We start from the raw sequence: 57,671 nt of genomic DNA on the forward strand, positions 1-57,671 counted from the left end.
ATGACTTTGACGTTACCAATGCACTCAAAGCTGTAATCAGCACCACCTTTAGTTAAATCAACTAAGTAACTAACTAAATCCCCCTCCACTTCTTGGGGGTTGACAAAATGCGTCATCCCAAATTTTTCTGCTAAAGCCCGCTTGCTGGGGTTAATATCTACCCCGACAATCATATTCGCCCCCACCATTCGCGCCCCTTGGATGACATTTAAGCCAATACCTCCCAAGCCAAAAACTACTACATTAGCCCCTGGTTCTACCTTGGCTGTATAAATCACTGCGCCTATACCTGTTGTTACCCCGCAACCGATGTAACAAACCTTGTCAAAAGGGGCATCTTCGCGAATTTTAGCTACGGCGATTTCTGGCAGCACTGTATAGTTAGCAAAGGTAGAAGTACCCATGTAGTGATGAATCATTTTTCCATCAATACTAAACCGACTAGTACCACTGGGCATGACACCACGGGATTGAGTCAGGCGAATTGCTTGGCAGAGGTTGGTTTTAAAGCTGAGACAATATGGACATTGGCGACATTCTGGAGTGTAAAGGGGAATCACATGATCTCCTGGCTTGACACTAGTCACACCAGCACCCACCTCTACTACTACACCCGCCCCTTCATGTCCTAAAATGGCGGGAAATAAACCTTCAGGATCAATCCCAGAAAGGGTATAAGCATCGGTATGACAAACGCCACTGGCTTTAATTTCAACTAAAACTTCCCCGGCTTGCGGCCCTTCAAGTTGTACAGTTTCAATAGTTAAGGGCTGACCCGCGCCATAAGCCACTGCTGCTTTAACTTCCACGAGTCTACCTCCTAAAAAATGCAAAATTCAGAAAAAGCTGATAAGTAGAACTGGGTAAATAATTAAAGGTTTGTAGTGAGAACTTTAGTTCTCTCTGCGTTCTCTACGTTCGCGGAGCGTGTCGTAGACAGACGCTCCGCGTTCGCGCAGCGTCCCGCAGGGAACAAAAAAGGACTAAAGTCCTTACTACGAACTTAATCGTAGTTTTTTTACATTACTTAACATAGTTTGGTTTTTTCAAGTAGTTCTACTTACTAGCCAGTGTCCTAAAGGGAAACACGGATCAGTTGAAGCAATTGTTGGCTATATTATTTTATATCTTAAGATGGATGCGAAATTTTTCATAGTCTGTATGGGAATTAACTATAAATTGCTTTTTTTGAAGAGATTGGTACATTAGTTACAGGCGGTAAACTAGGAAAATCATATCTATCTACCGCATTGAATTTATATTGTTGTCAAATCCTCAGTTATCTATTAATTTTGTAAAGCGTATGAACCCTGCCCTAACGAAAATTGGCTCTCAAATGTCCAACCTTACAGGTGTAAGAGCGATCATGAAGGACATTAATGAAACGTTAAAAGCTAGTCGAGGGCAGGAATTAATTAATTTGAGTGCGGGCAACCCGTTGATTTTACCAGAGGTAGAACAGTTGTGGCGGGACTACACAGCAGAATTATTAGCTAGTTCAGAATATGGAGAGGTGGTTTGTCGTTATGGTTCTAGTCAAGGCTATGCACCATTAGTTGAAGCGATCGCTAACGACTTTAACAAACGCTACGGTTTAAACTTAACTGAGCGCAATATTTTACTCACCCCCGGTAGTCAAAGCCTCTACTTCTACGCGGCTAATTCTTTTGGTGGCTACACTAGCGATGGGCAACTCAAGCAAATCGTCTTACCCCTGAGTCCAGATTATACCGGTTATGGTGGTGTATGTTTGTTTCCTGAAGCTTTACTAGCTTACAAGCCTACCCTCGATATAGACGCACCCAACCACCAGTTTAAATATCGCCCTGATTTCAGCCAATTATCGGTGACAGAAAACACCGGTTGTATCATCTTTTCTCGTCCCTGTAATCCCACAGGTAACGTCATGACAGAAGATGAGGTGAAGAAAATTGCTGCTTTAGCCGCCTCTTATGATGTACCTGTGTTGATTGATTCCGCCTATGCACCACCATTCCCAGCATTAAACTTTACAGAGATGCAGCCAGTATTTGGCGACAACATCATTCACTGTATGAGTTTATCTAAAGCTGGATTACCAGGGGAACGCATCGGCATTGCCATTGGGGATGAAAAATGGATACACGTTTTGGAATGCTTCCAGACAAACTTGTGTATTCATCCGTCGCGCTATGGACAGGCGATCGCAGCTCGTGCTATTGAATCCGGTAGTCTGGCACAAATTTCTGAAAGCGTCATTCGTCCCTTTTACCAAAACAAATTTACAGTTTTGGAAGATACCTTAAATACCTCCATGTCCAAGGATTTACCTTGGTTCTTGCATCGTGGTGAGGGAGCTATTTTTGCTTGGTTGTGGTTAAAAGATTTACCGATTACCGATTGGGAATTTTATCAAGAACTCAAAAAAGTCGGTGTAATTATCGTTCCTGGTAGTACATTTTTCCCTGGTTTACAAGAAGAATGGCCACACAAACACCAATGTTTACGTATTAGCCTCACAGGTAGTAATGAAGAGATAGCCTTGGCGATGCAACTTTTAGCCAAAGTAGCTGAAAAAGTGTATCAAAGTACGGCTGTTAGCGCGTAGTAATTCGTAATTCGTAATTCGTAATTCGTAATGAACCAAGAACAAACCAAAGAAAAGAAAGGAAGGCGGAAAACAGGGAAGAAGCAAAAACCCAATCCCCAGTCCCCAGTCCCCAGTCCCCAATCCCCCAACCTTGATGATTGGATAGAAATCGGTAAAATCGTTGCCCCACAAGGCTTAGGTGGAGAGTTGCGGGTTTATCCTGAAACTGACTTTCCTGAGCGATTTCAGGAGTCAGGAATCCGTTGGTTATTGCATCCAGGCGAGATAGAACCGCAACCCATCGAATTGTTAACAGGGCGTTATGTGGACGGGAAAAACTTATACGTTATCCAATTGGCTGGTGTAGAAAGTCGTAACGAGGCTGAAGAATTACGCGATTGTCGATTATTTGTACCGGCTAGCGATCGCCCCCAATTAGGAGAAGATGAATATCATGTCATCGATTTAATTGGCGTAGAGGTATTTCTGCAAGCCTCTGGGGAACTGCTGGGTACAGTAATTAATGTGATTCCATCTGGAAATGATTTGCTAGAGGTACAGTTACAAAAGTCCCCCACTAGCGAGGAAAAACCCAAGACACTTTTAATTCCCTTTGTGAAAGCGATCGCACCTGTGGTAGATTTACCAGCTCGTCGAATTGAAATCACCCCCCCTGTCGGTTTATTAGAACTGGCGACTTAATCAATTCGCAATTCGCAATTCGCAATTCGCAATTACTTGTGATAACGGGGATTTAGACCCCTGTCACCTGTCACCTGTCCCCTGTCACCTGTCACCTGTCCCCTGTCACCTGTCACCTGTCACCTGTCACCTGTCACCTGTCACCTATCACCTGTCACCTTCTGCACCTGCTGGGCTGCACTATCCTGTTGTGATATGACCAAAGTGATCCCGCCTGCTGCTAATAACCCAATAATTACTAGTCCTAGTATGAAAGTGTGTCTTCTTAATCTCAGGGATGCGATCGCATTTTCTAGGATACTAGTAGCACCTGTAACCTGAATTGGTCGTAGTGCAGCTAATGCAGCAGCAGCATTGGGGTAGCGATATTGCCATTTAGGTTCTACCATTCCCCTTAACCAACACACAAAACAGGGATTAACTGCTGGAAATTGCTGTAAATCGAAGCGGTAGTTACCGTCAAATAACTTACGAATATTGACAGCATGAGTTTTGGCCAGTAAGTAAATTAGTGTTGAACCTAAACTATACAAATCTGAAGCTGGTGTCAAAGTTTGACCTAAATGTTCCTCTGGTGGTATAAAACCAGGAGTTCCGCTTACCAAACTGCTCAGAGCCATTTTTTCACCCTGGATGTGCGCCAAATCAAAATCAACTAGGTAGGCATTTAGTTGCTCATCAACTAGAATATTTTCTGGCTTAATATCCCGATGAATAATTGGATCAACTCGCTGCTGTAAATACACCAAAATCTCTAAAAGTGACACCGCTATTTGCTTAATTGCTTCTGGATGCCATCTGGATGCTGAACCCAAGGAAGGAGCGTTTTTGTACTCCTCGACTATGTAAAAACCCTTGGATGTAGTAAAAGAATCTAGATAACGCGGAATGCGGGGATGATTCAGTTTTTGCAAAATTTGCACTTCCCGTTCATAAGCTGTTATCCCCAGCCAGTCTGCACCTGCATGGGAGACACTAAACTCTTTAATTACTACCTGTTGTTTGAAGTTACGGACACTAGCAAGATAAGTGATGCGTCCCCCTTGCTGGTTGCGTCCCAATTCTCGGATAACTTCATAACCCAAAGCAGAAAAATCTGGATGTTGAATTAAGGGGATTTTCCCTTGATTACGCACATCAAGCTCCATTAAACACCACCTGAATTGGATTTTGTCAAGGTGCAATTAACAAATTATAAATTCTCACCCAGATTGTTATCTGCCATTCTGCCCTTATGGAGTGGTGAGAGTGTTGAGAGTGCTGAGTGCTGAGTAATGAGTAATGAGTAATGAGTAATGAGTAATGAGTAATGAGTAATGAGTAGTGAGTAGTGAGTAGTGAGTAGTGAGGTATATCATAGCCCCCTCTTCGCTTGCGGGGAGGGGGTTGGGGGTGGGGTTCTTCCTCACTATAGCGGTAGCGGGGCGTTTAGCCGGTGCTGAGTTAAGAGTTATTCGTCATTAGTTTGTTCTCCCCTGCTCCCTTAAGCCTCTACTTCCCGCGTTAGCCAGTCAACAATCTGAGTATTGACAACATCTGGTACTTCATCATGGGGACAATGACCAGCACCAGGAATAGGCACGATTTTAATATCTTTGCCATTTTCTAGGGCGGTTTCGTAAATCTTCACCCCAGTAATTGGTGTCCAAGGGTCGTCAGCACCCCAAATCACTAATAGAGGACGTTCTATTTTGGGTAAGAGTTCCTCTGGTGCTGGCCCTGGTGGTGCTGTAAGGATAGAGGCAAATACCTGCTGTGCGCCTGGGTCGCAAGATGGAGTATAAAGTAAATCAACTAATTCATCAGTAACGGCTGTGCGATCGCGGTAAACTTGGTACAGTGTGCGCCGAATTTGAGATTTTTGGCGAATGCGGTTAAATACAAATTTACCTGTAATTGGCGATCGCACAACTCGGTTAAACGCCGACATGACGATTCTTAAGGGTGGGTTTAATTCGTGGGGACGATGACTCAACCCACCAGCCGAGTTAATTAACACACCCCCAGCCGCAATCTCTGGATGTTCTGCCAAAACTATCAAACTTAAAAGTGCGCCGATAGAATTACCAATAAATACAGCCGGTTGTTGAATATGATCTGTCCAAAAATCTTTTAATAATTCTACCCAAACATCTGTACTGTAATCAATTAGAGCTTTATCCGAACCACCAAAACCCAAAAGATCCACAGCAAAAACTTGGTAGCCAGCATTCGCTAATACTGGGATATTTTTACGCCAATGTCCAATGGAAGCACCAAAGCCATGCACAAGCACCAACGGTTGTCCAGTACCCATGACCGTATATTGAATTTTGTGATTGCGCCAAGTCCAAACCAGGGTTTCAAAATTCGCCGTGGTTACTACCTGCTGGGTCGTTACAGTCATTATTAAGATTCCTATACTATTGCTATATATACTAAAGCCTCTCGCCTTCTAGTATTCTGATCAAAATGTTATTTTTAGACAAGGAATCATCAAAAAATCCCACTATTAACCATACAAAAGCTTTTAGTTTACCAGTAACCATCAAGGAAATGTCTTTCCCCTAAACCCCTACAACCTTTTTCAAGCTAAATGAGGTCACGCATTGGACGTAAAAATAATAGGTAAAAATCGCTATGCCAGCAACTGCTATTAGTCTGCGGTTAGAACCCGGTCAAAAAGTCACCTTAGAGCCTGTTACTTGGGAAGAGTTTGAACATATTCTTGCCGAATTAGGAGAATCACGTTCATCGCGAATTGCTTATGCCAATCAGATTTTAGAAATCATGGCCCCACTACCAGAGCATGAAAGGTCAAAAGTTTTACTTGCAGATTTAGTAAAAGCCTTGCTCAAATTTCAAAAACGATCATGGGAACCTCTTGGCTCTACTACTTTTAAAAGTCAGAGTATGACAGCAGGTATTGAGCCTGACGAATGCTTTTATATCGAAAACTACAAAGCTGTTATCGGTAAAAATCGGCTGGATTTAACTGTCGATCCCCCACCAGATTTAGCATTAGAAACTGACTTAACCTCTAAGACAGAACTTGATGCTTATGAAGCTTTGAAAGTACCAGAACTATGGATATACAAAAATAGCAACCTAAAAATTTACCTCTTGCAACAAGGTAAGTATGTTGAATCTCAGACAAGTCAAACTTTTCCTGGTATAGAAGTGATAGAAATTATTCCACTGTTTATCCAGCGAGCTAAAGAAGTTGGAGTGAGTCAAACATTGGCTGATTTCGACATATTTATAGTGCAAACACTAGGTGATAGGTGAAATTTATTTTACATTTAATGTACCATCAGAATTAGCGTTCTCTTTGATATAAACATCTTGAATGGGGAAAGGAATAGAAATACCTATTTCTTGATAACGTTTATGCAGTTTCTTAATTAATAGATGTTTACCCATACGTTGATCAAAGTATTCACTAACACGCATATATAATGTGAAATCTATACTAAAATCTCCAAAGGTGTGAAATCTGATATATGGCTCATTTTTAATTAATTCAGGGGCAATTTCTTGCATCACTTCTTTAGCTACTTCTACCGTTATTCCTTCAACTTGTTCTAGATCACTATTGTAACTAACACCTACATTCATAGTTAAAGTGATTTCTTTAGCAGGTAGATGATAATTAGTAAAAATTGTCGAACCAAGCTTAGAATTAGGTACTATAACAACATTATTAGAAAGTTCTCTAATGGTTGTGTTGCGCCAAGAAATATCTGTCACATATCCCTCATTGCCATCATCTAATTTGACATAATCGCCATTTCTCACCTGCTTAGAAAGAATTAAATAAAAACCAGAAAATAAATTAGCTAGGGTATCTTGTAATGCTAAACCAACCGCTAAACCCCCAATTCCTAAAGTTGTAATAATGGGAGTAATGGCAATTCCTAGAGTTTGTAGTAATATTAATGCTCCTAATCCTAAAACAGAAGCTTTAGCAAGGTTAGATATAAGTGATGCAGTTGACCTCTCTGCTGTTTTAGTATATAAGCTCACAAAACCAGCAGTCAATCTGGCTAAGACTAAGGTGACTGAAAATAAGAAAACTATTGTAGTGAATCTGTGCAATAAAATAATAATATCTGTCTTGATTGGCGCACTCATAACAGCACTGGAAAACCCTGCCAGTACAAACCAAATAAAAGGCATACGTTGCAGAGACGTAAATATTATATTGCTTCCAGGAATTTGTTTATCGGTGGCAAATTTTTTCAGTCTATTGAAAATAATTTTTTCACCAATGATTCCAGTCAGCAAGCCAACTAAGATTAATGCTAAAGGTAAGATCCAGTTCATCATTATTAATTTTTAATTTTAAACAAGCAGATGATTACTGCAAGATTTTACATCATCACTACACTATCAAAAACCTCCAAGCGGATTGAATACTACAATTCTGGTAAAAATCAATAATATGGATCTACCAATTATTTATCACCCTGATTACGTTGCACCATTACCTGAAGCTCATCGCTTCCCGATGCCAAAGTTCCAAAAACTCTATGAGTTACTGTTAACTGAAGGGGTGGCACACATAGAGCAATTTCATACACCAACACGTCCACACTCAGAGTTAATTGAGTTAGTTCACACCCCTGATTATGTCCAAGGTTACTGTGAAGGTACATTAGATGCTAAAGCACAACGTCGGATTGGCTTACCTTGGAGTCCAGCCTTAGCAAATCGTACCTGTGTGGCGGTGGGTGGAACAATACTCACAGCACAACTAGCACTTAGTCATGGTTTAGCTTGTAATACGGCTGGTGGGACGCATCACGCCTTTCCCAGTTATGGATCTGGTTTTTGTATTTTCAACGATTTAGCGATCGCTTGTCGCGTTCTCCAAAAACAGGGACTCGTGCAGAAAATCCTCATTGTGGATTTAGATGTCCATCAAGGAGACGGTACGGCGTTTATCTTCCAAGATGACGACAGTGTATTTACTTTCTCCATGCACTGTGAGGTTAATTTCCCAGGAACTAAGCAACAAAGCGATTTAGATGTTCCTCTATCTGTAGGAATGGAAGATGACGCTTATCTACAAACCTTGGCTAAATACTTACCAGACTTATTATCTGAAATCAAACCAGACTTAGTATTTTATGATGCTGGTGTTGATCCGCATATAGGCGATCGCTTAGGTAAACTAGCCTTAACTGATACCGGAATATTCCGTCGAGAAATGCAGGTGTTAAGTACCTGTGTCAGTTCTGGTTATCCCGTCGCCTGCGTAATTGGTGGTGGTTACGCTGATGATATGAAATCTCTAGTTTGGCGACACTCCCTAGTGCATCGCGCCGCTAGTCAGGTGTATCGCCAATATAAACTATAGTTATTTTCTGCTGCTGCTTGCTTTTATGCTTTTTTTAGCATACTCTTGCACGAAAAAAATCTGTCCGACTGCTTTTATATTTTGCTTCATAACCCGCAACAAACGATTCTCTAAGGTTCGACTATCCTCATCCAAAAAATCAATTATTGCCTTGACTTTCCCAGCATAATCACGATCGTGTTTAAAAATAATCATGCCAGCATGATTTGGTGCAGTGCGATGTAGATCGATAAAATCTTGGCGATTTTCCGTAATCAAAATGCGACCTGTCGCTGTGGCATACTGCAAAACAACATCGTCAGGAATCCCTTGATTTGCTTGACCTGCTTCGTAGGAAGTTAATACATCGTGTCCCGCCGATCTGAGTAAGCTTACCATTGCGATCGGAAAATTTTCATTGGAGTAAAATTGTAATGCCATTAAACTAAATCATCTTGGGCAATTTCTTGATCGATTTGTTCAGGATTTTGTTCGTAGTAATGCCAAGCTGCACTTAAATCTTCCGCAGTCAATCCAGGATAATTTGCCAATAATTCTTCATCCGGCGCACCTTGTTGACGATATGCTACCAAAGTCCACACGGGAATTCGTGTATTTCTAATTCGTGCCTGTCCCCCGCAAACTCCAGGTGTAATCTGAATCGGATTTTGCAACATTTGCACGTAATTCAATGCTTGGTCAACTAATTCCTCTGGTAAAGCTGCAATTACTTCGAGCAGTTGAGTCCTCTTATTCATGACAACAAAATCTCTCTCGCTTATTTCATCCTAACTTGAAATTTTATAGTAATTATCCTAGCAACTGTTTTGAAGCCCAATCTCAATTTCACCAATTTAGACTAGGCTAAAAATTGTTTTTGTAAAGCAACAACAACAGCTTGAGTGCGATCGCTTTGAGGCTTAAAAAATAATCAAACGCGAAATCCTGATTTTTTCGTTGGTTCTTAACCTTCGTTGTGATCAAGAGTAATTTAGATGCGTTTGCCCTGGCGTAGCAATTAATTCTGGAACACAAGCAGCCAAGGAAGCAGCTAATAAAGATCATCCTGACCCCAGCAAAAAAATTTAGGCGAACTCACTAGGTTAAAAAATGCCGGAGTGCAACCAACTGGCGATTTATTGTATCCCTCTGGTTCTAGCCTTGACCCCCACATCACTCCCACAGCAGCTAAGGCGTAAATTGCACGAGTAGCCAAGGCGCGGAGTGTTCAACCCAACCAATTGAAAACTTTAATTACTCAAAATACTGATGGTCGTTTTTTAGGTATTTTTGGCGAACCTGGCGTGAATGTGTTGAAGTTGAATTTAGCTTTAGATAATTCTACTGGAGTTTAGACTAAATAGCTGAGAAAGTCAGAAAAAATAGAGGGAGTGCTTGAACACAGACCCTCTATTCACTCAGGGTTAGATAAACTTTAATTTACTAGTACAGAAAGCAGCATTTTATGAGATGATAACGATCGGCAAAATTTCAACCATACCAAGGCAACTACAAGAGAAAATTCGTATTAAATTCTGGTTTTTTCCTTCAAGACTGCTTTTATCGGTAATTAATAATTCAAAATGTGTGATTACCCATCACCTGTTACCGACCTCAACAGATAATCTAAGTATTAAGATGCACACAAAAAATAAATATTTCTAATCAAGTTGTTGAGATTAGAGATTGTGAGGAATGATGAATTGAGCGTGAATCACACTCTCAAAATTTACTTTGCCCGTCGATCAGGTCAAATTCCATCATTCTTAACTTAAAGTTAGGTCTCATAGTCGATACAAAAACTGGTTTAACATCGATAAAATCTATAGGCAGGAAGAGCCGAGGAGAACGCAGTGGTCTTATTAAAAGGCTTTGAAATTGAAATGTACACAGGTACGCCTCAAGGGGAAATCGTCGGTCTCTCGGATAAAATTGTTGCAGACTTGGACGGGTTTATGCGAGAACCAGATAGCCGCAACGTAGAATACGTAACCAGCCCCTTGCACAATTATGAAAGCCTGTTATGTGCCTTGCTGCGTCCTCGGCGCGAATTGCGAAAATACCTGCAAACATTGGGAGACTACACTTTAATTCCGGGGAGTACCTTATCTTTGGGTGGTAGCGATCGCTTCATGCGTTCCGATCCAGCTAACCCCTATCACGATTACATCGAAAACACCTACAACACCAAAGTAGTCACCGCTAGCGTTCATATCAATGTAGGGATAGATGATCCAGAAGTGTTAATGCGGGCTTGTCGCTTGATTCGCATGGAAGCACCGCTATTTTTAGCCTTAAGTGCTTCATCTCCCTTCATAGATGGTAAAGCCACTGGTTATCATTCCACCCGTTGGGCTGTCTTTCCCCAAACGCCAACCTATGTACCACTGTTTGCAAGTCACGCCCATCATATCGAATGGGTAGAACAGCAACTACTCGCAGGGACAATGCAAAATGTCCGTCACTTGTGGGTATCAGTCAGACCAAATGGCGATCGCCGTCCTTATGATCTTAATCGCCTGGAATTAAGAATTTGTGATTTAGTGACAGATCCCATCGCTTTACTCGCAATCACCGCCCTATTGGAAGCGCGATTGTTGCAACTAATAGAAAATCCTGATTTAGATCCCTTAACCCAGAGTATTTTTTCTCCTGAAGAACTCATCACTATCACAACTAACAATGAAATAGCAGCCGCTAGTGGTAGCCTGGATGCTCAACTAACACATTGGCAAGATGGACGCACCATCATTGCTAGAGATTGGATAGCTGAACTTTATGCAGAAGTTTGGGCGATCGCCAAAGAACAGGGTTTTAGCTGTTTCCTTTCACCTTTGCAGAAAATCCTCCGCGCTGGGAATGAAGCCCAACACTGGCTACAACTGCATAAAATTGGTTTAGGCACTCAGCAAGTAATCACCCAAGCCATTACCGCAACTTACGAACGCGAAATAGAACTGCAAGATAAATTATGTTCGTCTCTAGCGGCTTAATAATAATTTGCGCCAGCCAAGAACCCCGTTTTCTTGGAGAAACCGGGGTTCTTCAACAGTCAATGACCTCATGACTATTTAGACCTCAAAGGTATCAATTTTTGCTTTTAAAAATCTAATCGATTTGACTTGCTTGACATTTATTAACAAAACCTATCGTTAGCCTCTGTCTACTGGTAGATCATTCATAATAAATATATCTTTTTATACAAATAGAAGTTTTACGGACAATGCCCCAGGTAGTTTTAGTTAATCCGCAAATTCCCCCCAATACAGGTAATATCGCCCGTACTTGTGCGGCGACAGGTACAGAGTTACATTTAGTCGGTCCTTTGGGATTTGAAATTAGCGATCGCTACCTTAAACGAGCCGGCTTAGACTACTGGCCTTACGTCAAGCTCCACTATCACAAATCCCTAGAAGCCTTTAAAATAGCGCATCAAGAGCGTGGAGGCAGATTATTAGGTTTTTCGGTTCGCGGCAGTTCTAATTACATTCAACACCAATTTCAAGATGATGATTGGTTATTGTTCGGCAGTGAAACCACTGGTTTAGCACCAGAAGTTTTATCTATTTGTGATGCTATCTTACACATTCCAATGGCTCAACCAGGTGTTCGCAGCTTGAATCTATCTGTCAGCGTGGCTGTAGGTTTATTTGAAGCGCGTCGTCAGTTAGGTTATTTACTGTAATTATGAACTAGATTTTGCGTAAGTAATTTTCCTTACGCAAACTATGTATGTTCGTTGCATAATAAGACTTTTAGACTTATCGACTTCTCGTATACATATTTAAAAATGTATTATTAATGACCTTATTTTTTCTTGTCAACTGTAATTATATTGAAAAATGACAAAAAATAAATGTTTTTATGATAAGAAATTTGTATATCAAATTCCATTACTTCGGAAGTTTGAATGATAGATTTTGATGAATTCAAACGGTTGAAGTATGGGGAACAAAAAAGTGAAACTTCTTTCTTATAAAGAGTTTGAACCCTTTTTGCTGAATAAATATTGTTGAGCAGCAAAAAATCGGTCGTAAGTTTGTACGGTTGTTTTTTAGGGAATAATCAACGTAAAGTCTCGTGTTGGGAAGACGGATTTATTCAAAAACCCTTGAAGATATTTACATCAGGGGGCATCGCTTTTCCAGAAGCCAAATGTGAGAATTGCTCACGGCGATTGTTTCCTTAGAAGGTATCATGTATTTTCTAGCCAAATCGCCAAAAGCAAGAGTAAGCTAAGACAACTCTGAGAAGAGCAAGCTGTGTGAGGGGGTGAGGAGTCGAACGGACAAGTCAGCATAGCAACTTTTAAAGTTTTGCTAACAGGTGTGAACTTGTCTAAATCAGAGAACCAGGTTAATCTTGCCTATGTATCTCTGGTAAAAGTGATCTTGATCTATCGTGTGATGTGATCTAGATCGTTGACTAGTTCCAACTGGAAAATCTAGGTCAGTTAAGCACTATTGATCATAGGAGGTCGTCTTTGAAACGAGCATTAAAAAAAAGAGTGAAGGCTGTGTTGGAAAATACCCCTGGCAGTGATGATGCCCCAATGGATCAACTAAACGTGGCGAACAATAAGGCGAATCGCCGAGCGCGGACACAAGTAGCCATGATTGGTTTAGCAATCTCGATGGGAGCAACCAGCCTTTTGGTGACTCGGCAAAGCGATCAAGCCCAAGCAGCAGCCCCTGTAGGTAGCCAAAAAGCCGCCTCTACCGTTCCTACAGCCTCTGATAATGAAGTGAAATTTGCTCCCACAAAACTGGGGACTCCTGTAGTCTTATCAGCAAGCGTGCCAGAGAATCCTGTCATAGTTGAACCGACAGCAGTTTCACAGTTACCTGGGCTTGAAGCTAAGTGGCAAGTTTTGGCAAGTGGAATGTCTGAGCCAGCTTCTACCTCAGAAACTCTTTCTCAAAATTTAGTAACTTACAAAACTTCCATAGACCAGCAAGAGCAAGAATCACAGCAACAGCAAGCCAAAGAGTCTGTAGAAGAGCTTGCTAAAACTAACGATATTAATGGTGAACAAACGGCATTTATAAAAACCCAGCCACAAACAGAAGCCGCAGATAGCGCAGCTGCTAGTGGTGAAATGAATCTTCAATTGAAGGCGCAGCAAGAATTTGCTCTTAATCGCCTGCAAGAAAAATCGAACCGTTTAAGAAAAAGTCTGGCGGAGTTGCGGTCTGAGGAGTCAAAAGATTTATCAAAAGATTTATCAAAAAATCCATCTGGCTTGAAGCAGCCAACAGCTATAGCCAATCAGCTACCACCTCTGAGTATTAACGGCACAGTTATCGAACAGTCACCAATTCCCACCAATGGGAATCAAGATGATCTGGCCACGAGCGTAAAACAGCCACAAGCGATTACTATTCCCGTGCAGCCACCAGCAATAACTGCACCAATAGTTGCACCAAAAATTACTGCGCCATCGCAACAGGCCAACTACGAAGTTAAACCAGGAGATACCCTAGCTGCGATCGCTAACAGATACAATACTTCTGTTTCAGAACTAGCTAAAGCCAACGGACTCAGTGATCCCAATCAGTTGAAAATTAGCCAACAATTGGTGATTCCTGTTACTCAAAACCCCATAAACAGACAGTACGGGATTAATTCTGAAATAGCTAGTATTCCGCTCAACACAACTAGCATTAATTCCCAACCTATTACTTCACAAACACCTGTTTTAGCTGATAACAGTGATAGCAACAGTCTCGCTGTGCCAACAACAGCAACTGAAGACAGCGAAAACCAAGCAAATACCCCAGTTGAGCCAGAAACAACTGCGAATAACCCCATCACTCAAGGTATAGGTGGTGACACACCTGTTCCCAGAGTTTTTGTAGAAATGCAGAAGCCGAAAAAGTCTACTGACAGAGTAGCCAGCGCAAAAAACGAGCGACTCCGTGGCTTACAAGCAGAAATTCAGAGATTACAAGCAAAATACCGCGCTCAAAATGCAGGAAATAACGCTGCGTCAGAAACAAGAGATGCTGCTATACCAATTCCTGTAGCTACTCCCAATGGCTTGGCAGTTTCTAGACCAGTTTCCAATCAAACAGAATTTTCTATCCCAATTGCTGTTCCTACTCCTTTAACACCTGGTTACGCTAACCAACCAGTTAAGCCGGAATTCCGTGCTACTCGGCCTCTAAATAATGAGCCAATTAATCCAGAGTTCTTACCTAACAATGGAGCTAGCCAGTTAAAACCATCCCAGAATCCATCAGGTATCCGAATCGCAACACCTCCGGCTGGTGTTAATGCTTCCGACTCTTTAGGAAGAATGAGAGGAACTACTGTTTCTCCAGCCAAGCTACCACCTTTAGCGGCGGTAGACCAATATTTACCCAGAACAATTGATGAAAGCACACCTCTTCCATCAGATTCGTCTACAGCCTTCACTTGGCCAGCAAAAGGTGTACTCACTTCTGGCTATGGTTGGCGTTGGGGAAGAATGCACAGAGGTATTGATATTGCCAACGGTGTGGGTACACCAATTGTTACAGCATCTGATGGCATTGTTGAGAAAGCTGGTTGGAATAATGGTGGTTATGGCATTCTTGTCGATATCCGTCATCCAGATGGCACATTAACTCGTTACGCTCACAACAGCAAAATTTTTGTAAGAGCAGGTCAGCAGGTACAGAAAGGACAGCATATTGCCAATATGGGTAGCACTGGTTTTAGCACCGGACCTCACCTACATTTTGAAATTCATACACCAGGTAAAGGAGCAATTAATCCTATAGCGATGCTACCTAAGAACCGCATATAGCTAAGACCTGTTTTCAATTTGATGATTATCTAGCCTAGAAAGAGGGAGTAATTAAGCTCCCTCTTTTGCTTTTGGGTGTATTGACTAATCAATTCCGAAAATGAGATGTGTCATTCTGAATGAAATGTAGAATCTAAGAGATGTTTCGCTTCGCTCAACATGACAGGTTAAGCATTTATGCAAGAGACTCCATGAATTGCACTCACCACTCACTACTCAGCACTCAGCACTCACCACTCACCACTCACCACTCTCTCTGCTATTCTCAGTTTGGCAGAACGCGATCGCGGATTATCACTAATTTCTGCGTCAGTCGCAATAATTGGCTTTTTAGTTAAAACCTTTAACAAAGGTGAATTACGTAACCCATGCTTTACTAAGCGGTCTTCTAGACTATGGAAACTGATAATAACGATTCTGCCACCTGTAACTAAAGCTTTGGGTGCAGTCTCCAAAAAAGTTTCTAGGGACTTTAACTCATCGTTGACCACTATTCGCAAAGCTTGAAACACACGGGTAGCAGGATGAATTCTACCATAGCGGTATTTAGGCGGCACACAACTTGCGATCGCCTCAGCTAATTCTGTAGTTGTGTGAAATGGGCGTTTTTCGACAATGCGCTTGGCAATACGCCGTGAGAGTCTTTCCTCTCCATATTTAAAGAAAATATCCGCTAATTCTTTCTCATCCCACTCATTAATCACATCAGCAGCCGTTAAAGATTGCCTTTGATCCATTCGCATATCTAAACTAGCCGTGTGACGAAAGCTAAAACCTCGTTCTGGTGTATCTAAGTGATAAGAACTCACACCCAAATCAGCGAGAATGCCATCAAAACCGGCAACAGGAAACTTATAAGTCGCAAAATTGCTGCGAATAAACCTTACCCTATCACCAAACTCTGCTAACTCTTTTTGAGCTGCCGCTAAAGCATCCTCATCTTGGTCAATAGCCGTTAGCTGTATATCCGGTACAGCCTCCAAAATCAAACGACTATGACCACCACCCCCTACCGTTGCATCCAGATAACGTCCACCAGGATGTATTGCCAACCCTGTAATTACATCCTGCGGTAACACTGGTAAATGGGAAAATGTCGGTTCTTCGATAGCTGGCAAGTTGGCAGAATGAGAATTCATGAGATTTAGCACAAAAAGATAGAGAATTACAGAAGAACTTAGTATTCAGAATCAATTATCCTTAGTTGATAATTGGCTATTTAGTTTAGTTTTAATTGTGGTGACAATAAACATTGAAAATCATAGAAATTAACGGACAGATGAATAAACTTAAAACCGAGCGATCGCATGAATAAGAACCATCTAGCATTCAAATAATAAATATAGAACATCTACAATACTCTATTTGCCAGTGCATATAAAGTTACAGTTTAAAGTCAAAAATATATAACAGTATTTTTTCTGGTAAATTCAAATTTAAGAGCAAATTTACTCGTTTAACATCAACAGTCTTTGGTTACTGGGCAGAAAAAAGTCAAAAAATCATTTCTTGTCTCCTCAGCACCTCTACCTCTATCTCTTCCCTGTCACCTATCACCTATCACCTGTCACCTGTCACCTGTCACCTGTCACCTATCGCCTATCACCTGTCACCTGTCACCTGTCACCTATCCCCTATCACCCCATGAGAGATGAAAAAATCCAGTGCCTTAATTTATTGGTTATCGAGCTTCCATATAATAGTTGAAGAAGTGAAACAAAATGCAACATCAAGAAAAAGCCCTTAGCTGCCCCCATCTCTCCAACATACTCCCGTATGGGCAATAAATGCCGGGCTTGCCCCAAGATATTGCCTCTACGAACATGACACATTGGCAGACACGAAAAATCCTGTCTGGATGGCACATACGCGGTTCAATTCACAATTTTCTAATGGGAGAACACGGAATTTATGGCAAGAATAGAGACCCGCACTGAACCTATGGTGCTGAACATGGGGCCACACCATCCCTCCATGCACGGGGTTTTGCGGTTAATTGTCACTTTGGATGGTGAAGACGTTGTTGACTGTGAACCGGTGATTGGCTACTTACACCGAGGCATGGAAAAAATCGCCGAGAACCGCACCACTGTAATGTATGTCCCCTACGTTAGTCGCTGGGACTATGCAGCAGGTATGTTCAATGAAGCTGTCACCGTCAACGCGCCGGAAAAACTGGCAGGTGTGACTGTACCTAAACGCGCCAGCTACATCCGCGTCATTATGCTGGAATTGAATCGCATTGCCAACCATCTGCTGTGGTTTGGCCCCTTCCTAGCTGACGTAGGCGCACAAACTCCCTTCTTCTACCAATTCCGCGAACGGGAGATGATTTATGATTTATGGGAAGCTGCCACAGGCTACCGCATGGTCAACAACAACTACTTCCGCGTTGGTGGTGTAGCTGCTGATTTGCCCTATGGCTGGGTAGATAAGTGCATGGAATTCTGTGATTATTTCTTACCCGTCATCGATGAATACGAAAAGTTAGTTACCAATAACCCCATATTCCGCCGTCGTATTGAAGGTATTGGCACTATCGGACGTGAAGAAGCTATTAACTGGGGACTTTCTGGCCCGATGTTACGCGCTTCTGGCGTGAAATGGGATTTGCGGAAAGTTGACCACTACGAATGCTACGACGATTTTGATTGGGACGTGCAGTGGGAAACTACCGGTGATTGCATGGCGCGTTACATGGTGCGGATGCGGGAAATGCGCGAATCTGTGAAAATTGTCAAGCAAGCCCTCAAAGGACTACCTGGCGGCCCCTACGAAAATCTAGAAGCCAAGCGTTTAATGGCTGGGAAAAAATCAGAATGGGATGCCTTTGATTATCAATACATTGGTAAGAAAGTTTCTCCCACCTTCAAAATGCCCAAAGGTGAAATTTATGCCCGTGTAGAAAGCGGTAAAGGTGAACTAGGTATTTATCTGATTGGCGATGATAACGTTTTCCCCTGGCGGTGGAAGATTCGTCCAGCAGATTTCAACAACCTCCAGATTCTGCCTCATTTGTTACGCGGCATGAAAGTTGCAGACGTTGTAGTGATTCTCGGTAGTATCGACGTAATCATGGGGTCTGTTGACAGATAGTGTTCATAGGGTGGGCAATGCCCAATCCTAAATCATTGGTCTTGTAGACACGTTACCGCGTAGCTTGCTTTGCTACGCAACGCTATCGCGAACCCAGTAGGGGTATGTGAGACTTTAGAACCCCGGTTTTTCAAAAAAACCGGGGTTCTGAATTATCGCCAATATCATAAATTAGATAAGATTGTCTAGATAATCATTAAAAATTTTAAAATATTAATTCTTAGTTAATTATTATTAGTTTTCCGAAAAAATTATATAAATTAAGATTGCGAATAATAACTTACCTAAAGTTTTGTTTAGTATTTATTCTATTTCTATTAAATTTAATTTGCTTGTTTGAGTAAGTAAAATTTAGGAATAGAACCTGATAAATTACTATATAAAACTGATCCTGCTATCTGTATTTATAATTTTAGAACTGTGCAAATTCATTCTCACGCAGAATTTGAGCCTAGCTCAAATAAACCTACGGAAGAGGGCTTAAAAAGGATTCTGAATCGTCTTGTCCAAAAAATGCAAAGGGACGCATTAATCAGACAAACGACGAACGAACTGAGAGAATCACTACAGGTTGATCGCTTAGTTTTATATTACTTTTACTGGCAGTGGCATGGACAGGTGACGTTTGAAGCCCTACGTTCTCAGGAGTTTTCCATACTAGGTTCAACTGGGGCTGATGAGTGTTTTAATGACGAGTATGCAGCATTGTATTTAGCAGGTAGAGTTAAAGCGATCGCTAATATTGAAACAGAACCAATCGCAACTTGTCACCGAGAATTTCTTGGGAGTTTGCAAGTCCGGGCTAACCTAGTAGTACCCGTTTTGATACCTAGGGGTTTATGGGGATTACTGGTAGCCCATGAATGTCAAGGAACTCGTAATTGGTCACAATCAGATATAGAACTGATGCAATTAGGGGCGAGAACTTTAGCCACATCCCCTGAAATTTTGGAAAGTTAAATATGAGTGATGGGTGATGGGTGATAGTTGCGCCAGCGCGGTCTTCTCTTCGTTCCCTGTCACCTATCACCTGTCACCTGTCACCTGTTCCCTATTATCTATGGATTCTAATTTGGCACTGCATACAGCCATCGCCCATCGCATTAGTACCAGTCCTCAACAACGAATTACTTTTGCTGAGTATATGGACATGGTGCTATATCACCCTGAACTTGGCTACTATTCCAGCAATGCCGTCAAAATTGGGTTTAAAGGCGGTGATTTCTTCACCTCAGTCACTCTTGACGCTGACTTTGGCGAGTTATTAGCAGAACAATTTCTGCAAATGTGGAAAATTTTAGGGCAACCTATACCCTTTTATTTGGTAGAAATGGGTGCAGGTCAAGGATTGTTAGCGTTACATATTCTTCAATACACTCAGCAGCATCATCCAGATTTCTTCTCAGTCTTGCAGTATCTCATTATCGAAAAATCCCCAGGCTTACAACAAGAACAGCAGCAACGCTTACAAGAGTTTCCCGTGCGTTGGTGTAGCTGGGAGGAGATATCACCCAACTCAATTGTTGGCTGTTTTTTCTCCAATGAGTTAGTAGATGCTTTACCAGTGCATCAGTTTATCTTAGAGTCCGGTGAACTGCGAGAAATTTACGTCACCATTCAGGAAGAACAGGTAGGTGAAGGCGTAACTCCATCCTTTACAGAAATCACAGGCGCACTCTCTACCCCCCGCCTAGGAGAATATTTTGATTTAGTCGGGATTAATTTCCAGCAAGGTGGTTATGAGGATGGCTACCGCAGTGAAATTAATTTAGCTGCTTTAGACTGGTTGAGTATAGTAGCCGACCGCTTGCAACGGGGGTATGTGTTAACAATTGATTATGGCTACCCTGCCAACCGTTATTATAATCCCAGGCGATCGCAAGGAACGCTCCAGTGCTACTATCACCATCGTCATCACAACAACCCTTATATCAATATTGGGCGACAAGATATTACAGCCCATGTTGACTTTACCGCCTTAGAACGATGGGGTGAACCCTGTGGTTTAGACAAAGTTGGTTTTACACAGCAAGGTTTATTTTTGATGTCCTTGGGCTTAGGAAATCGCATTGCAGCCCTTTCCTATCAAGAAATACCCCTTTCTCAACTCCTACAACGACGAGAATCACTACACCAACTCATTGATCCCACAGGACTAGGCAACTTTGGAGTTTTAATTCAAAGCAAGGGATTACCCAAACAAGACACCACTCAACGGCTAAAAGGCTTAACTGTGCCAGAGTAAAAAATTAAAAATCTCTTTAGGAATGCTGGATTAGACAGATATGGACTAGCATAACAGTGATTGCTATGAAGCCGAATTAACAATCGGAGTAATAATTATGTCTGCTCATGACTTCTTAATGTTAGTAACCTTACTTAGTCCTGGTATCTTGTTATCAGTCATCATTATGGTGAGTTTTGCCGCAGGGGGCTAATACCGCCGTGAAGGCGGAAGTCAAAAGTCAAAAGTCGAAAGTTTCCTATATCAAGCCTCTTGCTCGTTTGAAATAGTAGCTTTATTTACGCCGTGCTGTACTAATTACTTAAATTTACTCAGCACTCACCACCGGCTAAACGCCGCGCTACCGCTAACACCACTCACCACTCACCACTCACCACTGAGTTGGTAAATTGAGGATGGAATCAGGAGTAACTACTCCCTAACTGCTGACAATCCCACAATGAAAACGCGATGTCTAACAATAGACTCGCCTATGGTCTACTAAAGGAAAGTGAAAAATGAAGGTGGCATTTCTGGGAACTGGACTAATGGGACTACCAATGGCCCAAAGATTGTTAGCAGCAAATATTGAGGTAATTGCTTACAACCGTACCCCAGAAAAACTAGCACCCCTGCAAGCAGCCGGGGCAGAAGTCGTTACACATCCCCGCTATGCTATTCGGGAAGCTGAGTGCGTCATTCTCATGTTGACGAACGCCGCAGCAATTTATCATGTCCTGCTATCGGACACCTCTTGGCGGACTTTGGCAGGGCGTACTATTATTCAGATGGGAACAATTACCCCAACACAAAGCCAGGAAATCCGAGATTCTATAGTTGGGGGTGGGGGTGAATATATAGAAGCACCCGTATTGGGTAGCATCCCCGAAGCAAAAGCGGGTACGCTAACAGTGATGGTAGGCGCGCAACCACAACAATATGAACGACACTTAAATATACTCAAAAATTTTGGCTCAGAACCTATACTTATAGGGCCTGTGGGAACTGCTTCTGGGCTGAAATTAGCCTTAAATCAGCTAATTGGTTCTCTAACTACAAGCTTTGCCCTCAGTTTAGCCTTTGTGCAACGTCAAGGAATTGACGTGGAAAAGTTTATGGAAGTTTTACGCGATAGTGCGTTGTATGCGCCTACCTTCGATAAAAAACTACCGCGTATGTTAGATGGCAATTATCGTAACCCCAATTTTCCCACCAAACACTTGCTCAAAGATACGGATTTATTTATTTCTGAAGCTCAATCTCTAGGTTTGGATCTCAGCAGTGTTGAAAATGTGCAGAAAATTCTCCAAACAGCCATGAAAATGTCTTTTGGTAATGATGATTATTCTGCCCTATTTTCTGTAATTAGAGACTGGGGAGAGGTGAGTGGAGGTTAGGGGTATTGGTGAGAGTTATTGTTAGACAAAATTAGTAGAAAGACACATAAATATTCTCTCCTCAACAGATGCTATTGTAGGCAGAAACGACTAATGACTAATCATTATTGACTACAATAAAGGCAATAAAATTTCAAATTCAGTACCTATCTCTGGTTGGGAGCGGAAATTTAGATTACCTCCATGCCTAGCGGTGATAATGCGATAACTAACTGCTAAACTTGTTTCTTTATCGGCTCTTTTTTCGATAGAGAAACTTTCGATTATTTGTTTTTGTAACTCATCAGATATTCCTATGCCATTATCAGCAATGCAAATAGAAACCCAGCGAGAATCAGGGGTATCTGGTATTTTGGCTGCTTGAGAAATAACGTCTGTAGTAATGATAATTTCTGCTTGTTTAATATTTTTGCTGCAATTTGGTTGTAGTTGATGTCGCACTGCTTCATCTAGTAAACTATCAACAGCTTGACTTAAAATATTCATTAATACTTGGTTTAGCTGCCCGATAAAGCAAGGGACTGGTGGAAGTTTGCCGTAATTTTTAATGATTTTAATTTCTCCTTTTAAACGGCTTTTCATTAAAATTACAATGCTATCTATACAAGTATGTAAATCTACAGGTTTAGGATAAATTGCATCAATATGACAGAAATTTTGTAAACTTGTGACAAGTTTTTTTAATCTTTCTGCGCCACTGCGTGCGCTAGTTAATGCTTTAGATAAATCTTGTGCTAAATAATCAAATTCAATTTCTTCTTTAAGAATATTTATTACCTCGCAACCTTGAGGTAAATTTTTTTCGTAAGCAGCTATCAGTTTGAGTAAATCTTGGCTGTAGTTGGAGATATGAGTTAAGTTACCCCAGATAAAGCCTACGGGATCTAAAATTTCGTGGGCGACTCCATCTACTAACCTTCCGAGGCTTGCCATTTTATCATTTTGAATCATTTGGGCTTGACTACGTTCGTAGCGCACCTGAGTTTCAATACCGCGAATTTGCCAAGCAGCAATATTTAGTTCATGGGAATCTAATAATTTATAGGTATTTTCTGCTGTCTGGACTACTATTGGTTCTGCCAAAAATTCCGGCGATCGCTTCAGTGTGTGCTGCATGGCTGTTAAAATTGGCGTTGTCTCAGGTAACTGCAAAATCGCTGTACGGGCGTAACTGTAGAGAACATCTAAGGATTCTTTAGCAAATAAATCCTCTCCATAGGGACGAATCAAAAACTCCACTAGTCGCCGCCGGGAAATCATCCCCCGGAATTTGCCCTGTTCTACTAAAATTACCCCTGGGAGTGAGGGATATTGATCAAAATATTTCGCTACTTCTGCACCAGTAAAATTAACTTCTACATCAAAAGTGTACATTGGTAGTTCTTGCAGGCTTGACTCTAAACCGAGATCGCGATCGCTACCAACAGATAAAACTGGTGCTGATATTGGGGAACAAAACTCTTGTGACACGGTAAACTCTCATCTTGACTACAACTGCCAAATAATAAGCTAATATTTTAGCCTTTACATTTGCTACTTACCGCAAGCAAGCAGTCTTCATAAAACTTGTTTCATAGTCAAAGATGAAACATACCTTTTCCCCTATACCGGAATAATTTTCGTGAAAATACTTACGTATAATTGATGATTTTTCCAGATTGGTCTTGCCGATTGAGAGTTTTTATAGTAGAAATTCAAGCAACCCTAAAATTTTATTTTCGGAGGAATCGTAAAAATCATGAATATTAGTAACTGAGAGCGATCCCCAAATATTTTAAAATGATCAATTCTTTATGAATAAGCCCAAAAGGTAACATAATCAAGAGTTATTGTCCGGTAAGTATAATGATTAGCTGTTAAATGACATACTAGTTAAGCACCTAATAGACAAAACTAGGAACTATTGTGGAGATGAAACAATCATTAACAGAGTTATTCTAGTACATCCACTCAAATCAACACCCATCTCTATTACAAGTGACCACTATTAGTGTTGAAATACAACTCACACCCTAATCTCTACTTACTGTTTTCAATATGTTGTATTGTACCTAAATGCGTTTGATCCCCATTCAGCATAGAATAACTAGGCATAAACTCAAAAATTCAACCCGCTTTTGACTGCAACACCCATGAATCAACTGAACAATGGTTTCACTATATTTCTGAGTCTGCTAGTCGAGGCGATGCCTTTTTTGCTTCTAGGGGTTTTATTCTCTAGTGTGCTGCTATTTTTTGTTGATGAGCGCAAACTAGTAGAGAGAATGCCCAAAAACCCACTAATGGGTGCTATAGTTGGCAGCCTGGTTGGCTTTTTGTTTCCGGTGTGTGAATGTGGCAATGTGCCGGTAGCAAGGCGGTTGCTGATGCAAGGAGTACCCACACCTGTAGCAGTTGGTTTTTTACTAGCAGCACCAACAATCAACCCGATTGTAATTTGGGCAACCTGGACAGCATTTCGCGATCAGCCAGAAATTGTAGTTCTGAGAGTGGTATTTTCTTTATTAATTGCCATCATTATCGGTTATGTGTTTAGTTTTCAAACAGACTTGCAACCCATAGTGCAACCAGCGATCGCCCGTTATTTGAAATTTAATCCCCCCCACAAACCAGAACCAAAACGCCGGGGTCAATATCAATCAGGACAACAAGCTGCCAACAAACCAAATATATTACGTTCTGGGACTTACATTTTAGGGGGAAGAGCAGGTATGACTACACGGCTGGATGCCAACTTAGTCCCAGCCGATGAACCCACCCTCACGACGAGTAAACCCCCAGGAGATAAACTCCGTCTGGTGCTAGATAATAGCATCCAAGAGTTGCGAGAATTGGGAGGCGTAATGGTTTTAGGTAGTGCGATCGCAGCAGCAATTCAAGTTCTAGCTCCCCGTGATTTAATTCTCAGCCTCGGTGCTGGGCCGATTACCTCAATTTTGGTCATGCTAGTGTTAGCCGCCGTCGTATCCATTTGTTCTACCGTCGATTCCTTTTTCGCCTTATCCTTCGCCTCAACCTTTAGCACTGGTTCTTTATTAGCATTTTTGGTATTCGGCCCCATGATTGACATCAAAAGCGTCGGCTTGATGTTATCCATGTTCAAACCCAAAACTATCTTTTACCTATTTGCCTTAGCTGGACAACTCACATTTTTGTTTACCCTGTTTATTAACTTGCACGTTATTTAGATAGTAGTGAGTAGTGAGTAATGAGTATGTAAATAATTTTAAATTTTGAATTTTGAATTGGAGCGAAGCGACTTGACTAAATCTTCCACCCAAAATAAATTACTTCCCTGGCTGGATGTCTTAGCAATTACAGCTTGGGGTGTGATGATGCTGAGATATTGGCTAAATGGTAAGCTAAACCTCCTAATTCACCCCAATTTCTTTCCTTTAGTGGTACTAGGTGGTGCTGGTTTGATAGCCTTGGGTTTGTTGAAAGCACGAGAACTATGGCGATCGCGACGGCGACAGCGTGATATGACACCAAACCCTCAACACATTAATTTTTTTGCCCCTGGTTGGGGTAGTAGCTTGCTGTTAATCACAGCGATTTTAGGTTTAATCATCACACCCCAAGTATTTGCCAGTGATAAGGCACTCCAGAGAGGAGTTACAGATTTATTGTCAACCTCTCGCGTTCAACCCCAAGCCTTTCGTGCTTCTATTCGTCCAGAAGAGCGATCGCTTGTGGACTGGGTACGCACACTCAGCGTCTACCCTGAACCAGACTCATATACAGGTCAAAAAGTCAAGGTTCAAGGATTTGTCGTCCACCCTCCAGAGATAGGCACAGAATACATCTTCCTAGCCAGATTTGTACTGACTTGCTGTGCGGCTGATGCTTATCCTGTAGGATTACCTGTCAAACTCTCAACCGGTCAAGAGAGATATTCCCCTGACACCTGGCTAGAGATAGAAGGAAAAATGGTGACAGAAACCATCAGTGGTAATCGTCAACTCACCATAGCCGCCAGTTCTTTGAAAAAGATTCCCCAGCCAGAAAATCCCTATAGCTATTAATAGGTGATAGGTGATAGGTGACAGGTGACAGGTGACAGGTGATAGGGGAGCAGGAGGTAGATGTTATTCAATAGACCTCTTGCATAAATGCTTAAACTGTCATGTTGAGCGAAGCTAAACATCTCAAAGATTATACATTTCATTCAGAATGACTAAAAAAGCTTTTCTCCAACCATTAGATAGGGTAGCAATTGCCTTGATGTTGCTGCTAAGTTTGCTGATTGGACTACTCATTTTACAAGGTGATGTCGTAGCAGCACGCGTGCGGGATTTTACTTGGCAAAATCAGCAAATAGGGGCAGAAGATATCTCTTTTACTCTCGCTTTTAGTCGTCCCATGAACATAAAAAGCGTGGAGGATAACTTAAAGATTGAACCACCCCTAGCAGGTAAAATTAGTTGGGCAGGACGGCGGATGGCTTATACCCTGCTGACACCTGCACCCTACGGCACGAATTATAAAGTAGAGTTGCAAGGAGCTAAAGATAAATTTGCTGATCCAGAAGATAACAAGCGAGTGATACAGCCTTTTTCGGGGCAGTTTAGCACTCGCGATCGCGTCATTCTTTACATAGGAGCAGATCCAGAAGATAAAGGACGTTTAGTTCTCTACAATTTGACGGAAGAGAAAAAAACAGTTCTCTCCCCCAAAGAGTTGGTAGTGATGGACTTTAAAGCCTTCCCTGATGGAGAAAAAATTCTGTTCTCGGCTCGCACCAGTAATAATCAAGACTTACTATCAGCCAAAATATATACTGTTACAACGGGAATTTCTGCAAAATCTGACACTAGAGCCGCAGCAGCAGGTCTGATTGAGCTAGTTTTAGATAATAAAGACTATCAAAACCTCAAATTTGACTTGTCGGCAGATGGACAGACAATAGTTGTGCAACGGGGAAATAGAAATAACCCCAGTGACTTTGGACTGTGGTTTATGCCAGCTAACATCCCATCTGGTGAAAGACCTCAGCCCCAACGCTTACAAAGTCAACCAGGGGGAGACTTTATCATTACTCCTGATAGTAAAGCTGTAGCTGTTGCCCAAGGGCAGGGAGCAGCTATTTTAGCCCTCCAACCAGATGCCAGCAAACCTTTAGATTTTCTGCCGCAGTTTGGGCTAGTGCAGGCTTTTTCTAAAGATGGCTCTCAGGCGGCTATGGTCAAGTTTAATACTGATTTTACAAGAGATTTATTCTTAGTCACCAACCAAGGTACTCAGAAACCCTTATTAAAAACTACTGGTTCTATTCTTAGTTGTCAGTTTGACCCCGCTTCACCCACTCTTTACTGCTTGTTGACACAACTTGTCTCTCAAGAGCAATACATAGAACAGCCCTACTTAGTGGCGATTGATCTGAAAAATAAACAGCAGAAACCATTGTTGGTGTTACCTGTGGAACAAAGAAACGTCCAAATGAGTTTATCTCCCGATGGTTTGGCGTTGCTATTTGACCAAGTAGTTCCCGAAGCCAATTCTACTACACCATCTGCCAACAACTTGAAAACCGATGATGGCGAGGCGATCGCTACTAGTAGTCTTTGGTTAATGCCCCTACTACCGATTTCTGATACAGCCATCAGCACCATCAAACCAGAAAAACTTCCCCTAATAGGATTTCATCCCCGTTGGCTACCATGAAGAAAGTTAAAAGCTAAAAGTTAAAAGGCAAAAGAATTTTAAATTTTTGCCTTTTTTTGTTGACTTGATACAATATGTATCTGATAAATTATATACAGAGACAGTGTTTCTCCAGCGTGTGAATTCCTACCAGGGGGTTGCTACCACATCACTCTTAACCAAAGCCAAGCCAGCTTCAACCCAAATATTTAATATTTAAGTATCTGTACAGCAAATCATATATTTGTAGCATTTCATCTCGAAACCCCCTCGTTATCTAAGGTTGACGAGGGGTGAGTTGATAATGTTATAACGACATTAGTTATAGATGCAAAATGGGGAACACTGATCAATGATTAACTACTGACGCTAGGGAAAAATAACTGGGCTGCCAGAGTAACCCCTAAGCAGTTGATCAGCAATGCTGAATATTGATAAGTGGGTGGTTCAAGAGTGATGAATGAAGCCGACACCTCAAATAACAGGACTGTGATGGAATCTCCTAATTCTTCTGCTAATTCTCTACAAACAGAACAAACAATCTGTCCTTTTTACTCAGTTGTGCCTGCTGACAATACAGTCGTTGCTAAATTGCCACTCCTCAACCCCGCAGCAGATGAACAGCATCATCCCCAAACTCCTGATTTTCCCCAAGATACCACCAACCACAAAGATTGGGTTGTAGAACCTGATAGTGATCAGCAAACACAGGTAGGAGATGAATTTCACAAACTGCTGGCATTAAATGAAGAATTACGTGCTGCCAATAATAATCTGTACCAGCAAGTAGAACATCTTAAAGATGACTTAGCTGAGTCAGAACAGGCTTTGCAGTGGCAGAAAAGACGCTCTAGCGTCACGGAATCTATGCTTAATCAACAAGCACAGGAACTTTCTGCCGCTCAAGAACAAATCCAATCACTTTTTCAACAGCTAGAAACTACATCTCAAACTGCACAACGTCAAGAAATTCTGAACGACAGTTATAAAGCACAATTACAAATTAGTCAACAACGCATTGCTCAGTTAGAACGGGAATGCGCCTTATTACAAACTGACTATAGTGAACAATCACAGCAGGTCTTACAATCAGAAAATTCTTGCCGTGAGCTACGTACTAGGTTAATGCGACAGCAGCGTCAGACGTTGCAATTTAAAGCAGCACTGGAAAAATGTCTAGAGACATCTATTCCTAGTTATGATGCTCCTGATACAGCTACTGAGAAACCCCAAAATCCCGTCACTCATAAATCACGGTTTACTAAAAAAGCTCGTTCTTTGTTTCCTAACGCGCAGCCTATTAAACCTTGGTCAGCAGAACCAGAAACCCCAGAAGAAAATACTGCTCAGGTGGAGAGTGAAGCTTCATTACCACCTCCATTTAGCGGTGATTACGGTGTTCCTAATCCTTCCCCTGTTTGGAACTGGCCAGCCAAGCCAGAGGCATCCCCAGCATCAAAGCCATCTGCATCAAGCGATGCTATCGAAAATGAGCCTCTGATTCACCCGGAAGATATTTCATCTGTAACTCCATCATTAGAACTAGATGAGCAAATAGATAGTCTCATTCAAATGTTTTTTGCGTCTCAGCCTGGAACTAAGTCTGCAACACCACCAACATCAGATCCTCTTCCAGACAGTCAACCTGTAGAGACTCAAGTATGGGAAACTTGGGCTACAGATGTTGAGGATGATGAAACACCGGAAACCACACCAGAAAAGCCATTGGTGACATTTACAGACATCACCCTCCCCACAAATAATTCTGCAACATTGTCCTTCACTTTATCTCCCACGGAGAACCCTGCTGAACCACCAGAGAATTCTTATTCACAAGTATCTCCAGTAAATGAAAGCGAATTAGAGTTAAGTGATTTATCTCATGAATTATTGGGTGATTTTACTGATGAAGAGACTCAATCACCTTCCCCAGTGGTTTATCCCCAGCGTCCACCAAAGAAACGGAAGTCTTTAGCATCGGTGGAACTACCGAATTTTAAGCAAAATATTCAATAGACCTCTTGCAAAAGTCCGAAAATGAGATGTGTCATTCTGATTGAAATGTAGAATCTTTGAGATGTTTCGCTTTGCTCAACATGACACCTTAAGCATTTATGCAAGAGGTCTATTAAGTCAAAATTTAAAATTCAAAAGATGTTAATTTTGAATTTTGCGTTCGCGTAGCGTGTCGTAGACAAAAGTTCTGTAGGCGGGTTTCCCGCCGTAGGAAACTTTTCAAGACGAATTTTGAATTTTGAACAAAAATGTTGAGCGCAGTCCCTACCTATAACTTGTTTAGGTAGGGACTGCGAAACCAGTATAAAACGAAAGTGCGAACAATTTATTCTGGTTTCTCTTGCTTCTGTACATATTCTATAAGCTTGTCCAATGGTGCTTGTGCGCCAACACTAATTAACGCATAAGAACCTGACCAAAACTGGGGTTTTTCTGCCCAATAAAACTTTTTTAGATGTTGAGAAAATTCAGACCGTAGCTTTCTAGAGGTTACGGTTTTTATGTTATTGACTAATTTAGATAAGTCAATACTAGGATGAGTCTCAATCAACAAATGCACATGATCAGATTCTCCACCAAACTCAATTAACTCACATTCCCACTTAAATAATAGTTCGTTGATGATTGATTTCATCCTAGCAAGGATTTCTCCTGTTAAGGATTTACGACGGAATTTAGTTACCAGAACTAAATGATAGATGAGTCTAAAAGCACTGTTGGAACGGGTTTTTAGCCTGATGCCATTTTCCATAACTAATTAAATAACTGTATTGACAACTAAAACAGTAGCTTATGCGGTTGAGAAAATGATTCATCAAACCGCAGATAACCCTAGTCCAAAACATAAATATTTTCAGAAAGTAGTTAATAGATATCCGTTCTTCAGAAAATTTCCTAGCTACTTAAGACGTGCAGCAATAGCTGACGCTATTGGTATAGTTTCAAGTTTTCAAAGCCGATATTATGAATGGCAATCAGGAATAAGAAAACATAGAGCAGCTAGACCACCAAGGCTAACTGCAATGTGCAAAACCTACCCTGCTTTATATAAAGGTCAACAAGTAAAATATGGTTTAAACTACCAAACTGTAGATATTAAAGTATGGAGTGGAACTGATTGGGTATGGCTTAATAACATTAAAATCAATCATACTGGTTTATCTCGTCATCTGATTGACGGTAATGAGATACAATCACCTGCTTTAGTTGTTAATAAAAACAAATGTCAACTTTCTATGCCCGTTCAAATTAAGAAGGTTGATAGAGAAGATTCAGATTTTGTGTGTAGTGTTGATATGGGCATTAACAATGCTGCCACAGCATCTATCGTTGGTAGAAACGGTACTGTAAAAGCAAGGAAGTTTATTAATCCTGCTAGAGACATAGACCGAAGAAATCAACGCAGAATGATGATTAGGAAGAAATCATCGCAAACATCTAACCTAACAAAACAAAAACTACCTACTGGTTTTTGTAAAGGACTTTACCGCAAGTCAGCTAACATCAATTTAGAAATCTCTCGTAAGGTTATGAGAGGCATTGTGGAGTTGGCAAAAACTCACAATGTTAAGGTGATTGTGTTTGAGAATTTATCTGGATGGAAAGCGAAAGCGGGTAGAAAAGGTTCTCTACAAAAGCAAAAATTCCATCTCTGGTGTCACTGTAAAATAGTTGAGTTGACACAACAAAGATGGAATGAGTTGGGAGGTAAAGTAGTTTTTGTTAATCCCAAGTACACCAGTGCTTATGCTTTTGATGGAAGTGGTAAGGTTAGAAGGAGTAAGATTAATTACTCTTTAGCTGTATTTAAAAATGGCAAGCAGTACAACGCTGATCTGTCAGCGTCATACAATATTGGTGCTAGATATTGGTACTCGCTAATTGTAGAAGATAAACATTTTTCTAGAGTGTATGCGCGGAGCGCAGGCTTCGCCAACGTGGGCAAAAGTTCCAACGACACACTGAGAACGCCAGTAACTCTGGATACGTTGAGAAATCTTATGGTTTCTTAGCGAAAGAATCCCCAACTATATTGCTTGCAATTAGTTGGGGTGCGTTCAATTGTTATTACGCTCCTCCGCAGCGAAAAGTTTTATTGTGTAAGTCCTGATTTGCCACCTGCTGGGGCGATCGCGGTCTACCTGTGGTGATAGCGTAGTTAATAGTTAATAACCACAGCCATAATCCCGGATAACGCAGTTCTAGCCGAGGTTTCACCCAGATGAGAAAACTAGGCAACCAAGCACTCAGTAAAGCACTAACTAGGGCATAACGACCAAAATTAACATAAGTTCCTAGCCATCGGAACAAATCTCTAGGCCCAGCTAATTCCCAAATCCACCACAGTAAGGCAGGATTTTTGCTAGCTGCTTTCAGTGCTAGGCGGTTGAAGGTCAACCAAGTACACCTATCTTTGATGAAATTATCGGCTACCTCTGGAGGTTCATCTGCTAATAACCCAAAGAAGGTATTCAGCATGGCATTGACGCGCTGGGGTGGTAAAAATTTCCCGGTGGGAACCATCATACCTTTAGAAAATAGCCAAGTTACAGAAACGTTGCTTTGATAGGCGCGAATTAAGTTCAAATGGTGACGGCTCAACAAATCATGCTGTAAGGCGACATTTAACAGCGTGGTGAGACGTTCTAAGTTACGTACTAGAGAACCAAAGCCAGTAAATACCAGGGGTGACTGTAAAGATGCGGCATCACCGATCGCAATTAATCTATCAAAGGCAACTTGGCGATCGCTACTACTCACACTAAAATGTCCCGGTATGTAGCCAAATGTCGGCTTTTTCCAGACCAGTTGCTCCATATCACAACGGCGGTACTCTGGCAGAATTGTAAAGAAATCTTCATACATCTCCAACAAAGAACCAGGGTTTTCTGGGTTGACTTCGTGGTAGTGAAATAGATAAATTGTCAGTTCTTCACCCGCACCAGGAAAAAGTTCCCAAATTAATTGTCTACCCCGCGAAATATCGCCGTGGCTGTAAAGCACGTCTCCATATTGAGAATCCCAAACCCCAGGCTCAAAACCCTTGTCAATGACTGCTCCCACCGTGGGACAGACACTATCAAAGGCACGTCCACCGTTTAATTGCCAAGCGATGGGGGAAGCAGTTCCCATTGCATCGACTAAAAGCCGCCCACTGACCTGCTTTTCTTCTTGAGTGGGTAAATGCTTCAGATTGACTACAACTTGTGAGTCATCGATATCAGCCCGGAGAAATTCCGTCTCATCCCAGATTTCACCACCTGCGGCCTTTAACTTCTGTCCGCACAAACGTAGTAACTTATCTGAGTCTAGAGATACATTTAACACCGTAGGAGTGTGTAAGATAGGCGATCGCAGTTTAACTGGATTATTGCCATCAAAAAACTTATTAAATCCGTCCTTATATTCCCGGACAATAATCGTTTCTAATTCAGCTGGCGTGAATAAACCCAAGTTAACCAAACTTTGAAGTTCATCACGGGAAATATTCCATTCCCGATTCATTCGTCCAAAAGCCAGACGTTCTACTAGTAAGACTTTGTAACCCAGTTGTGCCATCACCGCCGCATGAATTACCCCCAGTGCGCCACCAATATAGATCAAGTCGTACTGATCTACCCTGTCACCTGTCACCTGTCCCCTGTCACCTAGAGAAGAAAACAACACCTGACGCGGCTGCTGAGGATTCCGCACCCCTTCCCGCCATCTTTGTTCCCACCAGTAGGCACGATTGAGGTCATATTCCCCATTGGGCATTTTTTGAAAGAATTTGACCGTCAGAGGGTAATAAGGAGCTAGTGCTTCAAAAATCGACTGTTGGGATAAATCAATTGCTGGTGGTTCTGGATATTCATGGGGAAAACGTTTGCGGATTTCCGTCGTTAAGTGTTGCACAAGAGTTTTTTCTTCGGGTAGTGGTGTATCTGCCCAACGAAAAACCTTGAGGTAAGTAGTTCTTTGGACAGCCCACACAAATACAGAAATTTCTTTCGGTAATTTTTCGTAAAAATCAGTCCCACCTGTTGTATATTTACTAGATAATTTCAGGCGGAATCCATCTGGAGTCAGTATTTTCTCCCAACTTACTGGGTCAAACTCTGATTGCAGCCAACTGCGTACAGTTGCCGTATCTGAAATCGGAACTTCGAGATAAAGGATTTCTTTCATGTTTTTCTGACATCTCCGGTCAATCTACTTACCCAGGCAGATATGCGAAAGGCGTAAAGTACGCTAAACTCCGCCCTATCGGTTTTCATAAAGATTCAGTAAAGAATTTTTAATAATTTTTCAATTTTTTTTCCATTTTGTAACTTTGATAAACCCACGCCATGAATTATCCCATTCCAGACAGTCCCCAAGAAATTTTTGCTTTAAAACAAAAGCCTGTAGATGAAGAATTAGTTGCCTCTGCGATCGCTGGAGTGATTAGAATCGTCCGTTCCCAAGGGCAATCTTTAGAAGAATTAACAGCACAGTTACTAGCCGATGACCCTTTGTTAGACCAGCAACAACGGCGTTGGCTGAGTAAATTAGTGAGTCAAGCTTGGGAGAGTTTTACTTGAAGCGGCAGGAGACAGTCCTGATAAAAAAAGTTTCATCTTTATTGAGGTGAATTGAGATTTAGCTTATATAGGTGGAAAATCTCATTGTAGATTGTAAAGTGCTGCCATCCGAATTGGATGAGCGTACTGGTATTTGATTTATGAAATATATGTTCCGGCAACCTATCCTGGATGGGTTGCCGGAAATTGAGCTGATTAATCGAACTACAAACGAAGAAATCTCTTTAGGTACTTATGCCTCTGGCATTTTTAGCACTTATATTCCGCTTGCGTATATGGAATTCTTATATACACATCCAAAAGATTGTTTATCGCTTAAATTGGAGTAAATTCTGCGGATCAAGCAACTTACCTGCTGCTAGGTGTGACTTACATCTGGCAGGTTTCATTAGTAATATGTGGACAGCTAAACAAAATGATGAAAACACAGGAATTTTTTGGGGCAAAGTTTCAAAAAAATAAACTATTTGCTTTAGGCGTAGCAATTTGTGCTTGTTTGTTAATCACTCCCATGTTGCATTTGCCAGCCTGGGGAACTCCATCTAGCACTAAGATTCAGTTTGTTTCGCCTAATTGGGTGGCGGAGAATGCTAAAGACCCCAATCTCAGAATTTTGGATGTGCGGAATGCAGCTCTAGAATATGTAGCTGGTCACTTACCTGGAGCAGTCAATATTCCTGATAAAGCCTTTCGTGGCCCCAAGGAAGGTCTACCGGTGCAATATTGGGACAATCAAAGATTAGGAGAAATATTTGCTAATTCAGGAGTAACAAATAATAGCCGTGTCCTCGTTTACTCTGATGGCATAGATGTCTTAGGTGCAACGATGGTAGCTTATTTGCTAGAACGTTCTGGAGTGAAGAATATAGCTGTATTAGATGGAGGTTATAAAGGTTACGCAGCCGCATCTCAGCCAGTAACGAAGGAATTTCCCAAATATAAAGTAGGTAAATTCACAGTCAAGTATAATCCTGCTGTGCGTGTCTCATTAAGTGAAGTGAGAAAACTGATTGGCAACAAAGGTATTACATTCATAGACGCTAGACCCCCAGATTTATTCCAAGGAAAGGAAAAGCTTTGGGTACGCAATGGACACATTCCTGGTGCGCGAAATATTCCTTGGACTAGCTTTACAGATCCTGAAAATCTTCACAAATTCAAATCTTTGGATGAAATCAAACAAATCCTAGCTGACAAAAAAATTACTCCAGCCGATGACATTATTGTTAGTTGCAGCACAGGGCAGGAAGCAACTCTACAATATATGGTGTTAAAGTATTTGCTGGGTTATCCCAAAGTTCGGGTTTATGAAGGTTCTTGGACTGAGTACAGCACTCAATCGGACGTACCTGTGGCTACTGGTCCAGAACAGGTAAGCTAAGTTACTAGCTAATTCGTAATTCGTAATTGACAAATGGGTCGGAGTCCCGAAAATATATGTACTCTTCGGGAAGCCGATATCATAAGTGGGGTGAATAACTTTTATACAGTCCGATAAGTAACGGGGGTTTTACTTATCAACTCTTGTAATAAACCATACTCTAAACCCTCGACCACTGCTTGATAGGAAGCTGCCAAGATATTTGTTGAAACTCCGATAGTTGTCCAGCGTTGAGAACCATTACCAGATTCTACTAAAACACGGGTTTTGGATGCTGTTCCCCGATTTCCGTTGAGAATCCGCACTTTGTAATCTGTTAGCTCAAAGTTGGCGATTTGAGGATAGAAATTCATCAAAGCTTTGCGTAAAGCTGCATCTAACGCAGCGACAGGGCCATTTCCTTCGGCGGCTTCTAATTTATTTTCACCATTCACAGCTAATTTCACTGTAGCTAGAGCATTACTAGTTTCGTTCCCCTCCACTAAATCACAGTGGACTTGGAAACCCTTAATCTCAAAAAATTTCTGGCGATCGCCTAAAGCTTCGTACACTAACAGAGCAAAACTAGCCTCAGCCGCCTCAAATTGATACCCTTCACTTTCTAATTCTTTGAGACGCTGGAGAATTTGCCTAGCCTCTGGGGATTGCTTGTCAAGCTCAATTCCCAAAGTACGCGCCTTAGCTAACACATTACTGATACCCGACTGTTCAGAAATGACAATGCGGCGGCGATTTCCTACTTGTTCTGGCTGAATGTGTTCGTAAGTAAGCGGATTCCGTTCCACAGCCGAGACATGAATACCACCTTTATGGGCAAAAGCCGAACGTCCTACAAACGGTGCGTGTTCATCAGGGGCTAAGTTAACTACTTCACTGACAAAATGACTAGCTTCTGCAAGTTGATGCAGCTGGTGTTCAGGGATACAACTATAGCCCAGTTTCAGCTGTAAATTAGGAATAAGTGAACATAGGTTAGCATTGCCACACCTTTCACCGTAACCGTTAATTGTGCCTTGTACCATTGTTGCCCCTGCCATAACTGCTGCTAGGGCATTGGCGATCGCTGTATCTGAATCATTATGAGTATGAATACCGATTTGGGGAATTGGGGACTGGTGATGAAGTAGTTCTGTTAGCGGTAGCGCGGCGTTTAGCCGGTGCTGAGTGCTGAGTTTTGAGTGAGATTCCCCACTCGTCACTCGGTACTCATAACTCAGCACTGAATTAACTACATCTTGAACAACTTGACTAACTTCGTGAGGTAAAGTCCCGCCATTAGTATCACAGAGGACTAGCCATTCAGCACCAGCTGCCATTGCTGCCTCTAATGTCTGTAAAGCATAATCTTGATTATGCTTGTAGCCATCAAACCAGTGTTCGGCATCGTAAATTACCCGTCGCCCTTGAGCGCGAAAAAACTCGATAGTATCGCGGATCATCGCCAGATTTTCTTCTAAAGTAGTTTTTAGACCTGATGTGACGTGTAAATCCCACGATTTGCCAAAAATTGTGACCCAGCGAGTCCCCGCAGTCAGAATAGCTTGTAGCATTGGTTCATCGGCGGCATTAGTATGAGGACGACGAGTTGAACAAAATGCCACAATTTCTGATTGTTTAAGCGGATTCTCTTGTAGTTGCCAGAAAAATTTAACATCCTTAGGGTTAGCCCCAGGCCAACCGCCTTCAATAAAAGGAACTCCTAATTGGTCAAGTCTATAAGCAATGCGTAGCTTGTCTTCTATGGAAACTGATAACCCTTCGCGCTGAGTGCCATCCCGTAGAGTGGTGTCATAAAGCCAAATATGGGGTGAGGGATTTGTGGTCATAAAACTAAAACTCGTGGATACAACTTGAAAGGCAATGTGCAAAGATACAACAAAAAGTCTATTTGGTATTTAGAATATGCCTAGGGTACTAGCTCAGGGTCGGACAATTGAGTGTAATAGCGGAGCTAATTTACGCGAAATTCTGCTAAAAAATGGTATCGACCTCTACAATGGCGGTGCTAGGCTAATAAACTGTCGAGGAATTGGTAGTTGTGGAACCTGTGCGGTTAAAGTAGAAGGTGAGGTGTCAGTAGCGAATTGGCGTGATCAAACGCGGCGATCGCTTCCTCCCCATTCTCCTACAAAAGACCTGCGTTTAGCCTGTCAGACTCAAGTACTAGGCGATGTAAAAGTAACTAAATTTGACGGATTTTGGGGTCAAGGTTCTCAAATCGTGTGGCAAACAGAAGGTTAGGTTAAAAAGGAGAAAACCAAGATGGGCAGATGGACACCGCTAGTTTTGATGGCTGGAGGCGTGGCGATTTTAATGGGTACATTGCTAGGGATTAACTTTCCAATGGGTGAAGCACAAAAACTTAGTAGCAACGCCCCAGGTGATAAAGCATCAAAAGTGTTGCCAGCCAACATTAATGTTAATAGCTCCGCACCCAGTAAAGGTAGGAGTAATGCTACTACACCTGAAAACAGAAATAATGTAGCTCAAGAAGATTTCAACACAAATGATAATGCTAGTGATAACACTAATGAAGAGAGAGGCAATGTTACCCAAGAGGATCGCCGATCCACAAGCCAAACAAACGTAGCTCAAAGTAACGCTAACAACGAATCATTTTCATCTTCTGACAATAACAATACTTCAGATACAGCTAGGGAAGTACAATCAACAAATACTTCATCCGGTAACACAAATCGAGAACCTATTCGCGCTTTGTGGTAATTGGGGATGGGGGATTGGGTATTTGGGTGAAAACTTCTCCCTTTCCCTTGTATCCCCTCTTATTGGAAGCCCCGTCTTCAGCGTAAGCAAGGCGGGGTAGTTCACACATACTTGTGGTACACAAAATATGGTTTAAGTTGTTCACGAATTTCATCATAGTTACGCACTATCTCTGGTAATAATTTTAGCGGTCTTGGTTGAATTAAGCTCTTATAATCTAAGGTGTCTTTTGCCTCTAAACCTAAAAATTCTAAAATCTTGAATATAGTTATCTCTGGTGCATTACATAGTTCTTCATAAGTAATCGACACATAATCTGTTTGAGACAAAGCATCAATATTTTGCAAGAAGTAGGTTGTTGATGTAACAGCACTGCGAGTGAATCGACGTAATCCTAAATCAAAGTATGATGAATATAATAGCTGGTGATACCAGCGTTTAAAAGAGTTTTTGAATGTATCTTGATATCTATTAGAAACTAAATTAGCATATTCATTTCTATTAGATAACATAGAGCGTTCTGCTTTTAACTTGGAATTTATGACATGAATTGGATGTCTGTGAATGAATATGAATTTAGCTTGTGGAAAAACACTTTTAACATACATGAAGTGTTGATAGCACCAGGGATTACTGAGCAATAGTGGTCTATTGGTATCAGATATGAATTGAATCTTCTTGCATAACTCTTTAAAGATATGTAGATTGTCAGGATTCAAATGAAATTGATATCCACAATTCTGGAGAATAAATCCATACTCCTCTGGTAAATTTGGAGTTACCTCTACGTTATCAATTACGCGATCCTTAACTCCTAATGATACAAGTAGTTCTAGCAAGTCTTGGCAAGCCTGATCTTCCTTGTTGTTTAAATAATTGGACAAAATTTCATTATATTTTATGACATGATAAGCCTTAATAAAGTTGAAAGACTGGGTTTTTACCAATGTCTGATACAAAACTGTTGTGCCAGAACGATGTTCTGCCATAATAAAAACGGGATTAAAATCAATTTTATCTAGTAAATCTAAGTGTTTTGTATCAGGAGTAGATTTAGTGTTAACTAATCGCTTTGCTTCTGTTTCTATCTTTGCCATATTACACGTTTGTCTTCAATTAATAATTCCTGTTAGAAGTGACACATTTCACACACTGTCCTGATTACAGGTAATTATAGTGACTAAATTATACCACAAAACCTACACTCATTAGAAGAGCAAACTTAGAATTAGGGCGATAGTGATGGTGCTTGCGCCCGTCGGAAGAGATTGGGTGCAGTGCAGTGCTGGAAGCAATAACTCTTTTACTTACAAGTGATCGCCCACATCTCAACAGCTAAAAATAAACTCTTCCTGTACCTTACTGAGATGAGAGTCGCTATAGTAGTTGATCAAAAGTTATGATTCATTAGTTATGTAGTAATAGTAAATAGCTAATGATAAATGACTAATGACTAATGACTAGTGAGATTGTAATTATTGGTGGCGGCGTTATTGGTTTGGCGATCGCCGTTGAATTGAAGTTACGCGGGGCAAATGTCACCGTGCTTTGTCGTGATTTTCAAGCTGCTGCTTCCCACGCCGCCGCCGGGATGTTAGCCCCAGATGCGGAAAAAATCACTGATGAGTCCATTAAGTCTTTGTGCTGGCGATCGCGCTCATTATATCCAGACTGGACGCAAAAATTAGCAGATTTAACAGGTTTAAATACTGGTTACTGGGCTTGCGGGATTTTAGCCCCGGTTTATGAACAGCAGGGGGATAGGGGAGCAGAGGCGCAGGGGAGCAGAGAAAATTCGCCTGCATACTGGTTAGACCAAACTGCTATCCATCAATATCAGCCAGGATTGGGAACAGATGTAGTTGGCGGTTGGTGGTATCCAGAGGATGCCCAAGTTGATAATCGGGCTTTAGTTCGTGTATTGCGGGCGGCGGCTGAGTCTTTGGGTGTGGAACTCAAGGATGGTATTGCAGTAGAAGCCTTCCTACAGCAACAGGGACAGGTTGTAGGTGTTCAAACCAACACAGGAGTAATTCGCGCTGACCATTATGTTTTGGCTACGGGTGCTTGGGCAAATGAATTAATACCATTGCCCGTATTTCCCCGCAAAGGACAAATGTTGAGTGTAAGAGTCCCTGAGTTTGTCCCAGAACTGCCCTTAAAGCGGGTGTTATTTGGAGAGAATACTTACATCGTACCCAGGCGTAATCGTTCTATTATTATTGGGGCAACTAGCGAAGATGTGGGCTTTACTCCCCATAACACCCCGGCTGGCATTCAAAAGTTACTTCAAGGAGCAATTCGCTTATATCCGCAATTACAGCACTATCCGATTCAAGAATTTTGGTGGGGATTTCGCCCCGAAACGCCTGATGAATCTCCCATATTAGGAACTAGCCACTGTGCAAATCTCACCTTGGCTACAGGTCATTACCGCAACGGTATCTTACTTGCACCCATCACCGCCCAACTCATTGCTGATTTAGTCTGGGAACAAAAATCTGACCCTCTCCTGAACCATTTCCACTATTCACGCTGTCAAAAACAGCCATCTACCCCTACCACAATGCGTATCCACCCCTCAATCCCCACTCCCCACTCAGAACTCAGCACCCAGAACTCAGCACTCACTCATGACTCAACACTCATCATCGCTGGTAAAACCTTTCATTCCCGTTTGATGACGGGAACAGGCAAATATCGCAGCATCGAAGATATGCAGCGAAGTGTAGAGGCTAGTGGTTGCCAAATAGTCACTGTAGCAGTGCGCCGGGTACAAACTAAAGCACCAGGACATGAAGGTTTAGCGGAAGCATTAGATTGGTCAAAAATCTGGATGTTGCCCAATACAGCAGGTTGTCAAACCGCAGAAGAAGCGATTCGGGTGGCGCGTTTGGGACGAGAAATGGCGAAGCTATTGGGACAGGAAGATAATAATTTTATCAAGTTAGAAGTCATCCCAGACCCGAAATATTTACTACCTGATCCAATTGGCACACTCCAAGCCGCCGAACAACTGGTAAAAGAAGGTTTTGCGGTGTTGCCATATATTAACGCTGACCCTATGCTAGCCAAACGCTTAGAAGAGGCAGGCTGTGCGACTGTCATGCCGTTAGCTTCTCCCATTGGTTCGGGACAAGGGTTAAAAACAACGGCGAATATTCAGATTATTATTGAAAATGCCAAAATACCTGTAGTTGTAGACGCTGGTATTGGCGCACCCTCAGAAGCGTCTCAAGCAATGGAATTAGGGGCAGATGCGTTGTTAATTAATAGTGCGATCGCATTAGCTCAAAATCCCGTAGCAATGGCACGCGCGATGAATTTAGCCACACAAGCCGGTCGTCTAGCCTATTTAGCTGGAAGAATGCCCATCAGAACCAACGCCAGTGCTAGTTCTCCTCTGACTGGTACGATTAGTTAAAAGGTAATACTAACTATAAGCTATGCTCCGAGATACTCTGAAGCAAGAAATAGATCAACTCACTCTTAATCCAAATGATTTCTCAGATATATCTGGTGTCACAGTAGTAGATCCACGTAAAATTGTTGAATCTGCTAGTAACTTGTAGATACTGCCTCATGAGAATATACCTGTAATAAGGATTATTGAGTAATGTAAAGATTTATATCTAATTCGATGAGCATTAGATATGTATCTTTATAAGATTAGATAAAAGATTTAGCGCAAGGAATTAATTCATGCCCTATACCAGCGAAGAAGGCGGACTTTTAAATAATTTTGCTAAAGAGCCAAAGGTTTATCAAGCAGAACCTCCTACAGCCACACAGAAGCGAAACTATATCATTTTAGGAGCTGCTGCCTCGATTTTGGTTGGTGGTTTAATTTTTGTCGCCTTCTCTGTTTCTCATGTCAGTTGAAAAGACAAAATTTGATTGAAAACTTGTCTTTTGTCTGTATTTCAGGTTTCTTTCTCTAGAAGCCTGCTTTTTTATCTTTTGTTAAGATTTTTTATAGAGACTAAAAAACTATTTGATATAAGTGTATTCATGAAAACTTCATAAATCAAGATAAAAAGTAGGAAATTTAGTATAGTTTTATCCTGATTATAGTAATATCCACTTGTTCATAGTCATAGTTTAGACATTAACATTGCTTTGATGCACCTTGTAGAAAGTCTAAACTAATTTTGGTTGTACCTTGGCCGTTGAGCTTCCATGAGAGTGAATGATACTGCACACTCCGATAATTCTGCTTGGAATCGGCAAGTATATCACCGCCTAAAACTTGCCCTGAGTCTTGGTTTACGGCGGCAGATTTTTTTGGCTGTATGTGATGATTTACACTTAAGAAATCAAGTTGCTGCCCGATTGCATTCTACGTTGGCTTATCCAGTGGGACAAGTTCTATATCAGCCAGCTGATGGACAGGAAAGTAGCACTCCAGCTTATCCGCGATTAGTTACATTGCGCTTAAATTTAAATGAGCCAAATCCTATAGAGCAAATTAATCAATGGCTGAATGATTATCCACCACCAGTAGTGGGTGCATCTAAGGATACTCCTGGAAGACCTTTACCAATACCGACATTTCAAATTGTGGGTGTTGAACAGTTGACTAAACAATCAGTGGCGAGTCAACGGTTATTTTTACATTATTTACGCTTAAGCGAAGAGTATTTTTCGGCTCAGGAATCGAGCCGATTTCTAGAATCTAGTGTGCTGTTGTGGGTATCGCGTCCTTGGTTGTCGGCTATTCAACAGTCAGCACCACAGTTTTGGCGTTGGCGGACTGGTGTGTTTGTATTTGCTGGAGAACCCACACCCACAACACAAAATACATCTCATCCAGAGCGTTTTCCCCGTTCCCAAAGTTTGAACTTAGGGAATCTTGAGCAGTCCATGTTAGATGATTTAGATATAGAAACAGAGGTTAGAACTACAGCCGAAACAGAACTTGAGTTTAAGAATGAGCTAGACTTCGCAGCACAAACACTAGCTAATTCCACAAATTTAAAAGATGATTCTTCAGCCTCAATTCCCAAAGAATTAATCAATAAGCAAAAACAACCAGAAATCAGGTCTAATCAAGTTGAGAAATCATCTCTATCTGCATTTTCTCATGTGAATCAAGAGTTGATAGACCTAGTATTAGCCACGATGAACACCATAACTCATACACAGAGTGAAGGTGAGTGGCAACCACAAGAACTGCTTTTGGAGATTGAAAAACTACACTCACAAAAAGCGGCTGGAGAAATGCTAGCGGCTGCTTATCACCAACTGGGTAATATCTATCGCCTGCACATTGAGCAGGGACAGTCAACTTTAGAAAACTTAATGGTGGCAATTCTTGCTTATCAAGAGGCAATTACTTACGATGAAAATTTGCCACAACTGCCAGATACTTTAAATGACTTAGGTACACTCTATTGGATGTTGTATCGCACGCCACCCAATATAGAGCAAGGGAAAAATTATATAGAACAGGGAATTGAGTTTTATAAATTGGCTTTAAAAATGATTTCCCCAGAGACGCATTTAGATACTTATGCACGGGTGCAAAATAATTTGGGGACAGCCTATGGTGATTTAGCAAAGTTTGCTAGTCCGGGGGAGAATTGGCAACAAGCAGTTTTAGCTTATAGCGAAGCCTTGCACTACAGGACAGTAGAATCAGATCCTTTGAAGTATGCGGCTTGCCAAAATAATTTAGGTACGGCTTACTGGCACTTAGCACAATACAATCAACCAGTTGTACATTTAAAGAAAGCGATCGCAGCTTATCAAGAAGCATTGGCTCATTACAGTCCCCAAGCCGAACCGCTTAAGTATGGGATGATTCAAAATAACATCGGTACAGCCTACTGGAATTTGGCTCAGTATGAACAACCAGGGGAAAATCTCCAGTTGGCGATTGATGTTTACAGTGAAGCTTTAAAATATCGGACTCCGGCTCATGTTCCTAGTGCTTGTGCTGCGACACAAAATAATCTGGGTACAGCTTATTGGCATTTGGCGAACTTTGCTCAGACTCCTAAAGAAGCACGGCAAAATTTATTGCAACTATGTATTCATGCTTATGAAGAAGCCGTTGCTTTGGCTAATTCTCTCGGTAGTTCGGCTTTAAGCTTTGATTTATTTGCTACTTACAATAATTTGGGGCTTGCTCATTATCAGTTAGTTACTGATAATACTTTTAATGGGGATAAAGCAGTGCGATCGCAACATCTAGAAGCTGCTTTAGATAATCATTTGCTAGCCTTAAATGGTTTGAGCAAACAACCGGAAGCTTATCAAACGACTTTCGCTTATGTGGTAAAAACAGTCCGTGCTTTTCATAATGAATTAGGTATCCAAGGACAAAATTTGGCTTTATCTAAAGTACCTGGACATTTGCTAGCAGAAATTTTACCGAAGTTGTAGTGAGAGTTTGGTTCTGGAGGAAAGCCTAACAATCGCTCCCTCGTCTCAATCCCAGCAAAAAACCCCGGCGAAATTAACCGAGGTTGATAGGAGCTAATCACTAGTAACCAATTTACTAGACATAAATAGACAATCGTGGTCAAATATTGATGGCTCTCTAAACATTTTCTCGATAGCATCACTTAAGCTATTAGCGTTTCATTCAAGGGAGCATCTTCTCCAACCACTCTAACGCTGATTTTGTAAGCGTTAAAGTTTTTTTGGTTCACCATATATTGTTTTACCAAACATATTGACTTGCTTACATACTACGTGTAGTATGCTTCAATACCACATTTGAAAAGGTCGTGTCAAATGCTTTTATCCATCAAAACAAAGCTAAAACTAAGTCAAGACCAAAAAATAATCATGAGTAAACACGCTGGTATTGCGAGGTTTACTTATAATTGGGGTCTTGCTACTTGGAACAACCTTTATAAAGATGGATTAAAGCCTAACAAATATCTCCTGAAAAAGTTCTTTAACAACCACCTTAAACCAGAATTTACCTGGATTAAAGAAACTGGTATTTGTCAGAAAATAACTCAATACGCCTTTGATAATCTTGGTGATTCTTTCTCTAGATTCTTTAGTGGAAAAGGTGGATATCCTAACTTTAAAAAGAAAGGACATCACGACGCTTTCACTATTGATGCTAGTGGGAAACCTATTCCCGTTGGCGGTAAATCAATAAAGCTACCTACAATTGGATGGGTAAGAACTTACGAGATTTTACCTCATACTACTTGTAAATCAATCACAATATCACGCACTGCTGATAGTTGGTTTATTGCCTTCGCTTACGAGCAGAAACATGAACCAACCGTTAAGCAACACGATGTTGTTGGCGTTGATTTAGGTGTCAAGGAACTGGCAACACTCTCTACAGGTGTTGTTTTTCCTAATCCCAAGCATTACAAAACTAATCTAGAAAAACTGAGAAGATTATCTAGAAGGTTTGCCAGAAAAAACAAAGTGTCTAACAACCGATATAAAGCTAAAATTCAACTCGCTAAACATCATTCTAGGGTAGCAAATCTCCGAAAAGATACTCTTCACAAAATCACTACTTTCTTATGCAAAAACCACGCAAAAATAGTAGTAGAAGATTTAAACGTTTCGGGGATGTTATTTAACCATAAATTGTCCCAAGTCATTGCTGATTGTAGTTTCCATGAGTTCAAAAGGCAGTTGGAATATAAAGCTAAAAAGTTTGGTTGTGAAATAATTATTGCAGATCGCTGGTATCCATCCAGTAAAACCTGTTCCAATTGTGGACATATTCAAGATATGCCACTCAAAGAAAGAACCTACAACTGTGGTAGTTGTGGTCATTCAATGGACAGGGATTTAAACGCAGCAATCAATTTATCGAGGTTGGCTAAACCTTGAAAGCTTATGGAGGGATAGCTGCTCCCATGCTCCCAGTGAAGTAAGAAATAAATGTCTAGACTTGTCTAGGATTTATATAGCAGAAGTCCGAATTACGATGACATACAGCGATACCGAAATCTAAAAATCTTAGCTAATGCCTAAAGCAACCAAAACTAAAGTTGTGACGAGCAATGTAGCAAACGCACCCTGCAAAGCATATTGACGTTGCTGCTCTTGGTTGGGGTAGGTGGCGTAGTACATTTTAGACATCTCCGAAAACAGTCAAAGCCTTTGTTTGGCTAGGCTGTAGCCACTAAATGCAATCATCTTAAATTAGCTATTCTGTACGATGAAATAAGACTTTGAGATATTTGCTGTTGATAATTAGGCAAAAATATCTAGTTATATGCGATAATTTTAACCTGATGATATAGCTGATATTTCTAATGGTAATATTAGCCCTCGAATCCGTAACCTTACTAGCCCACAAATCGTCAAAATTACTTGCTTATATTTGCGGGTATTTAACCTAAATCTCTCTTGGACAACTCGAAAGATTTTGACTGACCGTATTCGATGTTCAACAAAGATTCGTTTAGATGAAAATATTTTGTTCTGTTCTTTCTGTTCAGTTGTTAGTTCTTGATTTCTTGGTTTCTTAATTGGAGTTGTAATTAAATCTTCTCCAAGATATGCCTTATCTCCTTTAAATCTTTGTTTGGCATCAAACTCTGAACGATATTCTCGGAACAAAGTTATATCGCTTTTTGGACCAGGTTCACCTGCCACAACATCAACGATATCACTAGCATCAGGTAAAATAATCATTTGAGTTTTAAATGTATGATTACTCTTCTTACCTGAAAAATATTTCTTTTGTTCATCATTGTCTCTAGGTCTTTCTCTGACTTGTTCATAGCTATCTACTATTAATTCATATTCTGTGAGCATTTCTTTTACTACTTCATAGTCAGAAGCGTTTTTTTTTACTTGTTCAAGCAAACTTGATGGCAGTAATTCTCGCAAGTTAGGCAACCAATAGTTAAACGTATCGTTGGCTGTAGACTCACTTACTTCAAACTGAATACCTAGAAGTTGAAAGGTTGTCAGATGTCGGAGATACACTAAAGTTAAAATGATTTGTTCAGAAATAGATAATTTTGGTTTCCGACCTCCTCCACCAGCAATAATTCTCACTTTCTTAGATTCCAGTAAAGCTTTTTTTTCATGATATAATCTTTCCCCATTTATGATTAATTGTTGTAACTGTTCATATTCCAGACCTATTAACCTTTGGGTTTGTTTAGGATTCTCTTCAATGTAATTCAGTATATTGCTCATGCTTCTGTGTCAAAATAACGCTTTAATGTTCTTTTATCACAGAATAATACTATTTTGGAGATGTCTTTTGGGTTCATTAGCGTAGTTATTTAAAACGCCTGCTTCGTTAACGGTGGTATACATAATGTTTTCCTGTATTTGTTACTTTATGTAAACTAATTTAACAATATTGTTACAAACTGTCAATAGAACTTGACAAACAATAGTAGATGACTGTAATAAGAACCACTTATCTTGGGGCATTTTCTGAGAAGAAGAAGCGATCGCATAACCGCCCAGCGTATCTGAACGCCTACTGTGAGCGGGTACGCCATTGAACTGCGCCCAGTGTGGAGGCGATCGCAGGTTGGCATATAGCTTTTTTGCACACATCTATCTATACTTGACGCAAGTCCTGATTAACAAACGGCTATTAACCCATTTTCTTCGCTGAAAGCGCGGATGGGTGGGTGTTAAAAATTCAATTGGCAAAATAATGGCTGAATTCCTCTGAGTACAATACTTTGCAGCAATACGAATCACTTAAACACCCGCGCGCCTTATCTGGACTAGATTTCAGCCATTTGTACCCAATTTCAATAATATGGTTTATACTATGATTGTCGCATTCGCGCACCCGAACCTTGAAAATCTAATACAGAGTGGGTTTTCAGCTACCGCTATTGCAATTTCACTAACTCCCTATTAGGGATTGAAACCCCGCAGTTTAGAGTTGCGGGAAATTTGGTTTAATGATTGCAATTTCACTAACTCCCTATTAGGGATTGAAACGTGTGGGTAGCAACAGTAGCCTGGAGTGCAGCGAATTGCAATTTCACTAACTCCCTATTAGGGATTGAAACCCAAAATGGGACTAACAGACTTAGACCCCACTATCCATTGCAATTTCACTAACTCCCTATTAGGGATTGAAACTTTTGATATTATTCGCTTCATAAATCAAGCATTTAAATTGCAATTTCACTAACTCCCTATTAGGGATTGAAACTTATTTACGGGCAAAGTATTTGTTCATGTTTTGGCATTGCAATTTCACTAACTCCCTATTAGGGATTGAAACATTATTTCAACCCTCCTCGGTACAATCCGACGGGAATTGCAATTTCACTAACTCCCTATTAGGGATTGAAACTCCCAGGATGGGTGATTGACACACAACCCATCATAAATTGCAATTTCACTAACTCCCTATTAGGGATTGAAACAACATTAAAGACAGTTTCATAAATGCCGTCGATAATTGCAATTTCACTAACTCCCTATTAGGGATTGAAACCAGCAGTCTGACTAACTACACCATGAAATAGCTCATGGGATTGCAATTTCACTAACTCCCTATTAGGGATTGAAACGCCTGCAAAATTACTAGTTGCTGCTGGGCTTGTGTTGCCAGAGATTGCAATTTCACTAACTCCCTATTAGGGATTGAAACAGGCTCAACGGGCGGGCTATTCGCTAGCTGCGTCTGATTGCAATTTCACTAACTCCCTATTAGGGATTGAAACTTGAAATTGAACCGGGAGGAGGGGACAATAATTCAAATTGCAATTTCACTAACTCCCTATTAGGGATTGAAACTTATCATGCTTAGAACTGCTAAACGAAATTGAGATTGCAATTTCACTAACTCCCTATTAGGGATTGAAACAAAAAGACTCTTAGTACCAGGACTCATGTTTGATTGCAATTTCACTAACTCCCTATTAGGGATTGAAACACTCGCTCTATGTACCAATGCCACAGTGCGTATAAAATTGCAATTTCACTAACTCCCTATTAGGGATTGAAACAGGTACAACCCTTCATCTTCTGGATTTTTCTTAAAATTGCAATTTCACTAACTCCCTATTAGGGATTGAAACGCCAATTCTATCAACAAAAGTAAGCTCGAAAGAAATTGCAATTTCACTAACTCCCTATTAGGGATTGAAACGCAAATTATTAATCCTGCTGGCGGTATTCTTTGGAATTGCAATTTCACTAACTCCCTATTAGGGATTGAAACCAGAGTATCCAAAGTGCTGCGGGTGCGCTCGTAAATTGCAATTTCACTAACTCCCTATTAGGGATTGAAACCGCTAATTCCGTACTACCGGGTATTCAGGCTTGCTCCCACTATTGCAATTTCACTAACTCCCTATTAGGGATTGAAACAGGAGGCAAGTACCTGCCTCCGGCGGGAGTGGGAGATTGCAATTTCACTAACTCCCTATTAGGGATTGAAACTTCAGAGGTCGAAATGGCAGAAAAAGCCCTTGGGCTAATTGCAATTTCACTAACTCCCTATTAGGGATTGAAACAATTGTCGCACTAGTATCCGGCTTGGCAAGGTTATTGCAATTTCACTAACTCCCTATTAGGGATTGAAACCGCCATTCCTGAGAAATACACCCAGTAGGGGATGATTGCAATTTCACTAACTCCCTATTAGGGATTGAAACCAATCAACCATCCCCAGTTTCACCACTCGGATTAATGGCAATTGCAATTTCACTAACTCCCTATTAGGGATTGAAACATGCCAAACTACAATGAATTCCCTGAAATATCAGAATTGCAATTTCACTAACTCCCTATTAGGGATTGAAACTTTTCTTCGGAGCGCGCCGATTGGCACTCGTATCATTGCAATTTCACTAACTCCCTATTAGGGATTGAAACGTACTAGTTCCGTGCTACCGGGTATTCAGGCTTGCATTGCAATTTCACTAACTCCCTATTAGGGATTGAAACCTTGTATTTGGGTAAGAGCGATTCGTTATTAAGCAGCATTGCAATTTCACTAACTCCCTATTAATCCAGGTTTTCGGTTGATTCAGCAAGCCCTATTTAGAGGAATTTAAATCCACGTTGGTAAATTTCACGCGCGTAGTCTGTCCACATTCCTTGTCCCCAATAGCGGAAGCAACTTGTTTGTAGTAAAAGATTGTGTACTAGTGCTTGACGGTATTCAGATGTTTGTGTAATAGATTCTTCTGAATTATTCAGTAGTAAATTATCAAATTTTTGATGAAATAAACTGCTTAATTCATACATGGGAGATAAGACATTTTCATATCCTTTTACCCAACTAATATGATTTGTCCAAGATGCTCCATCCATGTGAAAATTTGGATTAATTTGTTTTAATTCTTGGATGGCATTTTCTACGGCTTCAGTTTGACAATTTTCTGGGTTGACTCTTTGCCATATTTGGTGTTGTCCTACTGGTTGACACTCAGGAAAGTTTTCTGATTTACAACCAGCATCGGCGATTAATTCTAAATATTCTGTGCCGCACACTCCAACAGTTCCCGATTTACCGCCGTCGTTATTTACCATATCCCCCCAAGCTTGTTTAAAAGCACTGGGAAATTCATTCATCATTACGCCGCCGTTTTCACCATCACCAATTTGACTCACTATTGGTGGTATCGATACGTTTCCTAATTTTTGTGGAGATAGGGTTTTGGCTTCATAATAAGGTTGCATCTGAGCGACTAATTTTGTATCTGAACCTTGAGTTTTAATTAAGGCAGTAATACTAATGGTTTCGCCTTGGGAATTACGAGCAACTAAACGATGTGGTAAATGTTTATGAGTTAGAGATTGACCATCAATTGTTTCTACAGAATGTTCTTGCACAAGTAGCCAACGATAGCCACATTCTTTAAGTGCTTTGATAAATGCAAATAAAGTATCTGGGTGATTTGGTAAGTGCATTTCTGGCGGAGAAAATCCTTTAACTCGCGCTAATGCTTCCCAGCCAAAAATTGCTGCAAAATGCTGTTGCCATGCCAATATATGCAATTTAATATCTGAGATGGGAGTAGATGGTATAACAGCATGACCCCACATTGTCCCCAGCCATTCTACATAGGGTTGATAGGTGCGATCGCAAGTAATGCGCTTGAGGTTGTCTATAATATCGTTGCGTCCCATTTGGCTGAGTCCCCACAGCAGATTACCAGAGTAATCGAGCATGACACGGGGATTGCAACCTTGATTTACCAGTTCGGGAATAAAATCCCCCATGCGGCTGTAGCAATAAGCAAAGGGTGTGGCGTTGTGGTTGTCCCCTTCTTGGGGATGTTCAAACATATATTGCAGATTACTGATGAGTTTACCATCATGCCCAGCCGGGATCGTCGGTTGGTGCATATGTAAGGCGATCGCAAATACTGCATTGATATTTTCTAATTTGAGGTTGGTTGTTGGTAAAAATACAGGCGTGTCATGGTTAACAACTCTTGTCACCTCTGCTTCCCAGCCGGAAATGTTCGGTAAGTCATCAATCTTTTCTGATGGAAGGGTGGTAGGAAAATCCAGCATTGCTGATGACTCCAAGGCTAATTTATAATTCGTAATTCGTAATTCGTAATTTTTAACACTTTACTTAAATTACTCTTACTTAAGTAAGATAGCACCTAGCCCTGGGAATGAGAAATTTTGATTATGTAAACTTTCAACCCGCGTTCGCCTTTGCCGTTAACGTAGACTAGGCGGGTTTTGTCTGTGTAGGCTAATTAGTGTGATGGGCTGCTTTCCGTCATGGGTGCATTTCCATTAGGATTTACGTGGAGATACGAAAGCGAGCATATTTCTGGAGAACACAAAATCACTAAAACGCTGGATTCTGGTGAATAAGCTGGGTTTTGCTAGTGTTTGTGGTTTTGGTGGTGCGGCGATTTTTAAAATTAACTCCAGTAACCACGGTGCTAAACGTTGACACCACACAGCTAGATGACTTTGCCATCCTACTAGAATTTCTGGGGCATCTTTTTCTAATCCTATGACTAGTGCTTTGGCTACTTGCTGCGGAGTCATGGGGATCACCCAGCGAAATAGTTGCAAGTCGCGCACCATGTCTGTGTCGGTGAGGGTGGGTAATAAGGCTTTTACTTGGATGTTGTACTCTGCTAGTTCTTGGCGCAAAGCTTGGGTAAAGCCTAAAATGGCAAACTTTGTAGCTGAATACGTCGCCATTGTCGGTGCAGCGACTTTCCCCATTAAGCTGGAAACATTGATAATTGTCCCCTGTCTTTGGCTAACCATGCGTTTGGCTATGAGACTGGTGAGGGTATACATACCCAATAGATTTACAGAGAGTTCTTCTTGTACTTGGGGAGTTTGGAACGCAAAAAGGAGTTTTGGTAAGCTACCCCTGCACAGTTAACTAGTAGGTGAATAGGGCCGTCATTGCGCCAAATCTGTGCAATAGCGATATTTACCTCTGTTGCTTGTGTTAAATCAATAGCCAAGATTGTAGCTTGAACGCCCATCGCCTCGATTTCTTGGGCTAATTCGCTTAACTTGTGGCGATCGCGTGCTACTAAAATCAATCGTTGTATTCCTTGTTCTGCTAATTCTATAGCGATCGCTCGCCCAATCCCACGGGAAGCCCCTGTAATTAGAGCAACTTTGCCTTGAATATTCATGGATTTTTACCTCCAAATTCTGATTCTTACCCCAGTTCGTCATCAATCAATCAGCACAAACCTCAACACCAGGGAAGACGAATAATTAGTTGAATTTCCAGTCAGAACAGCCATTAGCCTGTAGCAACAACATATTTTTGGATTAATCTGCATTGTTCATGGCTTGCAGATTGCAGATTGCAGATTGCAAATCAATTGTTCCCGCAATTGGCTGAATAGATATAGCTCATAGGTTTTACCTCTCTTGAATCAGAGCGTTCATCAGCATCGTTGTCACTACACACGTTAGCAATTAAATCAATGACTTGCAATCTTTTTTAATAAGTATTTCTTAATACTTGTTTACAACTCTATATATAAACTACTGAATATGCAATAAGTTTTTATGAATACTAGGCAATAAATATTGTGATCCCCTGACAATTGATTTTTTAATTATAAAAAACAAAAAATTGTCATATAGAAAACATAGAAAAGATATCAAAAAGACACATTTTTCAGGAACACTATTCCTCAAATTGTCGTCAGCAATTGTACTGAATATAGTAATTAACCTGAGTTCGGGTTAAAGATAAGGAGGTAAAAGCCACTCCAGTTGAAGGCTAGGTTTCTTAGGTTGATGACAATAAGCGATTAATCCGCAAAGAACGTTAACGCAAAAATTAACAGGGCTGACGCCGGGGTACCGGCTACCGCTTCGCTATCGATGTCTGGAATGCTCAATTTGAGAAATATTTTTGAGTTGGTCATTAATCGTCTCAATAATTGAGCGTTTACGGGACAAAAGCTTGTCATGAAGACGCATTAGCTTATTCTTCATATTGCGACGGGGTTTGGCAAAAAATTCAATTCCGAAGTCTTGTAAAAGTTGAGAAGCAAGTTTTTGTGAAACATAACCTCTATCGGCAAATATTTTGCCAAACAGACCACTCAGTAAATCGGGTACTGGTTGACGGTCATCGACATTACCAGGAGTCAGAGATACATTTAAGAGTTGACCAAACTCATTGACGACCAGATGCAGCTTAAAACCAAAAAACCAATCCACAGAAGTCTTGCCACGAGCGGCTAAACCTTCAAACACCTTATGCCTAGAAATCCGACGATTATGACATACCTTCAAGCAAGTTGAATCGATAAAACCGATACCTGTACATTGTCCAAAACAATGCTTCAGATAGACACACAAAGGTATCAAGGTTGATGGCATCCATTCAATAAATCGTTGATAAGAAGGAAGACCTGGAAATGCAGAACTCCACTGTTGTTTCACTTGATTTAAATAAAAATGCTTGAAATTCCGGTAGTGATTTTGATGAAAAGCGATGATAATTGTCATGATTTCACTTAAACATAAGCTTTTAGCACGAAAACGTTTTATTCCTCCATGATTTAACAATTTTTTGTGCCATTGCGCTTCAAACGCTTTACAGAAATCATCTACATGACAGAACAAAGCATCTAAACTAAACATAGGACAGGCTGCTGGATTTGTTGTTATTTTCAGCTTACTACCTGTCCTTTTCCTTATCCCGAACTCAGGTTAATTAGTCATTAGTTAATCTCCCTCTTGTCTACCCTGTCACCTGTCACCTGTCACCTATTTCCTATTCACCGCTTGATTCAATTGTTCTGTAGTTAATGACTGTAAAAGACTGAGATTCAGAGGAGATTGACTAATATATTGAGCATAGGAAGACTGTAAATAGACATTGGATTCAGTCCGATTGAGAAGATTAGCTTGTAAAAAAGCCACACTTAAAGCATTGAGATAGGAATAAGCAACAGTACGGTCAGGGCCTAACAAGCCGGTTGGTACAGGTAAAACATTACTGTCATTAGGAGATTCGCCTATAAATGTGAAATGAGTAGCATTTTCAATTAAAACTAGATATTTATTAGGATTTGGCAACCAAGTAAAGGGGAGAATCTGTTCTGGTAAAGGAGGTGCAAAAATATCTTGACTACCTGTCATCAGCATGACAGGAACTTGTATTTGATTCATACCACTTTCACCGAAAATAGCACTATTAATAGGATTAATAGCGATGATGGTCTTGATGCGATTATCTTTAAGCTCATAGTTTTCTGAGGATAATTCAGTTGCTTGACATTGCAAAATCAACGATAAATTCAAATTTGAATTATCAGGTAGACAAATTTGCTTAAGTTGGTCAAAGTTAATCTCAGCCCCTCCTAAGGCTAAAACAGTGTAACCTCCAAAAGATTGACCAATTGCTCCTATTTGCTCAAAATTAAGTTTTCCTCGAAGTTTGGGATCAGCTTGTTCCATCAGCTGGAGTTCATCTAACAAAAACTTGATATCTAGCGGTCTATCAATAAATTCCCTTGGTTCTGGTGGTTCTGCCAAACCTGTAAAGTATTGCTGAAAACGTCTAGCGTTACTACCAGGATGTTCTAGAACGGCGACAGCAAAACCGTAAGATGCTAAATGTTGAGCTAAGTAAGCAAAGGTATAGCGGTCTGAAGCGACACCATGAGAAATTACAATGAGGGGAAAAGGTGGCTGATTGTCATTCTCTTGGCTGATTGTAGGTAAGTATAAATCTAGAGGGAGGAGGCGGTTTCGTGTTACATCATTTAAATTAAACCTGGTTGCTTGCCAACGAAATTTTCCAGGCTCTCTTAAATCTGGTAACTGCGAAAAATCCGTTTGGGAAGTAAGAGACTGTGTTAGAGCTTCTTTTTGCAGAAAAGATACAACATTATCCCTAGTTTTGAGCAACTGTGATAAATTATCAACTATTTTTATACCCTCTGTAAAATTTAGCCGCACACTTTTGCTAGGAAACTTCCGCAACACATTCACAAGTGATAAGCCTTCAGGAGAAGCAGCCGACAAAATTAAAGCAGCACGCAAAGCATAAAAGCCATTTCTGCGAGAATCAGTTAACAGCAATTCTCCTAGCCTTTGCAAAAGCTCTTCGCCAACTGGTGAGTAAGTAACTTGAGATACAAGAGTTGGAGTGACATTAAAACGTATCTGAAGTAGTTCCCGCAGTTGAGCTAATTGTTCAGGTGTGGCACGCTGGGCATAAAATTGGAAATCATTGTCTATTCTGCCTTCCTTAGCGAAAGTTTCTAAAGAATCGACAGGTAAGGACAATTCCCCAAAGGGAGGATAAAAAAAACTGATGCGTTCAGCAGCGAATCCAGGAGTTGCGGTTAAAAATGTAGATAATAGCCCTAAACTCAGGTATTTCAGAATTTTTTTCATGAGAAAAATGGATATGCAAGTTTGTAGTAAGGACTTTAGTCCTAATTTTTCTAAGGACTAAAGTCCTTACTACGAACCGTCAAAACTCACACATTACAAAGTAGGCTATGAGCATCATAAAGCAAGTGCTTACATTTAGAATCTACTATTTGTAGCATAAATCAAACATCGTCATCAGAGAATTCACTCATGTCTTGGGATGTACTGAACTAGCGGGTTTTAAACTAAATCCGCAGTGCGATAATAGATATAGATAGCAAAGTCCAGAATATGTCTTTTCATACTTGCGCCAGTTGTGCTGTTGTCCTAAATCAACAGCAAGAGCAAAATATTTCTCATCAATATCAATCTCAAGATGAACCAATTCACCAAACTCAAAATATGGTCAAATAGAAATCACTCAAAAACAAGCTGAGGCTTTAGGAAAGTTTTTTCATGTTGATGTAAGTTTGTTTCTTTTAGATTAAGCGATCGCGTTTAGCTTTAAACCTATTAATTTTATTTTTTAATCGCTGGATAATGTTGCAAAACTTGCTGCAAATATTGTCCAGTATAAGACCGAGAATTTCTAGCAACTTCCTCCGGTGTTCCCACAGCGATAATTTCTCCACCTTTATCGCCACCTTCCGGCCCCAAATCTATCACCCAATCCGCACAACGAATTACATCTAAATTGTGTTCAATTAATAAAACTGAATTACCTTTATCTACCAATCTTTGCAAGACATCTAATAACTTATGCACATCATAAAAAGATAAACCTGTTGTGGGTTCATCGATTAAATAAAGTGTCTTACCCGTGGCGCGACGAGATAATTCTGTAGCTAGTTTTACTCTTTGCGCTTCGCCACCAGATAAGGTAGTGGCTGGTTGTCCTAACTGCACATAACCTAACCCGACATCGAATAATGTTTGTAAACGAGTGACAGCTTTAGGGATATTTTGAAAAAAGTCTAAACTCTCCTCAACTGTCATATTGAGAACGTCAGCAATAGACTTATTTTTATATTTTACCTGCAAAGTGTCGCGGTTATATCTTGCACCTTTACACACTTCACACTGTACATAAACATCAGGGAGGAAATTCATTTCAATGATATTTACACCCTGTCCGCTACACGCTTCACACCGTCCACCTTTAACGTTGAAAGAAAATTGTCCGGGTTTATAACCCCTGGTTTTAGCTTCTACAGTTTGGGAAAATACATCCCGAATTACATCAAACACCCCTGTATAAGTCGCAGGGTTAGAACGGGGTGTCCTTCCAATGGGAGACTGATCAATTACGATTGCTTTATCAACACTATTTAATCCCTGAATTTTCTCAACATCTTTAGGTAGAGGAACTTTTTTAGTTAAATGATGTTGCAATGATGGATAAACTAATTCGTTAATTAAAGTTGATTTTCCAGAACCAGAAACACCAGTAACCACAACAAGTTTACCTAAAG

At 40.9% G+C, this 57,671-nt stretch carries 42 protein-coding genes, 4 pseudogenes and 1 CRISPR repeat array (2 of these 47 only partly in view); of the genes and pseudogenes, 26 read left to right on the forward strand and 20 right to left on the reverse strand.

Features of this window, described 5'->3' with window-relative positions; all coding sequences use genetic code 11:
* Positions 1 to 809, reverse strand: the 5' portion of a protein-coding gene (locus L6494_RS26765; protein ID WP_237990792.1) for an S-(hydroxymethyl)glutathione dehydrogenase/class III alcohol dehydrogenase. Its footprint begins 301 nt before the window's first position; 809 of the gene's 1,110 nt are visible here — the first part of the coding sequence; the start codon lies at positions 807 to 809; its stop codon lies off the left edge, out of view.
* Between the two features lie 494 nt (positions 810 to 1,303).
* Here L6494_RS26765 and L6494_RS26770 point away from each other — a divergent pair, with 494 nt between their 5' ends.
* On the forward strand, positions 1,304 to 2,587 hold the full coding sequence (locus L6494_RS26770; protein WP_237990793.1) for a valine--pyruvate transaminase: 1,284 nt from the start codon (positions 1,304 to 1,306) through the stop codon (positions 2,585 to 2,587).
* Between the two features lie 30 nt (positions 2,588 to 2,617).
* On the forward strand, positions 2,618 to 3,271 hold the full coding sequence (gene rimM / locus L6494_RS26775; RefSeq protein WP_237990794.1) for a ribosome maturation factor RimM: 654 nt from the start codon (positions 2,618 to 2,620) through the stop codon (positions 3,269 to 3,271).
* Positions 3,272 to 3,411: 140 nt separating this feature from the next.
* Here rimM and L6494_RS26780 read toward each other — a convergent pair whose 3' ends face one another.
* Together L6494_RS26780 and L6494_RS26785 are read right to left on the reverse strand one after the other, a co-directional pair.
* Positions 3,412 to 4,419: a serine/threonine protein kinase gene (locus L6494_RS26780; RefSeq protein ID WP_237990795.1), complete on the reverse strand. Its 1,008-nt coding sequence runs from the start codon at positions 4,417 to 4,419 to the stop codon at positions 3,412 to 3,414.
* Between the two features lie 335 nt (positions 4,420 to 4,754).
* Entirely contained in the window at positions 4,755 to 5,657 is a 903-nt protein-coding gene (locus L6494_RS26785; protein WP_237990796.1) for an alpha/beta fold hydrolase, read from the reverse strand.
* Positions 5,658 to 5,890: 233 nt separating this feature from the next.
* Here L6494_RS26785 and L6494_RS26790 point away from each other — a divergent pair, with 233 nt between their 5' ends.
* Positions 5,891 to 6,538: a Uma2 family endonuclease gene (locus L6494_RS26790; RefSeq protein ID WP_237990797.1), complete on the forward strand. Its 648-nt coding sequence runs from the start codon at positions 5,891 to 5,893 to the stop codon at positions 6,536 to 6,538.
* Positions 6,539 to 6,541: 3 nt separating this feature from the next.
* Here L6494_RS26790 and L6494_RS26795 read toward each other — a convergent pair whose 3' ends face one another.
* Positions 6,542 to 7,579 (reverse strand): mechanosensitive ion channel family protein, encoded by a 1,038-nt coding sequence (locus L6494_RS26795; RefSeq protein ID WP_237990798.1) that lies wholly within the window; start codon positions 7,577 to 7,579, stop codon positions 6,542 to 6,544.
* A gap of 115 nt (positions 7,580 to 7,694) precedes the next feature.
* Between L6494_RS26795 and L6494_RS26800 the strand changes: the two genes are divergently transcribed.
* Positions 7,695 to 8,612 carry a histone deacetylase family protein gene (locus tag L6494_RS26800; protein ID WP_237990799.1) on the forward strand — a complete coding sequence of 306 codons (918 nt, stop codon included), beginning with the start codon at positions 7,695 to 7,697 and terminating at the stop codon, positions 8,610 to 8,612.
* Here L6494_RS26800 and L6494_RS26805 read toward each other — a convergent pair whose 3' ends face one another.
* Positions 8,613 to 9,032, reverse strand: a complete 420-nt coding sequence (locus L6494_RS26805) for a DUF5615 family PIN-like protein (protein WP_237990800.1) — start codon at positions 9,030 to 9,032, stop codon at positions 8,613 to 8,615. It abuts the gene before it with no gap.
* On the reverse strand, positions 9,032 to 9,349 hold the full coding sequence (locus L6494_RS26810; protein ID WP_015198412.1) for a DUF433 domain-containing protein: 318 nt from the start codon (positions 9,347 to 9,349) through the stop codon (positions 9,032 to 9,034). The genes L6494_RS26805 and L6494_RS26810 overlap by 1 nt, the downstream gene beginning before the upstream one ends.
* 298 nt (positions 9,350 to 9,647) lie before the next feature.
* Between L6494_RS26810 and L6494_RS26815 the strand changes: the two are divergent.
* The 4 genes and pseudogenes from L6494_RS26815 to L6494_RS26830 form a co-directional block, all read left to right on the forward strand.
* Positions 9,648 to 9,946 (forward strand): annotated as a pseudogene (locus tag L6494_RS26815) (potassium-transporting ATPase subunit C); the annotation flags it as partial.
* Positions 9,947 to 10,444: 498 nt separating this feature from the next.
* Positions 10,445 to 11,584, forward strand: a complete 1,140-nt coding sequence (gene gshA / locus L6494_RS26820) for a glutamate--cysteine ligase (RefSeq protein WP_237990801.1) — start codon at positions 10,445 to 10,447, stop codon at positions 11,582 to 11,584.
* A gap of 230 nt (positions 11,585 to 11,814) precedes the next feature.
* Complete coding sequence (locus L6494_RS26825; RefSeq protein ID WP_237990802.1) at positions 11,815 to 12,276, forward strand: tRNA (cytidine(34)-2'-O)-methyltransferase; 462 nt, start codon at positions 11,815 to 11,817, stop codon at positions 12,274 to 12,276.
* 798 nt (positions 12,277 to 13,074) lie between these two features.
* On the forward strand, positions 13,075 to 15,381 hold the full coding sequence (locus L6494_RS26830) for a peptidoglycan DD-metalloendopeptidase family protein (protein ID WP_237990803.1): 2,307 nt from the start codon (positions 13,075 to 13,077) through the stop codon (positions 15,379 to 15,381).
* Positions 15,382 to 15,611: 230 nt separating this feature from the next.
* Here the strand turns inward: L6494_RS26830 and rsmH are convergent, their stop codons facing one another.
* On the reverse strand, positions 15,612 to 16,520 hold the full coding sequence (gene rsmH / locus L6494_RS26835; RefSeq protein WP_237990804.1) for a 16S rRNA (cytosine(1402)-N(4))-methyltransferase RsmH: 909 nt from the start codon (positions 16,518 to 16,520) through the stop codon (positions 15,612 to 15,614).
* A gap of 772 nt (positions 16,521 to 17,292) precedes the next feature.
* Here rsmH and L6494_RS26840 point away from each other — a divergent pair.
* The 4 genes from L6494_RS26840 (at position 17,293) to L6494_RS26855 (ending at position 22,098) form a co-directional block, all read left to right on the forward strand.
* Positions 17,293 to 18,477 carry an NAD(P)H-quinone oxidoreductase subunit H gene (locus L6494_RS26840; RefSeq protein ID WP_237990805.1) on the forward strand — a complete coding sequence of 395 codons (1,185 nt, stop codon included), beginning with the start codon at positions 17,293 to 17,295 and terminating at the stop codon, positions 18,475 to 18,477.
* A 420-nt stretch (positions 18,478 to 18,897) separates the two neighbouring features.
* Positions 18,898 to 19,437 (forward strand): GAF domain-containing protein, encoded by a 540-nt coding sequence (locus L6494_RS26845; protein ID WP_237990806.1) that lies wholly within the window; start codon positions 18,898 to 18,900, stop codon positions 19,435 to 19,437.
* A gap of 100 nt (positions 19,438 to 19,537) precedes the next feature.
* Positions 19,538 to 20,722: a class I SAM-dependent methyltransferase gene (locus tag L6494_RS26850; protein WP_237990807.1), complete on the forward strand. Its 1,185-nt coding sequence runs from the start codon at positions 19,538 to 19,540 to the stop codon at positions 20,720 to 20,722.
* 497 nt (positions 20,723 to 21,219) lie between these two features.
* Positions 21,220 to 22,098 carry an NAD(P)-dependent oxidoreductase gene (locus L6494_RS26855; protein WP_237990808.1) on the forward strand — a complete coding sequence of 293 codons (879 nt, stop codon included), beginning with the start codon at positions 21,220 to 21,222 and terminating at the stop codon, positions 22,096 to 22,098.
* A 111-nt stretch (positions 22,099 to 22,209) separates the two neighbouring features.
* Here the strand turns inward: L6494_RS26855 and L6494_RS26860 are convergent, their stop codons facing one another.
* Positions 22,210 to 23,568, reverse strand: coding sequence for a sensor histidine kinase (locus L6494_RS26860; protein ID WP_237990809.1), 1,359 nt, complete (start codon positions 23,566 to 23,568; stop codon positions 22,210 to 22,212).
* Positions 23,569 to 24,230: 662 nt separating this feature from the next.
* Between L6494_RS26860 and L6494_RS26865 the strand changes: the two genes are divergently transcribed.
* From L6494_RS26865 to L6494_RS26880, 4 genes are all read left to right on the forward strand, one after another.
* Complete coding sequence (locus tag L6494_RS26865; protein ID WP_237990810.1) at positions 24,231 to 25,286, forward strand: permease; 1,056 nt, start codon at positions 24,231 to 24,233, stop codon at positions 25,284 to 25,286.
* Positions 25,287 to 25,358: 72 nt separating this feature from the next.
* Positions 25,359 to 26,123, forward strand: a complete 765-nt coding sequence (locus L6494_RS26870) for a TIGR03943 family putative permease subunit (protein WP_237990811.1) — start codon at positions 25,359 to 25,361, stop codon at positions 26,121 to 26,123.
* Between the two features lie 148 nt (positions 26,124 to 26,271).
* Complete coding sequence (locus L6494_RS26875) at positions 26,272 to 27,762, forward strand: hypothetical protein (protein WP_237990812.1); 1,491 nt, start codon at positions 26,272 to 26,274, stop codon at positions 27,760 to 27,762.
* A gap of 435 nt (positions 27,763 to 28,197) precedes the next feature.
* The gene (locus tag L6494_RS26880) at positions 28,198 to 29,757 is read left to right on the forward strand and encodes a hypothetical protein (protein WP_237996301.1); all 1,560 of its coding nucleotides are present in this window, start codon (positions 28,198 to 28,200) and stop codon (positions 29,755 to 29,757) included.
* A gap of 325 nt (positions 29,758 to 30,082) precedes the next feature.
* Here the strand turns inward: L6494_RS26880 and tnpA are convergent, their stop codons facing one another.
* Positions 30,083 to 30,508, reverse strand: a complete 426-nt coding sequence (gene tnpA / locus L6494_RS26885; protein ID WP_237990813.1) for an IS200/IS605 family transposase — start codon at positions 30,506 to 30,508, stop codon at positions 30,083 to 30,085.
* A gap of 19 nt (positions 30,509 to 30,527) precedes the next feature.
* On the opposite strand from tnpA, the gene L6494_RS26890 reads away from it, so the two are divergent.
* Positions 30,528 to 31,769, forward strand: a complete 1,242-nt coding sequence (locus L6494_RS26890) for an IS200/IS605 family accessory protein TnpB-related protein (RefSeq protein WP_237990814.1) — start codon at positions 30,528 to 30,530, stop codon at positions 31,767 to 31,769.
* Between the two features lie 55 nt (positions 31,770 to 31,824).
* On the opposite strand, the gene L6494_RS26895 is transcribed toward L6494_RS26890, so the two are convergent.
* The gene (locus tag L6494_RS26895; protein ID WP_237990815.1) at positions 31,825 to 33,924 is read right to left on the reverse strand and encodes an NAD(P)/FAD-dependent oxidoreductase; all 2,100 of its coding nucleotides are present in this window, start codon (positions 33,922 to 33,924) and stop codon (positions 31,825 to 31,827) included.
* 161 nt (positions 33,925 to 34,085) lie between these two features.
* On the opposite strand from L6494_RS26895, the gene L6494_RS26900 reads away from it, so the two are divergent.
* Together L6494_RS26900 and L6494_RS26905 are read left to right on the forward strand one after the other, a co-directional pair.
* Positions 34,086 to 34,319 carry a hypothetical protein gene (locus L6494_RS26900; RefSeq protein WP_237990816.1) on the forward strand — a complete coding sequence of 78 codons (234 nt, stop codon included), beginning with the start codon at positions 34,086 to 34,088 and terminating at the stop codon, positions 34,317 to 34,319.
* A gap of 415 nt (positions 34,320 to 34,734) precedes the next feature.
* Complete coding sequence (locus L6494_RS26905) at positions 34,735 to 35,700, forward strand: sulfurtransferase (protein ID WP_237990817.1); 966 nt, start codon at positions 34,735 to 34,737, stop codon at positions 35,698 to 35,700.
* 101 nt (positions 35,701 to 35,801) lie between these two features.
* On the opposite strand, the gene cimA is transcribed toward L6494_RS26905, so the two are convergent.
* Positions 35,802 to 37,526, reverse strand: coding sequence for a citramalate synthase (gene cimA, locus L6494_RS26910; protein ID WP_237990818.1), 1,725 nt, complete (start codon positions 37,524 to 37,526; stop codon positions 35,802 to 35,804).
* 76 nt (positions 37,527 to 37,602) lie between these two features.
* On the opposite strand from cimA, the gene L6494_RS26915 reads away from it, so the two are divergent.
* Positions 37,603 to 37,941, forward strand: coding sequence for a 2Fe-2S iron-sulfur cluster-binding protein (locus tag L6494_RS26915; RefSeq protein ID WP_190703103.1), 339 nt, complete (start codon positions 37,603 to 37,605; stop codon positions 37,939 to 37,941).
* Positions 37,942 to 37,962: 21 nt separating this feature from the next.
* Entirely contained in the window at positions 37,963 to 38,424 is a 462-nt protein-coding gene (locus tag L6494_RS26920; protein WP_237990819.1) for a hypothetical protein, read from the forward strand.
* Between the two features lie 101 nt (positions 38,425 to 38,525).
* Here L6494_RS26920 and L6494_RS26925 read toward each other — a convergent pair whose 3' ends face one another.
* Positions 38,526 to 39,521, reverse strand: coding sequence for a sulfotransferase family protein (locus L6494_RS26925; RefSeq protein ID WP_237990820.1), 996 nt, complete (start codon positions 39,519 to 39,521; stop codon positions 38,526 to 38,528).
* A gap of 359 nt (positions 39,522 to 39,880) precedes the next feature.
* Between L6494_RS26925 and thiO the strand changes: the two genes are divergently transcribed.
* From thiO to L6494_RS26945, 4 genes are all read left to right on the forward strand, one after another.
* Positions 39,881 to 41,848, forward strand: coding sequence for a glycine oxidase ThiO (thiO, locus tag L6494_RS26930; RefSeq protein ID WP_237990821.1), 1,968 nt, complete (start codon positions 39,881 to 39,883; stop codon positions 41,846 to 41,848).
* A 278-nt stretch (positions 41,849 to 42,126) separates the two neighbouring features.
* Positions 42,127 to 42,306 carry a photosystem II assembly protein Psb34 gene (psb34, locus tag L6494_RS26935; RefSeq protein ID WP_237990822.1) on the forward strand — a complete coding sequence of 60 codons (180 nt, stop codon included), beginning with the start codon at positions 42,127 to 42,129 and terminating at the stop codon, positions 42,304 to 42,306.
* Positions 42,307 to 42,603: 297 nt separating this feature from the next.
* A complete protein-coding gene (locus L6494_RS26940) occupies positions 42,604 to 44,811 on the forward strand; it encodes a tetratricopeptide repeat protein (protein ID WP_237990823.1) in 2,208 nt (735 codons plus the stop codon).
* Between the two features lie 408 nt (positions 44,812 to 45,219).
* Positions 45,220 to 46,242, forward strand: coding sequence for an RNA-guided endonuclease InsQ/TnpB family protein (locus L6494_RS26945; protein ID WP_237990824.1), 1,023 nt, complete (start codon positions 45,220 to 45,222; stop codon positions 46,240 to 46,242).
* Between the two features lie 129 nt (positions 46,243 to 46,371).
* Here L6494_RS26945 and psb34 (L6494_RS26950) read toward each other — a convergent pair.
* From psb34 (L6494_RS26950) to L6494_RS26980, 7 genes and pseudogenes are all read right to left on the reverse strand, one after another.
* Positions 46,372 to 46,488 (reverse strand): annotated as a pseudogene (gene psb34 / locus L6494_RS26950) (photosystem II assembly protein Psb34); the annotation flags it as partial.
* A gap of 153 nt (positions 46,489 to 46,641) precedes the next feature.
* A complete protein-coding gene (locus L6494_RS26955; protein ID WP_237988802.1) occupies positions 46,642 to 47,565 on the reverse strand; it encodes a transposase in 924 nt (307 codons plus the stop codon).
* Between the two features lie 141 nt (positions 47,566 to 47,706).
* Positions 47,707 to 47,937, reverse strand: a complete 231-nt coding sequence (locus L6494_RS26960) for a hypothetical protein (protein ID WP_237990825.1) — start codon at positions 47,935 to 47,937, stop codon at positions 47,707 to 47,709.
* A 289-nt stretch (positions 47,938 to 48,226) separates the two neighbouring features.
* Positions 48,227 to 50,298: direct repeats of the CRISPR family, unit length 37 nt; unit sequence ATTGCAATTTCACTAACTCCCTATTAGGGATTGAAAC.
* A 96-nt stretch (positions 50,299 to 50,394) separates the two neighbouring features.
* Positions 50,395 to 51,876 carry a glycosyl hydrolase family 57 gene (locus L6494_RS26965; protein WP_237990826.1) on the reverse strand — a complete coding sequence of 494 codons (1,482 nt, stop codon included), beginning with the start codon at positions 51,874 to 51,876 and terminating at the stop codon, positions 50,395 to 50,397.
* Positions 51,877 to 52,110: 234 nt separating this feature from the next.
* Positions 52,111 to 52,982: pseudogene (locus L6494_RS26970) on the reverse strand (SDR family NAD(P)-dependent oxidoreductase).
* Positions 52,983 to 53,547: 565 nt separating this feature from the next.
* Positions 53,548 to 54,456, reverse strand: a pseudogene (locus L6494_RS26975) (IS982 family transposase).
* A gap of 126 nt (positions 54,457 to 54,582) precedes the next feature.
* Positions 54,583 to 56,220 carry an alpha/beta hydrolase gene (locus tag L6494_RS26980; RefSeq protein WP_237990827.1) on the reverse strand — a complete coding sequence of 546 codons (1,638 nt, stop codon included), beginning with the start codon at positions 56,218 to 56,220 and terminating at the stop codon, positions 54,583 to 54,585.
* 270 nt (positions 56,221 to 56,490) lie between these two features.
* Between L6494_RS26980 and L6494_RS30920 the strand changes: the two genes are divergently transcribed.
* Complete coding sequence (locus L6494_RS30920; protein WP_269139277.1) at positions 56,491 to 56,613, forward strand: hypothetical protein; 123 nt, start codon at positions 56,491 to 56,493, stop codon at positions 56,611 to 56,613.
* Positions 56,614 to 56,718: 105 nt separating this feature from the next.
* On the opposite strand, the gene uvrA is transcribed toward L6494_RS30920, so the two are convergent.
* A protein-coding gene (gene uvrA / locus L6494_RS26985; RefSeq protein ID WP_237990828.1) for an excinuclease ABC subunit UvrA crosses the window boundary here: on the reverse strand, positions 56,719 to 57,671 show its end. It continues 1,927 nt past the right edge of the window; 953 of the gene's 2,880 nt are visible here — the last part of the coding sequence; its start codon lies beyond the right edge, outside the window; it ends in the stop codon at positions 56,719 to 56,721.

It is taken from the genome of Nostoc sp. UHCC 0870, assembly GCF_022063185.1.
GTDB lineage: Bacteria > Cyanobacteriota > Cyanobacteriia > Cyanobacteriales > Nostocaceae > Trichormus.

Bases quoted from the DNA above. Each gene is read 5' to 3' on its own strand.
- L6494_RS26800 (WP_237990799.1), top strand. From the start codon at position 7,695: ATGGATCTACCAATTATTTATCACCCTGATTACGTTGCACCATTACCT.
- rsmH (WP_237990804.1), bottom strand. From the start codon at position 16,520: ATGAATTCTCATTCTGCCAACTTGCCAGCTATCGAAGAACCGACATTT.
- rimM (WP_237990794.1), top strand. From the start codon at position 2,618: ATGAACCAAGAACAAACCAAAGAAAAGAAAGGAAGGCGGAAAACAGGG.
- L6494_RS30920 (WP_269139277.1), top strand. From the start codon at position 56,491: ATGTCTTTTCATACTTGCGCCAGTTGTGCTGTTGTCCTAAATCAACAG.
- L6494_RS26780 (WP_237990795.1), bottom strand. From the start codon at position 4,419: ATGGAGCTTGATGTGCGTAATCAAGGGAAAATCCCCTTAATTCAACAT.
- L6494_RS26790 (WP_237990797.1), top strand. From the start codon at position 5,891: ATGCCAGCAACTGCTATTAGTCTGCGGTTAGAACCCGGTCAAAAAGTC.
- L6494_RS26840 (WP_237990805.1), top strand. From the start codon at position 17,293: ATGGCAAGAATAGAGACCCGCACTGAACCTATGGTGCTGAACATGGGG.
- cimA (WP_237990818.1), bottom strand. From the start codon at position 37,526: ATGACCACAAATCCCTCACCCCATATTTGGCTTTATGACACCACTCTA.
- L6494_RS26895 (WP_237990815.1), bottom strand. From the start codon at position 33,924: ATGAAAGAAATCCTTTATCTCGAAGTTCCGATTTCAGATACGGCAACT.
- L6494_RS26920 (WP_237990819.1), top strand. From the start codon at position 37,963: ATGGGCAGATGGACACCGCTAGTTTTGATGGCTGGAGGCGTGGCGATT.
- L6494_RS26770 (WP_237990793.1), top strand. From the start codon at position 1,304: ATGAACCCTGCCCTAACGAAAATTGGCTCTCAAATGTCCAACCTTACA.
- L6494_RS26900 (WP_237990816.1), top strand. From the start codon at position 34,086: ATGAATTATCCCATTCCAGACAGTCCCCAAGAAATTTTTGCTTTAAAA.
- L6494_RS26855 (WP_237990808.1), top strand. From the start codon at position 21,220: ATGAAGGTGGCATTTCTGGGAACTGGACTAATGGGACTACCAATGGCC.
- tnpA (WP_237990813.1), bottom strand. From the start codon at position 30,508: ATGGAAAATGGCATCAGGCTAAAAACCCGTTCCAACAGTGCTTTTAGA.
- L6494_RS26945 (WP_237990824.1), top strand. From the start codon at position 45,220: ATGAGTAAACACGCTGGTATTGCGAGGTTTACTTATAATTGGGGTCTT.
- L6494_RS26865 (WP_237990810.1), top strand. From the start codon at position 24,231: ATGAATCAACTGAACAATGGTTTCACTATATTTCTGAGTCTGCTAGTC.
- L6494_RS26960 (WP_237990825.1), bottom strand. From the start codon at position 47,937: ATGTGTGCAAAAAAGCTATATGCCAACCTGCGATCGCCTCCACACTGG.
- L6494_RS26850 (WP_237990807.1), top strand. From the start codon at position 19,538: ATGGATTCTAATTTGGCACTGCATACAGCCATCGCCCATCGCATTAGT.
- thiO (WP_237990821.1), top strand. From the start codon at position 39,881: ATGACTAGTGAGATTGTAATTATTGGTGGCGGCGTTATTGGTTTGGCG.
- L6494_RS26980 (WP_237990827.1), bottom strand. From the start codon at position 56,220: ATGAAAAAAATTCTGAAATACCTGAGTTTAGGGCTATTATCTACATTT.
- L6494_RS26795 (WP_237990798.1), bottom strand. From the start codon at position 7,579: ATGATGAACTGGATCTTACCTTTAGCATTAATCTTAGTTGGCTTGCTG.
- L6494_RS26965 (WP_237990826.1), bottom strand. From the start codon at position 51,876: ATGCTGGATTTTCCTACCACCCTTCCATCAGAAAAGATTGATGACTTA.
- L6494_RS26825 (WP_237990802.1), top strand. From the start codon at position 11,815: ATGCCCCAGGTAGTTTTAGTTAATCCGCAAATTCCCCCCAATACAGGT.
- psb34 (WP_237990822.1), top strand. From the start codon at position 42,127: ATGCCCTATACCAGCGAAGAAGGCGGACTTTTAAATAATTTTGCTAAA.
- L6494_RS26810 (WP_015198412.1), bottom strand. From the start codon at position 9,349: ATGAATAAGAGGACTCAACTGCTCGAAGTAATTGCAGCTTTACCAGAG.
- L6494_RS26785 (WP_237990796.1), bottom strand. From the start codon at position 5,657: ATGACTGTAACGACCCAGCAGGTAGTAACCACGGCGAATTTTGAAACC.
- L6494_RS26880 (WP_237996301.1), top strand. From the start codon at position 28,198: ATGAATGAAGCCGACACCTCAAATAACAGGACTGTGATGGAATCTCCT.
- L6494_RS26805 (WP_237990800.1), bottom strand. From the start codon at position 9,032: ATGGCATTACAATTTTACTCCAATGAAAATTTTCCGATCGCAATGGTA.
- L6494_RS26925 (WP_237990820.1), bottom strand. From the start codon at position 39,521: ATGGCAAAGATAGAAACAGAAGCAAAGCGATTAGTTAACACTAAATCT.
- L6494_RS26940 (WP_237990823.1), top strand. From the start codon at position 42,604: ATGAGAGTGAATGATACTGCACACTCCGATAATTCTGCTTGGAATCGG.
- L6494_RS26875 (WP_237990812.1), top strand. From the start codon at position 26,272: ATGACTAAAAAAGCTTTTCTCCAACCATTAGATAGGGTAGCAATTGCC.
- L6494_RS26915 (WP_190703103.1), top strand. From the start codon at position 37,603: ATGCCTAGGGTACTAGCTCAGGGTCGGACAATTGAGTGTAATAGCGGA.
- L6494_RS26955 (WP_237988802.1), bottom strand. From the start codon at position 47,565: ATGAGCAATATACTGAATTACATTGAAGAGAATCCTAAACAAACCCAA.
- L6494_RS26905 (WP_237990817.1), top strand. From the start codon at position 34,735: ATGATGAAAACACAGGAATTTTTTGGGGCAAAGTTTCAAAAAAATAAA.